The sequence below is a fragment of the Rhizobium sp. Root1204 genome, assembly GCF_001424965.1.
In the GTDB taxonomy this organism is placed as follows: domain Bacteria; phylum Pseudomonadota; class Alphaproteobacteria; order Rhizobiales; family Rhizobiaceae; genus Pararhizobium.
In genome coordinates this window covers 1-57,671 of sequence record NZ_LMCZ01000015.1, presented here as the reverse complement: position 1 = coordinate 57,671, position 57,671 = coordinate 1, and the positions used below count along the sequence as shown (strand labels likewise).

Annotated in this window: 46 protein-coding genes and 9 pseudogenes; 22 read left to right on the top strand and 33 right to left on the bottom strand. The window is 60.2% G+C overall.

The window, feature by feature from the left end; translation table 11 throughout:
- Nucleotides 1–156 precede the first annotated feature (156 nt).
- The 3 genes and pseudogenes from ASC96_RS15845 to ASC96_RS15835 all read left to right on the top strand — a co-directional run.
- Nucleotides 157–450 (top strand): type II toxin-antitoxin system prevent-host-death family antitoxin, encoded by a 294-nt coding sequence (locus tag ASC96_RS15845; RefSeq protein ID WP_060504109.1) that lies wholly within the window; start codon nt 157–159, stop codon nt 448–450.
- Complete coding sequence (locus ASC96_RS15840; RefSeq protein WP_060504108.1) at nt 447–824, top strand: PIN domain-containing protein; 378 nt, start codon at nt 447–449, stop codon at nt 822–824. The genes ASC96_RS15845 and ASC96_RS15840 overlap by 4 nt, the downstream gene beginning before the upstream one ends.
- A gap of 104 nt (nt 825–928) precedes the next feature.
- Nucleotides 929–1,349, top strand: a pseudogene (locus tag ASC96_RS15835) (integrase); the annotation flags it as partial.
- 362 nt (nt 1,350–1,711) lie between these two features.
- On the opposite strand, the pseudogene repC reads toward ASC96_RS15835, so the two are convergent.
- A pseudogene (gene repC / locus ASC96_RS15830) lies at nt 1,712–1,978 on the bottom strand (replication initiation protein RepC); the annotation flags it as partial.
- Nucleotides 1,979–2,036: 58 nt separating this feature from the next.
- Here repC and ASC96_RS31745 point away from each other — a divergent pair.
- A pseudogene (locus ASC96_RS31745) lies at nt 2,037–2,201 on the top strand (SDR family NAD(P)-dependent oxidoreductase); the annotation flags it as partial.
- Nucleotides 2,202–2,253: 52 nt separating this feature from the next.
- Here the strand turns inward: ASC96_RS31745 and ASC96_RS31740 are convergent.
- Nucleotides 2,254–2,582, bottom strand: a pseudogene (locus tag ASC96_RS31740) (ATP-binding protein); the annotation flags it as partial.
- Nucleotides 2,583–2,640: 58 nt separating this feature from the next.
- Here ASC96_RS31740 and ASC96_RS15820 point away from each other — a divergent pair.
- Genes ASC96_RS15820 through ASC96_RS15800 form a run of 5 tightly spaced genes read left to right on the top strand, consistent with a single transcriptional unit; the run spans nt 2,641 to nt 7,972 of the window.
- Nucleotides 2,641–3,756 carry an ROK family transcriptional regulator gene (locus ASC96_RS15820; protein WP_060504105.1) on the top strand — a complete coding sequence of 372 codons (1,116 nt, stop codon included), beginning with the start codon at nt 2,641–2,643 and terminating at the stop codon, nt 3,754–3,756.
- Complete coding sequence (locus tag ASC96_RS15815) at nt 3,753–4,547, top strand: ABC transporter permease (protein ID WP_082512105.1); 795 nt, start codon at nt 3,753–3,755, stop codon at nt 4,545–4,547. The genes ASC96_RS15820 and ASC96_RS15815 overlap by 4 nt, the downstream gene beginning before the upstream one ends.
- Entirely contained in the window at nt 4,547–5,362 is an 816-nt protein-coding gene (locus ASC96_RS15810; protein WP_060504104.1) for an ABC transporter ATP-binding protein, read from the top strand. Before ASC96_RS15815 ends, ASC96_RS15810 begins: the two co-directional genes overlap by 1 nt.
- Nucleotide 5,363: 1 nt before the next feature.
- A complete protein-coding gene (locus tag ASC96_RS15805) occupies nt 5,364–6,350 on the top strand; it encodes an aliphatic sulfonate ABC transporter substrate-binding protein (protein WP_082512104.1) in 987 nt (328 codons plus the stop codon).
- A 59-nt stretch (nt 6,351–6,409) separates the two neighbouring features.
- A complete protein-coding gene (locus tag ASC96_RS15800; protein WP_060504103.1) occupies nt 6,410–7,972 on the top strand; it encodes a sulfatase in 1,563 nt (520 codons plus the stop codon).
- A gap of 155 nt (nt 7,973–8,127) precedes the next feature.
- On the opposite strand, the pseudogene ASC96_RS15795 reads toward ASC96_RS15800, so the two are convergent.
- The 6 genes and pseudogenes from ASC96_RS15795 to ASC96_RS15770 all read right to left on the bottom strand — a co-directional run.
- Nucleotides 8,128–9,091, bottom strand: a pseudogene (locus tag ASC96_RS15795) (aldehyde dehydrogenase family protein); the annotation flags it as partial.
- Between the two features lies 1 nt (nt 9,092).
- On the bottom strand, nt 9,093–9,677 hold a 585-nt coding region (locus ASC96_RS15790; RefSeq protein ID WP_156397523.1), incomplete at its 3' end, for an aldehyde dehydrogenase family protein.
- Between the two features lie 63 nt (nt 9,678–9,740).
- Entirely contained in the window at nt 9,741–10,664 is a 924-nt protein-coding gene (locus tag ASC96_RS15785; RefSeq protein WP_060504163.1) for a 2-hydroxyacid dehydrogenase, read from the bottom strand.
- Between the two features lie 40 nt (nt 10,665–10,704).
- A complete protein-coding gene (locus tag ASC96_RS15780) occupies nt 10,705–11,430 on the bottom strand; it encodes a ribonuclease activity regulator RraA (protein WP_060504102.1) in 726 nt (241 codons plus the stop codon).
- A 39-nt stretch (nt 11,431–11,469) separates the two neighbouring features.
- Nucleotides 11,470–13,200 (bottom strand): L-arabinonate dehydratase, encoded by a 1,731-nt coding sequence (araD, locus tag ASC96_RS15775; protein ID WP_060504101.1) that lies wholly within the window; start codon nt 13,198–13,200, stop codon nt 11,470–11,472.
- A gap of 213 nt (nt 13,201–13,413) precedes the next feature.
- Complete coding sequence (locus tag ASC96_RS15770) at nt 13,414–14,115, bottom strand: GntR family transcriptional regulator (RefSeq protein ID WP_060504162.1); 702 nt, start codon at nt 14,113–14,115, stop codon at nt 13,414–13,416.
- 104 nt (nt 14,116–14,219) lie between these two features.
- Between ASC96_RS15770 and ASC96_RS15765 the strand changes: the two genes are divergently transcribed.
- The 7 genes from ASC96_RS15765 (at nt 14,220) to ASC96_RS15735 (ending at nt 22,101) form a co-directional block, all read left to right on the top strand.
- On the top strand, nt 14,220–14,951 hold the full coding sequence (locus ASC96_RS15765; protein ID WP_060504161.1) for a FadR/GntR family transcriptional regulator: 732 nt from the start codon (nt 14,220–14,222) through the stop codon (nt 14,949–14,951).
- A gap of 75 nt (nt 14,952–15,026) precedes the next feature.
- Nucleotides 15,027–15,986: a dihydrodipicolinate synthase family protein gene (locus ASC96_RS15760; protein ID WP_060504100.1), complete on the top strand. Its 960-nt coding sequence runs from the start codon at nt 15,027–15,029 to the stop codon at nt 15,984–15,986.
- Nucleotides 15,987–16,129: 143 nt separating this feature from the next.
- The gene (locus tag ASC96_RS15755) at nt 16,130–17,638 is read left to right on the top strand and encodes an ABC transporter substrate-binding protein (RefSeq protein WP_060504099.1); all 1,509 of its coding nucleotides are present in this window, start codon (nt 16,130–16,132) and stop codon (nt 17,636–17,638) included.
- Nucleotides 17,639–17,703: 65 nt separating this feature from the next.
- Nucleotides 17,704–18,627 carry an ABC transporter permease gene (locus ASC96_RS15750; protein WP_060504160.1) on the top strand — a complete coding sequence of 308 codons (924 nt, stop codon included), beginning with the start codon at nt 17,704–17,706 and terminating at the stop codon, nt 18,625–18,627.
- 11 nt (nt 18,628–18,638) lie between these two features.
- Nucleotides 18,639–19,571, top strand: a complete 933-nt coding sequence (locus ASC96_RS15745; RefSeq protein WP_244482077.1) for an ABC transporter permease — start codon at nt 18,639–18,641, stop codon at nt 19,569–19,571.
- A gap of 11 nt (nt 19,572–19,582) precedes the next feature.
- Nucleotides 19,583–21,235: an ABC transporter ATP-binding protein gene (locus ASC96_RS15740; protein WP_156397522.1), complete on the top strand. Its 1,653-nt coding sequence runs from the start codon at nt 19,583–19,585 to the stop codon at nt 21,233–21,235.
- Nucleotides 21,232–22,101 carry a DMT family transporter gene (locus ASC96_RS15735; protein WP_060504159.1) on the top strand — a complete coding sequence of 290 codons (870 nt, stop codon included), beginning with the start codon at nt 21,232–21,234 and terminating at the stop codon, nt 22,099–22,101. The genes ASC96_RS15740 and ASC96_RS15735 overlap by 4 nt, the downstream gene beginning before the upstream one ends.
- 146 nt (nt 22,102–22,247) lie before the next feature.
- Here the strand turns inward: ASC96_RS15735 and ASC96_RS33830 are convergent.
- The 7 genes and pseudogenes from ASC96_RS33830 to ASC96_RS15705 form a co-directional block, all read right to left on the bottom strand.
- Nucleotides 22,248–22,433, bottom strand: a pseudogene (locus ASC96_RS33830) (IS6 family transposase); the annotation flags it as partial.
- A 52-nt stretch (nt 22,434–22,485) separates the two neighbouring features.
- Entirely contained in the window at nt 22,486–23,610 is a 1,125-nt protein-coding gene (locus tag ASC96_RS15730; protein ID WP_060504096.1) for a substrate-binding domain-containing protein, read from the bottom strand.
- Nucleotides 23,611–23,672: 62 nt separating this feature from the next.
- Nucleotides 23,673–24,674: an ABC transporter permease gene (locus ASC96_RS15725; protein WP_060504095.1), complete on the bottom strand. Its 1,002-nt coding sequence runs from the start codon at nt 24,672–24,674 to the stop codon at nt 23,673–23,675.
- Entirely contained in the window at nt 24,671–25,651 is a 981-nt protein-coding gene (locus ASC96_RS15720; RefSeq protein WP_060504094.1) for an ABC transporter permease, read from the bottom strand. Before ASC96_RS15720 ends, ASC96_RS15725 begins: the two co-directional genes overlap by 4 nt.
- Nucleotides 25,648–27,156 (bottom strand): sugar ABC transporter ATP-binding protein, encoded by a 1,509-nt coding sequence (locus ASC96_RS15715; protein WP_060504158.1) that lies wholly within the window; start codon nt 27,154–27,156, stop codon nt 25,648–25,650. The genes ASC96_RS15720 and ASC96_RS15715 overlap by 4 nt, the downstream gene beginning before the upstream one ends.
- Nucleotides 27,153–28,001 carry a sugar phosphate isomerase/epimerase family protein gene (locus ASC96_RS15710; RefSeq protein ID WP_060504093.1) on the bottom strand — a complete coding sequence of 283 codons (849 nt, stop codon included), beginning with the start codon at nt 27,999–28,001 and terminating at the stop codon, nt 27,153–27,155. The genes ASC96_RS15715 and ASC96_RS15710 overlap by 4 nt, the downstream gene beginning before the upstream one ends.
- A gap of 7 nt (nt 28,002–28,008) precedes the next feature.
- Nucleotides 28,009–28,875 (bottom strand): sugar phosphate isomerase/epimerase, encoded by an 867-nt coding sequence (locus ASC96_RS15705; RefSeq protein WP_162246362.1) that lies wholly within the window; start codon nt 28,873–28,875, stop codon nt 28,009–28,011.
- A gap of 161 nt (nt 28,876–29,036) precedes the next feature.
- Between ASC96_RS15705 and ASC96_RS15700 the strand changes: the two genes are divergently transcribed.
- Nucleotides 29,037–30,071, top strand: a complete 1,035-nt coding sequence (locus tag ASC96_RS15700; RefSeq protein WP_060504091.1) for an AraC family transcriptional regulator — start codon at nt 29,037–29,039, stop codon at nt 30,069–30,071.
- Nucleotides 30,072–30,253: 182 nt separating this feature from the next.
- Here ASC96_RS15700 and ASC96_RS15695 read toward each other — a convergent pair whose 3' ends face one another.
- From ASC96_RS15695 to ASC96_RS15675, 5 genes are all read right to left on the bottom strand, one after another.
- The gene (locus ASC96_RS15695) at nt 30,254–31,537 is read right to left on the bottom strand and encodes a type II toxin-antitoxin system HipA family toxin (protein WP_060504090.1); all 1,284 of its coding nucleotides are present in this window, start codon (nt 31,535–31,537) and stop codon (nt 30,254–30,256) included.
- Complete coding sequence (locus ASC96_RS15690; RefSeq protein ID WP_060504089.1) at nt 31,537–31,881, bottom strand: helix-turn-helix domain-containing protein; 345 nt, start codon at nt 31,879–31,881, stop codon at nt 31,537–31,539. The genes ASC96_RS15695 and ASC96_RS15690 overlap by 1 nt, the downstream gene beginning before the upstream one ends.
- Nucleotides 31,882–32,548: 667 nt before the next feature.
- The gene (locus ASC96_RS15685; RefSeq protein WP_060504088.1) at nt 32,549–34,207 is read right to left on the bottom strand and encodes an FMN-binding glutamate synthase family protein; all 1,659 of its coding nucleotides are present in this window, start codon (nt 34,205–34,207) and stop codon (nt 32,549–32,551) included.
- Between the two features lie 209 nt (nt 34,208–34,416).
- The gene (locus tag ASC96_RS15680; RefSeq protein WP_060504087.1) at nt 34,417–34,623 is read right to left on the bottom strand and encodes a hypothetical protein; all 207 of its coding nucleotides are present in this window, start codon (nt 34,621–34,623) and stop codon (nt 34,417–34,419) included.
- A 217-nt stretch (nt 34,624–34,840) separates the two neighbouring features.
- On the bottom strand, nt 34,841–35,377 hold the full coding sequence (locus ASC96_RS15675) for an NUDIX hydrolase (RefSeq protein ID WP_082512102.1): 537 nt from the start codon (nt 35,375–35,377) through the stop codon (nt 34,841–34,843).
- 619 nt (nt 35,378–35,996) lie between these two features.
- Between ASC96_RS15675 and ASC96_RS15670 the strand changes: the two genes are divergently transcribed.
- On the top strand, nt 35,997–36,875 hold the full coding sequence (locus ASC96_RS15670) for a LysR family transcriptional regulator (protein ID WP_244482076.1): 879 nt from the start codon (nt 35,997–35,999) through the stop codon (nt 36,873–36,875).
- Nucleotides 36,876–36,902: 27 nt separating this feature from the next.
- Here the strand turns inward: ASC96_RS15670 and ASC96_RS15665 are convergent, their stop codons facing one another.
- The 5 genes from ASC96_RS15665 to ASC96_RS15645 form a co-directional block, all read right to left on the bottom strand.
- Complete coding sequence (locus tag ASC96_RS15665; protein WP_060504085.1) at nt 36,903–38,147, bottom strand: Zn-dependent hydrolase; 1,245 nt, start codon at nt 38,145–38,147, stop codon at nt 36,903–36,905.
- Between the two features lie 36 nt (nt 38,148–38,183).
- Entirely contained in the window at nt 38,184–39,464 is a 1,281-nt protein-coding gene (locus tag ASC96_RS15660; protein WP_060504082.1) for a TRAP transporter large permease, read from the bottom strand.
- Nucleotides 39,461–39,937: a TRAP transporter small permease gene (locus ASC96_RS15655; RefSeq protein ID WP_060504080.1), complete on the bottom strand. Its 477-nt coding sequence runs from the start codon at nt 39,935–39,937 to the stop codon at nt 39,461–39,463. Before ASC96_RS15655 ends, ASC96_RS15660 begins: the two co-directional genes overlap by 4 nt.
- 89 nt (nt 39,938–40,026) lie before the next feature.
- Nucleotides 40,027–41,025, bottom strand: a complete 999-nt coding sequence (locus tag ASC96_RS15650; RefSeq protein ID WP_060504079.1) for a DctP family TRAP transporter solute-binding subunit — start codon at nt 41,023–41,025, stop codon at nt 40,027–40,029.
- Nucleotides 41,026–41,160: 135 nt separating this feature from the next.
- Nucleotides 41,161–41,553: a RidA family protein gene (locus tag ASC96_RS15645; RefSeq protein ID WP_060504078.1), complete on the bottom strand. Its 393-nt coding sequence runs from the start codon at nt 41,551–41,553 to the stop codon at nt 41,161–41,163.
- Nucleotides 41,554–41,833: 280 nt separating this feature from the next.
- Here ASC96_RS15645 and ASC96_RS31730 point away from each other — a divergent pair, with 280 nt between their 5' ends.
- A complete protein-coding gene (locus ASC96_RS31730) occupies nt 41,834–42,061 on the top strand; it encodes a transposase (RefSeq protein WP_348270802.1) in 228 nt (75 codons plus the stop codon).
- Here ASC96_RS31730 and ASC96_RS15635 read toward each other — a convergent pair.
- From ASC96_RS15635 to ASC96_RS15625, 3 genes and pseudogenes are all read right to left on the bottom strand, one after another.
- Nucleotides 42,024–43,247, bottom strand: coding sequence for a patatin-like phospholipase family protein (locus ASC96_RS15635; RefSeq protein WP_244482075.1), 1,224 nt, complete (start codon nt 43,245–43,247; stop codon nt 42,024–42,026). The genes ASC96_RS31730 and ASC96_RS15635 overlap by 38 nt on opposite strands.
- 84 nt (nt 43,248–43,331) lie before the next feature.
- Nucleotides 43,332–44,570 (bottom strand): MFS transporter, encoded by a 1,239-nt coding sequence (locus tag ASC96_RS15630; protein ID WP_060504075.1) that lies wholly within the window; start codon nt 44,568–44,570, stop codon nt 43,332–43,334.
- 126 nt (nt 44,571–44,696) lie between these two features.
- Nucleotides 44,697–45,701: pseudogene (locus tag ASC96_RS15625) on the bottom strand (FAD-dependent monooxygenase); the annotation flags it as partial.
- A 197-nt stretch (nt 45,702–45,898) separates the two neighbouring features.
- On the opposite strand from ASC96_RS15625, the pseudogene ASC96_RS32675 reads away from it, so the two are divergent.
- Nucleotides 45,899–46,000 (top strand): annotated as a pseudogene (locus ASC96_RS32675) (IS5/IS1182 family transposase); the annotation flags it as partial.
- Nucleotides 46,001–46,163: 163 nt separating this feature from the next.
- Here the strand turns inward: ASC96_RS32675 and ASC96_RS15620 are convergent.
- The 4 genes and pseudogenes from ASC96_RS15620 to ASC96_RS15610 form a co-directional block, all read right to left on the bottom strand.
- Nucleotides 46,164–46,610: a DUF2721 domain-containing protein gene (locus ASC96_RS15620; protein ID WP_060504073.1), complete on the bottom strand. Its 447-nt coding sequence runs from the start codon at nt 46,608–46,610 to the stop codon at nt 46,164–46,166.
- 250 nt (nt 46,611–46,860) lie between these two features.
- Nucleotides 46,861–46,980 (bottom strand): annotated as a pseudogene (locus ASC96_RS33825) (IS3 family transposase); the annotation flags it as partial.
- A 98-nt stretch (nt 46,981–47,078) separates the two neighbouring features.
- Nucleotides 47,079–47,663: a hypothetical protein gene (locus tag ASC96_RS15615; RefSeq protein WP_060504072.1), complete on the bottom strand. Its 585-nt coding sequence runs from the start codon at nt 47,661–47,663 to the stop codon at nt 47,079–47,081.
- Nucleotides 47,664–47,719: 56 nt separating this feature from the next.
- On the bottom strand, nt 47,720–54,553 hold the full coding sequence (locus ASC96_RS15610; RefSeq protein WP_060504071.1) for an autotransporter outer membrane beta-barrel domain-containing protein: 6,834 nt from the start codon (nt 54,551–54,553) through the stop codon (nt 47,720–47,722).
- Nucleotides 54,554–54,839: 286 nt separating this feature from the next.
- Between ASC96_RS15610 and ASC96_RS15605 the strand changes: the two genes are divergently transcribed.
- Both ASC96_RS15605 and ASC96_RS15600 read left to right on the top strand, forming a co-directional pair.
- On the top strand, nt 54,840–56,288 hold the full coding sequence (locus tag ASC96_RS15605) for a HAMP domain-containing sensor histidine kinase (protein WP_060504070.1): 1,449 nt from the start codon (nt 54,840–54,842) through the stop codon (nt 56,286–56,288).
- Nucleotides 56,285–56,980 carry a response regulator transcription factor gene (locus tag ASC96_RS15600; RefSeq protein WP_060504068.1) on the top strand — a complete coding sequence of 232 codons (696 nt, stop codon included), beginning with the start codon at nt 56,285–56,287 and terminating at the stop codon, nt 56,978–56,980. The genes ASC96_RS15605 and ASC96_RS15600 overlap by 4 nt, the downstream gene beginning before the upstream one ends.
- A 253-nt stretch (nt 56,981–57,233) precedes the next feature.
- On the opposite strand, the gene ASC96_RS15595 is transcribed toward ASC96_RS15600, so the two are convergent.
- Nucleotides 57,234–57,644 carry a hypothetical protein gene (locus tag ASC96_RS15595; protein WP_156397509.1) on the bottom strand — a complete coding sequence of 137 codons (411 nt, stop codon included), beginning with the start codon at nt 57,642–57,644 and terminating at the stop codon, nt 57,234–57,236.
- Between the last annotated feature and the right edge of the window lie 27 nt (nt 57,645–57,671).

Sequence of the window (57,671 nt, the reverse complement as noted above, 5' to 3'; positions counted from 1 at the left end):
ATAGTGATGTTGTGATTCCTCACGTGGTATTATTCGGAGCGGAGGTTATAACCATCGATAAGTACCTCTTATCGTAAGTAATCTGTACAGGAGGCTTGTACACGCGCCGGGGCAGTGATAGTAAATGGCCATGAGAGCAAAACATCGGAGCGCACGATGCCCCAGACCAGCTATAAGATCAGCGAAGCGCGCAAGAATTTCGCCGAGGTGCTTGAGCGCGCCAACCAGGGCGAGGAAATCGTCATCATGCGCGGCAACGAAATTTACGCCCGTATTGGTCCCGCCGCGGACGGCGGTAAACGACCTTTCGGTCTCTTACGGCAGCGGGGTCTACCAGACGATCTATTCGACACAGCCGATGCAGAACAGGCCGCGATCGACGCCGGCGATTGGAATGACGATACCGGCGTTTGGCAAGGCAAACCTGATGACGGCGGCCGTACGCAATGAAGATCCTGCTCGACAGCCATGCCATCTACTGGTGGACCATCGGAAGCAATCGCCTCTCCTCAAGGGCGCGAACGCTGACCGAGGATAAGGCCAACGTTGTCCTGGTCAGCGCAGTGTCGTTCTATGAGCTGGACAACAAGATGCGCCTCAACAAGCTCGACCTCAAGCCACAGGAACTGCGAGCGGCCGTTGCAGCCAGCGGCTTGCAGACGCTTGCCATCTCCGATCTGCATGCCGAGCTCGCAGCGGCGTTCGATTGGGATCACAGAGATCCGTGGGACCGCATTCTTGCCGCCCAGGTGCGGCTGGAGCATTGCACCTTCGTCTCGACCGATCTGGCGTTTGACGCGATCCTGCACGAAAGGGTCTGGTGAAGGGCGACAACGTTGGTGATTGGTTGAAACGGCCGAAGAAGATCTGCAAATAATAATCAGATTTCGACCCTCGATGTAATTTAGGACAAGGACGAGCTTCCAAAATGAACAGATCGTCGTCACGTTCGATCGAAAACCGCACCGAAGCGCTGGACACCATCGCTGCCGTGCTGCCGATTGAACGCGGCGACGAGCTGGCAGAGTTGCTGACCGACCAGGATGTCGAAACGCTGCGTCACCTGGTCAACGAGGGCATGGGCGAAAACACGCTGCGCGCTCTGACTTCTGACCTTGCTTACCTACAGGCATGGTCGCTCGCCACGACGAAAAACTCTCTCCCCTGGCCGGCGCTGAAGCGCTGCTCCTGAAATTCGTCGCGCATCACCTGTGGCAGCCACTACAGCGGGACGCTGATCCAGACCACGGCATGCCGGCCGCGGTCGAGGAGAGCCTGCGTGACCAAGGGTTTCTCCGCACTACGGACCACACGCGCCCGATACAGTACGCCGGCGTCTGGCCACCTGGCGTCCTCTATTCGTCGAGACTGACATCGGCTGAATGCGTCGCCGTTTATGACCGCGCCGTCTCAATCAAGCTTGAAGCAACACCCGCAGTAAATCTTATTCGACATCCCGACCTCATTGCAGCGCTGAGGTCCATCGATGTAACAATCCGGAAAGCTTAGAGAACGCTCGCTCTATGCGTATGTCTCATACGCTTGGATCGCACGCTGGCGTGGCTGCACATTTCGTCTTCCGATCACAACGCTCGGCTCACCCAGGGTTGAGGGAAACTGCAGCGGAAGATCGGCGAATTATTGACGCTTGACCGCGTGCACTCTCACGCCCTCCCCCGCGGCGTCCTTCATCCCGTCTTCTGCTCAGCTCCGCCATTCGCTCGAGCGCCATCAGCATCGGCCCAAGCGAAAACTCGCCCTTCCTGGCTCGCCGTGTCAGATCCCGCAAATACCCTCCGGCCGAACTGATGTGGCCTCCCCCTTCCAGAATGCAGGCCGTCGCCGCGGCGGCCATTTCAGGCCCCATTGCGTAGCAGGCATCCTGATATGCAGACGGGCTGACACCGAGCATCGATCGAACCGTAATCGCGGCCGACTTCAACTCGCGCCAACTGCTGATGGCCCCATTTTGTCCATACATCGTCACTCTCTCGATCCGACGACCTTTCTCAATTCCGGAAAGCTGCTACCAGCAACGTGGCGCCGCGGGGTTCGGTGTCTATTCCTCGACTAAGTTTGCCGTCGGGGGCCTGAGCGAAGCTCTGCATGACGAACTGGCACCGCTTGGCATTCACGTCACGGTCATCGAGCCGGGCTATTTCCGCACAGATTTCCTCGATAGCTCCTCCTTGTCGGTCAGCGGCGATATCATCGGCGATTACGCAGAGACAGTCGGCAAGGTGCGGACCGTAGCTACAAGGGGCTGCGGAGGTAAAATTCCCCAATCATGCCGCGTCGGACGAGGAGGACTGGCCATTTTTTCGGAGGCCTGCCCCGTGGCCGTGGTGGTGGAGCGTAAGAGGGAGGCGTTATCAGAGCTTTGGACCGGACATGTTCCGGCATTAACATCGCATGCTGGCGCAGACGGTAACTTGAGCCCTCGATTTGGATGACGACAGCATGATGCAGCAGCCTGTCCAGCAGCGGTGTTGCAACGACAGCGTCGCCGAAGACATCGCCAATTCTGCAAAACCGCGGTTGGAGGTCAGGATCATTGCACCTTTCTCGTATCGAACATTGACGTGTTGACAGGAGCGTAGATTAATTTCTAAACTTTAGAAATTAAATGGGAGGTGGGCTATGGGTATCCATCACGGGCAGGTACTTTGCATTCTCCGGGATCGCGGTCCGCAGTCCCGGGCGGCCTTGGCGCGGTCCAGCAAACTGTCGCCCACCACCCTCACCCACGTCACCGCCCAATTGTTGCGCGACGGCGTGGTGGCGGAATGCGACACTGCCGAAACCACCGGCGTCGGCCGGCCTGGACAGGCCATCCAGCTCATCCCCGATGCCTTCCATGTCGCCGGGCTCCATCTTGGCGCCGGGCTGGTGCAGATTGTGATCACCGATCTCAAGGCCCGCGCCAAGGCGACTGCGTCCTTTGATTTTTCGCTCAGAGAGACGGAGCCCGGCGATGTCGTGTCGCGTGCGGCCGAGATGCTGTCCGGGCTGATGCGCGAGGCGGGCGACCCTTCCCTGCTGGGCGTCGGCGTTGCCGTGCCGGGTCCAGTGAATGCCGACCAGCGCTCCATCCTTGCCTCGATCAACACCGGATGGCGCAACTTGCCACTGGCCAACATGTTCGAGGCGAAAACCGGCCTTCCCGTCGTACTCGAGCACAATGTCAGCTCCATGGCGCTCGCCGAAGTCAGATATGGCATCGGCCGTGACGTTCCGGCGGTGCTGTATGTGTACTTGCGAACCGGGCTGGGTGCCGGACTGGTGGTCGACGGCATGCCGTTCCGGCCGGGGGGCCATGGCGCAGTCGAACTGGGCCATATCCAGATTTCGCGCGACGGCCCGCTCTGCAGCTGCGGCAACCACGGCTGCCTGGAAAGCTATGTCAACGAAAGCGTATTGATGCGCGCGGTCGGTCTCGAAGGACAGGCTCCGGGCAATCTCATGCAGTGCCTGGAGGCAACGGATGCATGGGCGCCGACGCTCGACCGGCTGACCGATTCCTTGGCCATCGCCATCAATCTTCTCACGCCCGACCTGATCATTCTCGGCGGCCATCTGGGTGAAGCCCCGGACAGCCTGTTCGATCATCTGCTCAAAAATCTGCCGCCCCGGGTCATGCCCCATATGCGCGATGTCCTGCGGATCGAACGTTCGGGGTTTGGCCCGCCTGCCGGCGCGATCGGCGGCGCGGTCGTGGCCCTGGATCATTTTTTCTATTCTGGAGTGAGGCAATGAACGCAGTGTCCGCTGGCGACCAACCCGCACGGAGCCGATCGCTTGCAGACTGGCCCCCGATCCTCCTCAACCTTATTGCCTTTGCATTCGGCGTCGCCGTCTGGTGGGCGATCACCGCAGCACAGCTGGTCGTGCTGCCGGGGCCGGTGGAGGTGTTTCAACGCGGTATCGAGCTGATCGCGAGCGGTCAGCTGCTGATCGATATCGTGTCCAGCCTGCGCCGCGTTCTGACGGGGTTCATGCTCGGCGTCGCCCTGGCTATTCCCGTCGGCTTCCTGATGGGCTGGTACCGCGTGGCGCGCGCCCTGATCGAGCCCTACATCCAGTTCTTCCGGATGATCCCGCCGCTGGCGGTCATTCCGCTGGCGATTGTCACGATGGGCATCGATGAAGCGCCGAAGGTCTTCGTCATTTTTCTCGCGTCCTTCCTGTCCTGCGTCGTCGCCACCTATCAGGGCGTGATCAGCGTCGATCGCACGCTGATCAACGCCGCCCGCGTTTTGGGCGCGAAGGATCGTGTCATCTTCCCGCGGGTCATCATCCCTGCGTCCACACCGTTCATTCTGGTCGGTGTGCGCATCGGTCTTGGCTCGGCCTGGGCGACCGTGGTCGCCGCGGAGTTGATTGCGGCGCAGTCGGGCCTCGGCTTCCGCATGCAGCAGGCGCAACTCTATTACGACCTGCCGACGATCTTCGTCAGCCTGATCACGATCGGCATTCTCGGGCTTCTCATGGACCGCATGGTACAGGCAGCGGAGCGCCGGCTCACCCAATGGCAGGAGCGCGTCTGATGACACTTTCCGCGATCGCCGACCCGAAAATCTCGTTTCAAAATGTCAGCCGGCGCTTCGGAGAGGGCAACAGTGCCTTTCTCGCGCTGGACCGCCTGTCGCTGGACATTGCCGATGGCGAGTTCGTCACGGTGGTCGGCCCCTCCGGTTGCGGCAAGTCGACGGCGATGAACATCGCGGCAGGCCTCACCGCAGTCTCCGACGGCCGCGTGCTTGTCGATGGCAAGGGCGTTGACGGTCCGGGACCGGAGCGCGGTGTCATCTTCCAGCAATATGCCCTCTTTCCCTGGCTGACCGTGCGCCAGAACGTCGAGTTCGGCCTTCGCATCAAGGGCATGCCGGCGGCCGAGCGCAGGCGCGTGTCGGATCACTTCATCGGTCTGGTCGGCTTGACCGACTTTGCCGACGCGCTGCCCAAAACCCTGTCGGGCGGCATGAAGCAGCGATGCGCCATCGCGCGCGCCTATGCGGTCAACCCTTCGATCCTGCTCATGGACGAACCCTTCGGCGCCCTGGATGCGCTGACCCGCGTCAACATGCAGGACCAGCTGCTGGATACCTGGACCCGCGAGCGGCGTACCGTGGTTTTCATCACCCATGACGTCGACGAGGCTGTGTATCTCGCCAATCGCGTCATCGTCATGGCGGCGCGTCCCGGCCGCCTTCATGACATCATCCCTGTCGACCTGCCCTATCCGCGCACCGAGGAAATTCGCCTGTCGCAGGCGTTCGCGGATATCCGCAACCGGGTCTGGCATGCCGTCTACCACCAAAAGCCCCAGATCGAACCAAGCATCCAAGAGGAGGAACTCTGACATGACACTGACCAGACGTCATTTTCTGACCACCGCGGCGGCCGGCGCGCTCGCTGTCCCGGCGCTGTCGCTGACGACGCGCGGCGCCTTCGCCCAGGCCACCCCCGTGCGGATCGGCTATATCGCCGATTATTTCGGTACCAGCCTGACGGCGATCGCTAGCGATCAGGGCCTTTGGGCCAAGCATGGCCTCGAACCGGAACTCAAGGTCTTTACCAACGGCCCCATCCAGATCCAGGCGCTGGGCGCCGGCAGCCTCGATTTCGGATATGTCGGTCCGGGCGCCCTCTGGCTGCCGGCGACCGGCAAGGCCAAGATCGTCGCGATGAACGCGCTCGGCCTGTCCGACCGGGTCATCGCCCAGGCAGGCTTCAACTCAATGGCAGACCTGAAGGGCAAGAAGATCGGCGTTCCCGAGGGCACGTCCGGCGACATGCTGCTACGGCTGGCGCTGGCCAAGGCCGGCATGCAGCTGTCCGACGTCGAAGTGATCAAGATGGATCCGCCGACCGTCGTATCGGCCTTCGCCTCCAAGCAGATCGATGCCGCCGGCATCTGGTATCCGCTGGTCGGCATCATCAAGAAGACGGTTCCGGATCTCATGGAGGTCGCCAAGAGCGCGGACTTCTACCCCGCCAACTCCTTCCCCTCCGCCTTTGTAGCGCGCAACGAGGTGGCCGAAAAGGACCCCGAGCTGGTGAAGAAATTCATCGCCGTGACCAAGGAAGCCAACGACTTCCGCGCTGCGGACGTGCCGCGTTCGGTCGAGATCACGGCCAAGTTCCTCGGTGTTCCCGCCGAGCCGTTGGTTACGGAAAGCCAAAACGGCCAGTTCCTGACGTCGGCCGAGTTCATAACCGCGACCAAGGACGGCACCGTGTTCAAATGGCTGCAAGGCCTCAACGAGCAGTTCGTCTCGTTCGGCAAGCTCCAGAACCCTCTCGATCCCAAGGACTACTATCTGGCGGACCTTTACGCCGGTAACTAGTTTCCAGTTGCCCGACGCGACGCTTGGCGTTGCGTCGGGCACATTTTAGCGAGCCTCGAATGACCCAGAAACCCAATATCCTTTTCATCATGTCGGACGACCATGCCGCCAGGGCGATTTCCGCTTATGGCGCCGGTCTGAACAGCACGCCCAATCTCGACCGTATTGCACATGAAGGCATGCGCCTCGACAGCTGCTACGTGACCAATTCGATCTGCACGCCGAGCCGGGCGGCGATCCTGACGGGCACCTACAACCACGTCAATCTGGTCACGACGCTCGACACGCATATTGACAACCGTCTGCCGAACGTCGCCAAACACCTGAGCGCCAGCGGATACCAGACCGCGATTTTCGGCAAGTGGCATCTGGGGGAAGGCAAGGCCCATGAGCCCACCGGTTTCGACGAATGGTCCGTCCTGCCGGGTCAGGGAGAGTATTTCGATCCGGTCATGATCGACCGTACCGGTCCGCACGCGCAACAGGGCTATGCCACCGATATCATCACCGACAAATGCCTGGCTTTCCTGGCGCGGCGCGACGCCGACCGGCCGTTCTTCCTGATGTGCCACCATAAGGCCCCCCATCGCAGCTTCGAGCCGCATCCGCGCCATCGCCATCTCTATGCCGACGGCAAGCTGCCCGTCCCCGAGACGTTCGGCGACGATTATTCGAACCGCGCCGCAGCTGCGGCCGCCGCCAAGATGCGCATCCGTTCGGACATGACCTACAAGGACCTGGGGCTTGTGCAGCCGGAGGGCGGCGAGGAAGTCGGTGACCTTCTTCTGCCCGGCTGGTCGCAGCGCAAGGTTCCGGGCATCACCGAAGGCCAGGAACTCAGGCTGATCGACACGAACACTGGCGAGGCCTATGTCTTCACCGACGCGGCCGCGCTGGATCTGTTCAAATATCAGCGCTACATGATGCGTTATCTGCAGACGATCGCCGCCGTGGACGAGAATGTCGGGCGGCTTCTGGACTATCTCGATGCCGAGGGTCTGAGCGAGAACACCATCGTCATCTATACGTCCGACCAGGGGTTCTTCCTGGGCGAGCACGGATGGTTCGACAAGCGGTTCATGTACGAGGAATCGTTGCAGATGCCGTTTCTGATCCGCTATCCGGCCGGGATCCAGCCAGGATCGACCTCGAAGGTGATCGCGACCAACGTCGATTTCGCACCGACATTCCTCGACTATGCGGGGCTGGCGACGCCAAGCTACATGCAGGGCGAAAGCATGCGTTCGACGTTGGAACAGACCGTCGCTCCCGATCCGCAGCGCGTTGCCTATCATCGCTACTGGATGCACAAGGACGAATTCCACAACGCCTTCGCCCATTACGGCGTGCGCGACGGCCGCTACAAGTTAATCTACTGGTACAATGATCCGCTTGGTCAGCTGGGGGCCTATGCCGGCGACGAGCCGCCTGAATGGGAACTTTTCGATTGCGAAACGGACCCGTTCGAGCTGCACAACCGGGCCAACGATCCCGCGCTCGCCGACATCTTTGCCGCGATGCTTGCCAAGCTCGATGCCAAGATGAGCGCGATCGGCGACATCCCCGAACATGACACCGCCGCCGTTCTCGCAACCTTGCGAAAACCGGACGTCGAAGACTAAGCTGAAGGCTCGTCATGAACTTCCCCAGAGGACTGGCTGCGATATGGTGGCGTTGGATTGTTGCAGGTTACACTGGAGAATCCGGGACGCTGGTGGATCGGCTCGCCAACGTGAGGGAGGACCCATCAAAGAGTGGGAGACCGATATCAGCGATTTTACGCCAGCGTGTAGGCCGTTTTCATCACCGTGAAGAACTCGGCTGCATACTTGCCTTGCTCGCGCGAGCCGAAGGAGGAAGCCTTGCGGCCGCCGAACGGCACGTGGAAATCGACACCGGCGGTCGGCAGGTTGACCATCACCATTCCGGCTTCCGAATTGCGCTTGAAATGGGTGGCATGCTTGAGGCTCGTCGTGGCGATGCCAGCCGATAGGCCAAACGGCGTGTCGTTGGCGACCGACAAGGCTTCCTCGTAATCCTTGACGCGGATGACCGAGGCGACAGGGCCGAAGATTTCCTCGCGGCTGATGCGCATCTGGTTGGTGGCTTCGGTAAACAGCGTCGGCTGCAGATAGAAGCCCGGATTTTCCCGTTCGATCGTCTCGCCGCCGAAGGCGAGCTTGGCGCCTTCCTTTTTGCCGATGGCGATATAGTCGGTATCAGTGGCAAGCTGACGCTCATCGACAACAGGGCCGATATGGGTGCCAGCCTTCAGCGCATCGTCGACCACCAGCGTCTTCAGCTTTTCGGTCAGTGCGGCGACGAACTTGTCATGAATGCCTTCAGTGACGATCAGGCGTGAGGAGGCGGTGCAACGCTGGCCGGTCGAGAAGAAGCCGGAATTGGCCGCAGCCTCGACGGCAACAGTCAGATCGGCATCGTCAAGCACGACCATCGGGTTCTTGCCGCCCATTTCCAGCTGGAACTTGCGGTTATGCTCGATGGAGGCGGCAGCCACCCGCTTGCCGGTTCCGGTCGAGCCGGTAAAGGTGATACCGGCGAGATCCGGGCTGTCGAGCATCGCCTGACCAACGACAGAACCCTTGCCCATGACCAGGTTGAGCACGCCCTTCGGCAGACCGGCGCGATGAAGAATATCGACAATCGCCCAGGAGCAGCCCGGCACCAGTTCGGCCGGCTTGAAGACGATGGTGTTGCCGTGGCGAAGGCTGCGATGCGCCNCACGCCCTTCGGCAGACCGGCGCGATGAAGAATATCGACAATCGCCCAGGAGCAGCCCGGCACCAGTTCGGCCGGCTTGAAGACGATGGTGTTGCCGTAGCAGAGCGCCGGCGCGATCTTCCAGGCGGGAATGGCGATCGGGAAGTTCCACGGCGTGATGATGCCGATGACGCCGATCGGCTCGCGGGTAATCTCGACACCGATGTTCGGACGGACCGACGGCAGCGTCTCACCCGCGAGACGCAAAGCCTCGCCAGCAAAGAAATCGAAGATCTGTGCCGAGCGGATCGTCTCTCCGATGGCTTCCGGAAGCGTCTTGCCTTCTTCGCGGGCAAGCAGATTGCCCAGCTCTTCCTTGCGGGCGAGGATTTCGTCGGCCGTCTTCTTCAGGATCGCGTGACGCTCAAGGATGCCCGAGCGCGACCAGGCCGGAAACGCGGCCTTGGCAGCGGCGATCGCGGTCTTGGCGTCTTTGAGGCTCGCCCGCGCGTAAAGACCAATCACCTCATTCGTATTCGAGGGATTGATATTCTCAATGGCATCTGCACCCACGACCCATTCACCGGCGATGAGATTGTTGAACATGTTGGTTTCCTTCAAAAAGCATCGGTTTCGACGCAGGCCGGCTTGAAATACAAGTCCGCAAAATCACCGATCGGCGAAATGTTCGCGCAGCGCCTCGACCAGCCGGTCGCCCATCTGTTGCCGCGTTTCACGCGTGCCGCTTCCCATATGCGGCGAAAGCACGATGCGGGGATCGTTCCTCAATGGCTCCGGCACGTGCGGTTCTTTCTCGAAGACGTCAAGGCCAGCGCCGGCAATGCCATTGCGCGCCAATGTCGCAATCAGCGCCGCCTCGTCGACGATGGTGCCGCGGGAAATGTTGACGAGAAATCCATCCGGGCCGAGCGCGTCCAAAACCTGCTGATCAATCAGGCCGATTGTTTCCGGCATGGCCGGGCAGGTCACGATGAGCAGGTCGGCCCATTCGGCGAGTTCTACGGCGGTGGCGAAATAGGCAAGATCGGACGGCTTCTTCCGTGGCCCCTGATAGGCGACGGTCGCGCCCATGGCCTGCAGGCGCCTTGCTATGGCGGAGCCGATATGACCAAGGCCGACAATGCCGGTTTTCAAGGAGCGCAGCGAGCGGCCGAGCGGAAACGTACCGCCATTCTCCCAATTCCCATGCCGCACGAAATCATGGCCGCGAACGGTGCCGCGCGTTACTGAAATGGCAAGCGCGACAGCAAGATCGGCCACATCCTCTGCCAGGATTTTCGAGGTGTTATGAACTGCGATGCCGCTGGCCCGCGCGGCTTCGACGTCAATTCCATCCAGCCCTGCGCTGTAGCTGGAAATGATCTCCAACGCCGGCATAAGGTCGAGCATCGCCTTGTCGATATGAGCATGACGCACGGCAATGCCGCGAATATTCGGCCCATGCTCGGCTAGTAGACGTGCGCCTTCGTCATGGTCCTCTGGAAATTGCAGGATATCGAAGGTCTCGTTCAGTTCCCGCTCGGTCTTTTCCGGGAGGTGTGCTGCCTGAAGAATGGTGATGTCTTTGTGCATGAAACTGCCCATCGCTTGGTGGAAAAATTCGGGGCGGCGCTTACCGCCCCTTTGTTTCGCGCCATGCGGCGAAATCGATTTTGGTCTGGTCTTTTGTCGGAGGATAAAGACCAATGATCGAGCGGCCCTTCAGAACCTCCTCCGTGACGAAATCCTCGAACGCCGTCATTTCCACGGCCTCTTCGGCAATCTCGTCGGCAATGCCCGAAGGAACGATGATCACGCCTTCGCGGTCACCAACGACAACGTCGCCCGGCCAGACGGCGACATCGCCACAACCGATCGGTTTGTTGATATCGAGTGCCTGATGCAGGGTCAGGTTGGTCGGCGCCGACGGCCGGCTGTGATAGGCGGCGATATCGAGTTCGGCAATTTCCGGGCTATCGCGAAAACCACCATCCGTGACGACGCCGACCACGCCACGAACCATCAGGCGCGAAACAAGGATTGAACCGGCGGAGGCGGCCCGTGCATCCTTGCGGCTGTCCATCACAAGCACCGAGCCCGGCGGGCATTGTTCGACGGCCGCGCGCTGCGGATGATCCGGGTTTTGAAACACAGAAAGCTGGTTCAGGTCCTCGCGGGCGGGGATATAGCGCAGCGTGAAGGCCTGGCCGACCATATTCTTCGGTTTTTGCGAGAGCGGCCGTACATCCTGGATGAACTGGTTGCGCAAACCGCGCTTGAAGAGCGCCGTGCAGAGTGTTGCGGTGCTGACGCCTTCGTATTTCGTTCGCGTCGCGTCTGAGAGAATGTAATCGGTCATAAGTTCCTCCAGTCAGAAATGCTTGGCCGTAATCGGCACTCAGAAAATGTCGGGTTCGCCGGCGGACTTGCCGAATTCCGTCTTCAGGAAGTCGAAGTCGCAGCCGTCATTGGCTTGCAGGATGTGTTTCGAAAACATCCAGCCGTAACCGCGCTCGAACTTGTCGGCAGGCGCGACCCATTCCGCGCGGCGCCTTGCCAACGTCTCCTCGTCGACCAACATGTCGATCGAGCGGTTCGGCACGTCGACGCGGATGATGTCCCCGGTGCGCACCAAGGCCAGCGGTCCGCCGACGTGAGCTTCCGGAGCCACATGGAGAATGCAGGCGCCGTAACTGGTACCGCTCATGCGTGAGTCCGAGATACGCAGCATATCGCGCACACCCTGCTTGATCAGCTTCTTGGGGATCGGCAGCATGCCCCATTCCGGCATACCTGGACCACCCTTTGGACCTGCGTTGCGCAGCACCATGATATGGTCGGCGGTAACGTCGAGATTTTCGTCCTCGACTGCCTTTTTCATCTCCGGATAGCTATCGAAGACGAGGGCCGGGCCTTCGTGGACGCGCAGGCGCTCTTCGCAGGCGGATGGCTTGATGACGCAGCCATCGGGCGCAAGGTTGCCGCGCAGGACCGCCAGCGACCCCTCGTGATAGATCGGGTTGGACAGGGGCCGGATGACATCGTCGTTGTAGACCTCTGCGCCCTCCAGCGTTTCGCCGAGCGTGAAGCCGCTGACCGTCATGACGTCGAGACTGAGCCTGTCCTTCATCTCGTTCATCAGTGCCCGCAGGCCGCCGGCATAGTAGAAATCCTCCATCAGGTATTGTTTGCCGGAGGGGCGGATGTTGGCGATCACTGGCGTGATGCGGCCCGCCTTGTCGAGATCGTCCAGCGTCAATGGTACCCCGGCGCGGCGTGCCATGGCAATCAGATGCACGACAGCATTGGTGGAACAGCCTGTTGCCATGGCAACAGCGACGGAGTTATCGACGGATTCACGGGTGATGATCTTGTCCGGCGTCAAATCCTCGAACACCATCTCGACGGCCCGGCGACCGCAGCGGGTCGACATACGGATATGATTGGCGTCGGCGGCCGGGATCGAGCTTGCCCCCGGCAACGTCAGCCCCATGGATTCGGCGATCGCCGTCATTGTGCTGGCCGTACCGAAGGTCATGCAATGACCGTAGGAGCGGGCAATACCCTCCTCGACGCCGGTCCACTGTTCGTCGGAGATCGTACCTGCACGGCGTTCATCCCAATATTTCCAGGCATCTGAGCCGGAGCCCAGATATTCGCCCTTGTAATTGCCGCGCAACATCGGCCCCGCAGGCAGGAAAATCATCGGATATCCGGCGCTGACGGCGCCCATGACAAGAGCGGGCGTAGTCTTGTCGCAACCGCCCATCAGCACGACGCCATCGACAGGATGGCCGCGCAAAAGCTCTTCCGCCTCCATCGCCAGGAAGTTGCGATAGAGCATCGTCGTCGGCTTCAGCGCACTTTCAGACAGGGACTGGACCGGCAGCTCGACAGGAAAGCCCCCCGCCTGCAATACCCCGCGCTTCACATCCTCGACACGATGCTTGAAATGCGCATGGCAAGCATTGAGATCGGACCACGTGTTGAGAATGGCGATGATCGGCTTCTTGCCCCAATCTTTCTCATCATACCCCATCTGCATCAGGCGCGAGCGATGGCCCGAGGACCGAAGGTCGTCAGGAGCAAACCATCGTGCGCTGCGCAGTGCGCTCACTGTCTTGGACATCGGTGTTTCCTACATCGTGTTTTTTCTCGAATTCCGGATTAGCACAGGCAATAGGGAACGGCAATACACTAATGCATTAGCATTTATGTGACGATCAAACCCTTCACCTGCTATAAGAATATGGAAAATTAGAACGGAATGGCGATGGATACCCGGCCTGAGCATCGGGCGGGGTTTTTCCGGACACGGGTGGTAGAATTCACCCTGCCGCCGTCAGAGCTGAACGAAATCCGGATAGCGCTCGACGATGCTATCAACCATCGACAGCGTCCCCGAGAGATGAATTTTCATCGCTTCCTCGGCCCTTTGAGGGACCCCGGCAGCAATACCTTCGATGATGGCATCGTGATTATCGACAACGCGCGCCTTGCCGACATTAGGCAAGTTGAGCCGGCGAAGCCGATCGATGTGACCGCTGTGACGCCGAACCACCGGCCAGATATCTTCCAGTCCTGCTTCTTCATAGAGAATATAGTGGAAGTCACGGTCGCGGCGCAGGAAATCCCCGTATTCGTTGGAAGAGACGAGAGCCTTGAGCTTTTCGTTTGCAGCGGTCAGGCGACTGATAAATCGACGATCCGGCCTGGATGCAAGTTCATGGACGATCTCCTGCTCGACGGCACGCCGCATGAAATGCGACTGCCTCGCCAGGTTGATATCGATCTTCGATACCAACGTGGCATATTGAGGATAGACCGTGACAAGCCCCTCCTCTTCCAAACGCATCAATGCATCGCGAACAGGGGTCTGGCTCAGACCGAACTGCTTTTGCAATTCAAGGCGGGACAGAGCAGTGCCGGGCGCAAGCTCAAGTTCTAGAATTTTCTCGCGAAGATATTCGACGATCTGCGGAGCAATCTGGCGCGTGCGATCCAGGCCACTACGATGCTTGGCAAAGGGCAAATCGGAGGTCAAAGACATCTTCCTTTTCAAATCGTCTTTGACTGTCTTAATGCATTAATGCTTTAGTGTGAAGCGCTTCGCCCCTAGTGGCATTTTTCGCAGAAGGTACCGCACTCTTGACGGAAGACACCGCTCCTATTGCAAACATACCGGAAATAAGGCCGTCCAGCTATGCGGATCAGGTCTACGGTCATGTTTTGCAGGATATTTTGAAAGGTACGTTTCCACCGGGTAGCAAGCTGCCATCCGAGAGCGATCTCTGCGACCGTTTCGGCGTGTCTCGTCCGGTTATTCGCGACGCCCTTGCGCGACTGCGATTGGATGGTCTCGTCGAAGCGCGTCGAGGAAGCGGCACCTACGTCCTCAGCACACCGTCCCGAAACCTGCCTGATCTTGCCGACCTGACAGATATTTCCCGCTTTCTACGCTACCAGGAGCTTCGGCTTTGCGTCGAAGGCAATGCAGCAGCACTCGCAGCCGAACGACGCACAGATAAGGCGCTGGGCGACATCGTCGAAGCGCACGAGCAATTCACCAGCCAAGTCGCCCGCGGCCTCTTGCTGCCGGAAAGCGACCGCCGTTTCCACCTGTCGATCGCGGAAGCAACTGGAAACGAGTTTTTCAGCATGGCTCTCGAAGGTCCGGACGTGTCGTTGAGCAGCTTCATGAACGTCTCGTTGTCGTTAACACGGTCAGGATCTCCGGCACGCGCGCGAAAGGTGATCGGAGAGCATGCAGACATTGTCGATGCCATCCGCAACAAGGACCCCATTTGGGCTCGCGTCGCAATGGAAAGCCATATTCTTCAGGCCCGTCGACGGATGACAAATGGTGATCTGGATCCTTAAATGCCAAAATATGTAATTTATGTTTACAACTTTTCTTTAATTCAGTAAGGATAGTTGACTTTAGGAGGGTCAACTATGCAACAAGCACTGACGCAAGCCGACTACGCCTCGTCTGTAATCGCCGTGCCTCCCATTGCGCTAAACACTGATTACTCGGTGAATGCGGGCGCCAACGAGGCCATCATCAAGCATATCGAAGGCGGTGGAGTGGATATCCTGCTCTATGGCGGTAATGCCAATCTCTATCATTTCAGCCTTGAAGATTATCGGTCTGCGATGCGAAGCATCAAGGCAGCGGCCGCACCGACGACACACCTCATCACCTCCATCGGCCCCGACTTCGGCAAGGCGATGGCGCAGGCTCCCATTGCACGCGATCTCGGCTTCAAGAATGTCATGGTCCTGCCGACAAACTTCCCAGCCGACCCGGCAGGTGTCGCCAACGGCGTACGTAAACTTGCCGACGCATTCGGCACCGGCCTTATCCTCTATCTGAAGCGGGAACACTACGCAGATCCCGACGAACTGGCAAAGCTGGTCGCAGAAAAAGCCGTAAGCTTCGTCAAGTACGCCGTCGAGAAATCCGACGCCTCCAAGGATCCCTATCTTGATGCTGTCCTATCTGCGATCGGGACGGACCATCTGGCGAGCGGCATGGGGGAAACCCCAATTCATGACCATCTTGGACTGCGCAAGCTGACGACTTACACATCTGGCGCCGTCTGCATTGCACCGGTGGCTGCATCCGAACTGCTGACACTCTACAAGACCGGCCGAGCAGCCGAGGCTCTCGAATTGAGCCGGGCTTTCCTGGAGTTCGAAAAGATTCGCCTCGATCTCGGTGGCCTGCAAGTTTTGCATGACGGCCTGCGGCTTTCCAAAATTGCAGATACCGGCCCGCTTATGCCAATGGTTTCAAACCTTCCTGTGGAAAAATTGGAACCGGTCCAGGCTGCGGTTGACGCTTTGAAAGTCGCCGAAAATCAAGCCATTTCCCGGGTTTCGACCCTTAAGAAACGGATGGCCGGCCAATAGTTGACAGCTCGTCGCAGCTAGACTAATACATTAGTGCTCTAGTGTGTTTTGACAGTGTGGAGGCACTGTATCCGGGCCGCGCATACCGATGCGGCGGCCCGTGCACCATCGCATCACGGTCTTTGACCAGGAGGAGAATGACAATGACCACCAAGTATTCACGGGGTGTATCGGCTGCACTGATGTCGATCCTGTTTGCCGGCGCCGCCCATGCGGCCGAAGGAGAAGTCAAGATCGTGCTGCCGGAGCAGCCCGCCAATCTTGAGCCCTGTCGGTCGATCCGCTCCGATATCGGGCGCGTGATCAATTCCAACATTACCGAGACGCTGACCAATATCGAACCAGAGAAGGGCACGGTCGCGCCATGGCTTGCCGAAAGCTGGGAACAGGTCAACGAGCTCACCTGGCGCATTCATCTAAAATCAGGCGTCAAGTTCCAGGACGGCGCTGACTTCAACGCCGAGGCCGCTGCCAAGTCAATCAACCGGCTCATGAATCCGAAATTGACATGCGACAGCCGCTCCAAGTTCGGCGACGTCAAACTGACACCGAAGGCGATTGACGCGACGACGCTTGAAATTGCCACCGACACGCCGCTTCCGATCATGCCGACATTGCTCGGCACTGTTCAAATCGTATCCCCCAACATGCCGTTCGATGGCGAAACCAATGCGCCAGTCGGCACCGGGCCCTACACGCTGGAAAGCGCCACCAACGAGCAGATCGTTCTTGCGCGCAGCGATAGCTACTGGGGCGCAAAGCCGGAAGTGGCCAAGGCAACCTATGTCTGGCGCGGTGAATCAGCCATCCGCGCTGCAATGGTTGAATCGGGCGAAGCGGATATGACACCGTCGCTTGCCGTGCAGGACGCCACCAATACCTCGACCGATTTTGCCTATCTGAATTCCGAAACCACCCGCATGCGCATCGACGCGGAAATTCCGCCGCTCAACGACGTGCGCGTGCGCAAGGCCCTCAATCTCGCCATCGACTGGGATGGCATGGGTGAAGCACTGTTCGGTAAGGACGTGCTGCGTGCTTCGCAGATGGTCGTTCCGGGCGTGCTGGGCCATAACCCGGACATCAAGCCGTGGCCTTACGACCCTGGTCAGGCAAAGAAGCTCATCGAAGAGGCCAAAGCGGACGGCGTCCCGGTTGATACCGAAATTGTCATCATCGGCCGCAATGGTTTCTTCCCGAATTCCGCCGAATCCCTCGAAGCGATGATGGCGATGTGGCAGGAGATCGGCCTGAAGGTTTCGCTGCGACAGCTTGAGGCTGCAGACTGGGTTCGCTACCTCGACAAACCCTTCCCCCAGGGCCGCGGGCCGACCCTCTTCCAGCAGCAGCATGACAACAATACCGGCGACGCTGGCTTTACTGCTCCGGTGATGTTCCTGAGCGATGGGCAGTATTCAACGATCGCCGATCCGGCACTCGACGTGGTCCTGAAAAAAGCGATGGCGGCCACCGGCGGCGAGCGCGAAAAACTCTTTCAGGAAGCCTTCCTCAAGGTCCACGACGAGATCGTTGCTGATGTTCCGATGTACCACATGATCGGCTATGTCCGGGTCGGAAACCGTCTCGACTGGAAGCCGGACCTGAAGACAAACAGCGAAATCGCACTGTCTCAGATCAAGCTCAAGGACTAACCTTGCCTAGGCACGGCGGTCGATCCGCCGTGCCTTTTCTTTTTTCATTCTGGAAGGAAATGGCAGTGTTCGGCTTTATTCTGAGACGCTCGGCACAGAGCTTGATCGCTGTGATCGGCTTGCTCGTCCTCGTCTTCTTCTTGTCCCGCCTGACGGGCGATCCGGCCTATCTCTATCTGCCGCTGGATTCCTCGGAAGCTCAGCGTCAGGCTTTCTCGGAAGCCAACGGCTTCAACGATCCGGTCTACGTCCAGTTCGGACGCTATCTGCTTGGTGTCGCCAATCTCGATTTCGGCACGGCGCTCAGCCGCAACCGGCCAGCCATGGAGGTGGCGCTAGAAGCCTTTCCGCAGACGCTGAAGCTTGCCGTCATCGCCATGTCGTTGGCGCTCGTTCTTGCCGTCGTGGTCGGCTCGCTCGCCGCAGCAAAGCCGGACAGTCTCTTCGACAGGATTGCGAGCACCGCATCCCTGGCCGGCGCCAGCGCTCCGGATTTCTGGGTGGCGATCGTTGCAATTCTCGTCTTTTCCGTCGGCCTCGGCCTGCTGCCCACTTCGGGCACCGGCACGCCCTTACACTGGATCATGCCGATCTTCGTGCTGACGCTACGTCCTTTCGGTCTACTGGTGCAGGTGGTGCGCGGCACGATGATCAGCGCGCTTGCCTCGCCCTATGTGAAGACCGCCCGCGCCAAGGGTGTCCAACGAACCCAGATCATCTTTCGCCATGCGCTCAGAAACTCGCTGCTGCCGGTTATCACTGTTGCCGGCGATCTTGCTGCAAGCCTCGTCAACGGCGCCGTGGTCGTCGAGTCCATCTTCGGATGGCCGGGGATCGGCAAGTTGATGATCGATGCGATCGTTCGGCGTGATTTCGCCCTGATCCAGGCGACGGTGCTGATCACCGCCATTGCGATCTTCGTTCTCAACATCCTGATCGATCTTCTCTATGCAAGGCTCGACCCGCGCATCAGGTTTCAAGCGAAATGAGTATGCCAGCGATGACCATACCTGCAGACACCAAACAGAAAACGGCCGGGCGTTTTCAGGCCCTTCGTCTGATTGCGCGCAACAAGCTGGCTCTGGCCGCCGTGATCTTCCTGACGCTCGTGGTGCTCTGCGCCATCTTCGGCCCGTGGCTGATGGGCAACTTGATCGACAAGCCGAACTTCCGTGCCCGCAACATGGCCCCCTTCAGTCTTGCTCAAGGCTGGGCATACGTGCTTGGCGCCGATACGCTCGGCCGCAGTCTTTTGGCCCGCCTGATTGTCGGGGCGCAAAACACGCTGGGCATCGCGCTTTTCGCCGTGTTCTTCTCCATGCTGATCGGCGGCTTCCTCGGGCTAATCGCCGGCTATTCCCGCGGGCTGCTCAGCAATGTCATCCTGCGTGTCGCCGATATCGTCATGAGTTTCCCATCGCTGCTCCTGGCGCTGATCGTGCTGTTCAGTCTTGGCCCTTCGGTCACCAATCTGGTTATCGTCCTTGCCGTCACCCGCATTCCGATCTATCTGCGCACCACGCGTGCCGAGGTGCTCGAGGTCCGTGAACGCATGTTCGTCAGTGCTGCCATGGCGCTGGGCGCCGGGCATATGCGGATCATCTTTCGCCATATCGCGCCGATCGTTCTCCCGACCCTCGTCACCATCGGTGCCATTGATTTCGCAACGGTGGTCCTGGCTGAGTCCTCGCTGAGCTTTCTCGGCCTGGGCATCCAGGCACCGGAATTTACGTGGGGTGCGATGGTCGCGACAGGTCGGGGTTACCTGGCCACTGCCTGGTGGATCGCCTTCTGGCCGGGTCTTGCCATCCTGCTCACGACCCTGTCGCTCAATATTCTCTCGAACTGGTGGCGCACCTATGCCGATCCGCAGCAACGCTGGCGCATCGAACTTGCCCGCTCGAAAAAGGGAATTCCGGAGAAACGCACATGACCGCTTCCCAATTGCCGCCAGCACATCTGCTTGAGGTCAAGGACCTGACCGTGGACTTCCTCTCGCTAGGGGGCGCCTTCCGCGCCACCAACGGCGTCAGCTTCCATGTCGATGCCGGCGAGACGCTGGTGATCCTGGGCGAATCCGGGTCCGGAAAATCGGTCAGCGCCAGCGCCATCATGGGTCTGATCGACACACCACCGGGCGAAATCTGTTCGGGCACTATCACCTATCGTGGCAAGAAACTCGACGATTGCGGCGTCGAAGAACGACGCGATCTCAACGGCAAGAAGATCGCAATGATCTTCCAGGATCCGTTGTCACATCTCAACCCGGTCTACACAATCGGCTGGCAGATGGCTGAAGTATTCTCCGCCCACGGGGTGGCGACAGGTGCGCAGGCCCGCGCCAAGGCGATCGACATTCTGGGCCGCGTTGGCATACCGGAGCCGGAAAAGCGCATCGACCAATATCCGCACCAGTTCTCGGGCGGCCAGCGCCAGCGCATCATGATCGGCATGGCGATTGCCCTGCGCCCAGAAATCCTGATCGCCGACGAGCCAACGACCGCGCTCGATGTCAGCGTTCAGGCACAGATTCTCGATCTCCTGAAAAAACTTCAGGCCGAGGATGGGCTGGCCATCATCATGATCACCCACGATCTGGAAGTCGCAGCGTCCATGGCCGACCGGGTGATCGTCATGAATTCCGGCCGCATCGTCGAAGAAGGCCCGGCGCGCGCAGTTTTTGAAAACCCGCAGCACAGCTATACCAAAACCCTGATCAACGCCCTGCCCCATGCAGATGCCACCGGCGGAACCGGCCGTCGCTCAACGACCGATGTCGGCAAGCCAATCCTAGAGGTGAAGAACCTCAACAAATACTACGGCATTTCCTCCGGCTTCTTCGCTAAGAGTATCCAATTGCATGCGGTGAAGGACCTGAGTTTCACGATTGCCAAGGGCGAGACCGTTGGTATCGTCGGCGAAAGCGGTTCTGGCAAATCGACTGTGGCGCGGGTTCTCCTGCGTCTCAACGATGTCTCCAGTGGCGAGGCGCTGTTTCACGGCCGCGATATTTTCAAGATGGAGCCGAAGGAGTTGCTCGCCTTCCGCCGCAAGGTTCAGATGGTGTTCCAAGACCCCTACAGCTCCATGAACCCGCGCATGACGATTTTCGACATCGTTTCCGAACCGTGGCGTATCCATAAGGATATTCTCGACAAGCCACGCTGGCGCGACCGCGTCGTCGAACTGCTTGGCCTTGTTGGCCTGAAGCCGGAACATGCCGACCGCTATCCGCACCAGTTTTCCGGCGGCCAGAGGCAGCGCATCGCGATCGCGCGCGCCCTTGCCTGTGATCCGGAACTGATCGTCTGCGATGAGGCGGTCTCGGCACTGGACGTTTCCGTACAGGTGCAGGTGATCGATCTCCTGGCGCAACTGCGCGACCGGCTGGGCCTTGCCTATATCTTCATTACGCATGACTTGCCGATCGTACGGCATTTCGCAGATCGCATCATCGTCATGAAAAATGGCGCGATCGTCGAGCATGCAAGGACGGAGGATATCTTCCGCAATCCACAGCACGCCTATACACGACAGCTCATGAACGCGACGCCCCGGCCAAAATGGGAGGCCGCTCCCGTGCCGCTGCCCGCATGAGATCCTACGCCGTACCCGCGATCGTCGCGGGTGCCCTGTTCATGGCCGGAAACTCTTTCGTCGCCGCCATGGACGGCGTCATCGTCCGGCTGATCGCAGGCGAAGTTCATCCGCTCTGCATCGTCTTCTTTCGCAACCTGTTCAGTCTGATCGCGATCTATGCTATCTTTCCGCGCAGCAAGCTTTACAGCGACACCAACACCTTCTTCTGGGTGCACGCTGTTCGCGCGGTAATCAAACTCCTAGCACTGGTGGCTGGCTTCATGGCAGTCACGCAGATGCCGCTCGCTGCCGCGACAGCGATTGCCTTCACCATGCCGCTTTTCGTGATGCTGGGGTCGGTGTTCTTCCTCGGCGAAAAATTCTATGCTGCCCGTGTCGCCGCCCTTGTGCTTGGTTTTGCCGGCGTCATGATCGTGCTGCAGCCGGGCGCCGCCACGCTGAACGCCGGTGCTGCCTGGGCTCTTGCCGGCGCAATCGGGTTGGCGGCGGTCGCTCTATTGATGAAAGTCTCAGCGGGCCGCGAGGATCCCCTGCGTATCGCCTGGCTCAATCTCGTCATCACTGTTCCGGTTGCCTTGTTGATCGCACTCCCGGTCTGGCAGATGCCATCTTTCTATGCCCTGTGTCTGATGGCCTTTCAGGGTGTTGGCGGCCTGATGGCTCAGCTTGCCTTTGCGCGCGCAATGAAGCTCGCCGACGCATCGCTTCTTGTTGTGGTGGACTTTATCCGCTTGCCGCTGGCGCTGGTGTTTGGCCTGGCCATGTTCGGCGAACCGATCCGCCTTGCAGTCGTCGTCGGCGGCATCGTGATTTTCTTCGCCATCCTGATGCTCTTTCACAGGGAGAATGGGCGAAAAACCTAGCGTTGTACCCCGGTTTCTCCAACCATCCGGAAAATGTCCGTTTCTGAGTCCCAGCATTTTCAAAAGGCTCCAGCTGTCGATATTTTCTCGCACGAGGGCGTCGCCTTAACTTGCCGCAATTCGCAGGGAGGATTTACATCCGCGTTTCAGGCAGCGTTCGACCACGCGATTTCGCGCCAGGTAGAGATCGCGCGGGCTCGAATCTGGCTGTGATCAGTTGCGGGTGGATGTTTGCGATGAAGGTGGAAAAGATTTGCGATCTGACTGTGGCTTGAGACGAAACGGTGGCATTGACGTGTCGACTTGAAGCGCACCAGTCATCGTTCCCGTCGTGACTGTACGTGGGGATCGAGCCGCACCGACCGCGCGGCTCGAAGATTGTCGTTACTTCCCGCCCCAGGCTGCCGGATAGTCGGGCAGCTTTTCGCAGCCGCACATCGCGTGGTGCAGCGGCGGCATCTTGTCGTTCACATACTGGTCAAGCGTCTCGGCGGAGATCGCCGGCTGCGGCATTACCCATTCTGGCCCCGGCACCGCCTCGCCCTTCAGCACCTTGACGGCCGCGATGACCGGCGTGCGCCACTGATAGGTCGGATAGGTCGGCGCGATTGCCTTGAAGCCCTCTGCCTTCCATTTCATCAGGAAGTCCTGTTGGTCCTCGCCAGTGATGATCGGCAGCGGCAAGCCGGAATCCTCGAAGGCCTCCAGTGCGGCGACGGCCGTCGCGCCGGCATCCATCCAGATCGCATCGATCGAGCCGCGTTGCAGATAGTCCTCGACGATGGACTTGGTCTTGGCGTTGTCGCCCTCGGTGAATTCCTCGCCGATGACGTTCAGCCCCTTCTCCTTGAAGATGCGCTTGGCCGCAGAGGCGCGGGTTTCCAGCACGTCGACGCCGGGCACGATCCGCAGCATCAAAACATTCGCGCCGGCCGGTGCGGTGGACGCCACGAACTCGCCGGCCTGGATGCCGAAACCGTAGCCGCCGACCGGGTGGATGAAGGTCACCGGGCACTTGGTGTTGACGCCGCGGTCGAAGACGATGACCGGCAGCTTCGCACAGGCTTTTTCCACTGCGGGCGTCAGCGCCGCCGTGGTGTTCGGCGAGACGATCAGCGCCGAGCACTTGCCGCCGTTGATCAGGTCATCGATGTCGGAAATCTGCTTGTCGTCGGAGCCTTCGGCATCGACATGAATGAGTTCCTTGATCTCCGGATGCAGCTTCACCTCGGCCTGCATGTTGGTCCAGCCGGTCACCCGCCAAGCATTGTTCACGCCGGCATTCGAGAAGCAGATCGTGTAGGGACCCTCCTTCTTGTATTGCGTGGTGTCGGCCATCTGGTCACCGTAATATTGCACCCATGGTTCCCCCTCCGGACCATTGGCTTTCGCCGTCAGCATTTCGCGCTGGCGGGCAAATTCCGCGGGGTCATCAAAGTTCAGCTGTTGGGCCTGTGCCGTGCTGGCAAGCAGGGCAGCAGAAAGGGCGGCGGTCAGCAGTTTTTTCATGTCTCACTCCCATTTGATCATGATAGTCAGGTTCCTCCCGGCGGCCTTGCGGCCGGCGAAATTCAGGTCCGGCCGGCGCGGTTGCGCCGGTAGGTGGCAAGCACGACGGCGACGATCAGGATCACGCCCTGCACGACGTCGCGCACCGGTTTCGGCAAGCCGATGAAATTGAGCAGCGTGAAGATCGCCGTCAGCGTCAGCGCGCCGGCGATCGACGCCGGCACCGAGCCGCGCCCGCCGAGAAGCTGCGCCCCGCCGATGACGCAGGCGGTGATCGCCTGCAATTCGTAGCCGACGCCGACATCGGTCGAGACACCGGCAAAACCGCCGAGCAGGATGCCAGCCGTCACGGCACTCAGCGACGAGATGACGAAGGCGATGATGCGTACCCGCTCCAAGGGAACGCCCGACATCTGTGCAGCGCGGGAGTTGTCGCCGATCGCATGCAGCAGACGCCCGAGATTGGTGCGGTGCATCAGCCAGAACAAGCAGAGGCCGACCACGACAAGCACGAGCAATGCCATCGGCAGGAACTGGATGAGCGGAATGCCCTGAATGTTCACGCGCCCGAAAAAGCGGAACGTGTCGGGCAGGTAGCCGCGCGGCGAACCGCTCGACCACATGAACGCCGCGCCATTCAGCGTGATCATCATGCCGAGCGTCGCGATCAGCGAGGGCACCCGCAGATAGCTGACAACGAGGCCGTTGACCACGCCGACGGCAAGCCCGAGGGCATACATGACCGGGATTACCCACCAGCTCGCATCGGCATTGTTGTTGAGCAGCATAGAGGAACCGACCACCGTCAGCGTGATCACCGAGCCGACCGAGAGATCGAAGCCACCGGAGACGATGACGTAGATCTGACCGGCAGCAAGGATCGCAAGCGGTGCGGCCCGCTTCAGGAAATTCATGTAGCCGGTGGGCTCGACGAAATTCGGGTTGGACAGCGTGATGGCGACAAGCAGCGCTGTGAGCACGAAGAAGACGGGATTGATCTTCGGCAGACGACCGCTGTTCGTCGCGCCGGGCGCCTTTGCGGAACCGACGGTTTCCTGGATCATGCCACTATCCTCTTCGAACGTACGGCGTAGAAAGCGACGGCAGCGACGATGATGACGCCGCGCATCACCTGCTTGGCGAAGGCATCGACGCCGGCGAGATTGAAGATCGAATCGATCAGCGAGAAGATGATGACGCCCGCGACAGTACCCCAGATTCCGCCCTTGCCGCCGGACAGGATCGTGCCGCCGATGACAACCACCGCGATCGACTCGAGGTCATAGGCGCCTTCCGCGCCTATCCACGGCGACCCGGATTTGAGACGGCTTGCGAGATAGAGGCCGGCGAGTGAGGCGCAGAGGCTGCAGATGATGTGGCTTGCCATCACCACCCGCGTCGTCTTGATGCCGGCAGCGCGCGCCGTATCGCGGTTGCCGCCGACCGAATAGATGTTCGAGCCGAAGCGGGTGAAGCGCAGCACAGCCCAGGCCGCCAGCACGAGGAGCACAAGCACGATGAGGCTGACCGGCAGCCCGAGCACCTCGCCATAGGCGAAATACTGGAACGCAGCCGGCACCGAGCCGCCAAACCGGCCATGGAAGGAGGCGAGGCAGCCCTGGATGATCAGCGCCATACCAAGTGTCGCGATCAGCGGATTGACTTCCAGCTTGGTGATCATCAGCCCGTTGAGCGTGCCGACCACGGCACCCATCAGCAGCACGGCGAGAATGGCAGGCACCATCATCGCCGGATCGCCGTTCATGATCGCCGAAGAAACGACAGCGGACGCCGAGATCAGATGCGCCACCGACAGGTCGATCGATCCGACGAGGACCGCAAAGGTCTGGCCAACGGCGGTGATGCCGAGCGCGATGGAGCGGTTGAGGATCGAGATCGCCGCTTCCGGCGTCAGGAAGCGTGTGAGGCCGAGGCCGAGCGCGATCGCGATATAGATGGCGAGCGCTGCTGCAAGCAGCAAAGCCGGTGCATAGCGCTCCATGCGCCAGGCAGGACGTTTGGTGAGGGTCGCCATGTTCATGCCGCCACCGCCTCTTCGCCGGTCGCCGCGAGCATGACATCGGCCTCCGACACGCCACGCGAGAACGCGGCCACGAGTTCGCCGGCGCGCATGACGAGGATGCGGTCGGCAGCACCCAGCACCTCCGGCAGGTCGGACGACACCATCATGATCGCCGTGCCCTTGCGCGCGAGATCGCGCATCAGGTGATAGATACCGGCCTTGGCATTAACATCGATGCCGCGCGTCGGCTCAATGAAAATCAACAGCCGCGGTGCGAGCGCCAGCCAGCGCGCCACGATCGCCTTCTGCTGGTTGCCGCCCGAAAGCGCCTTGATCTCCTGGGAGAAGCTGCCGCCCCTGACATCAAGATCGTGCAGCAGCTTGTTCATCTCTTCAGCTGAGGTAAACGGCGTCGCATCGGCCTTGCCGGCGAGCCCGGAAAGTGCCCTTGACGTCAGCAAACCATTATCCGCCACCGACTGCATCAGCACCAGCGCTTCGGCCTTGCGATCGCCCGGAAGCAAGCCGATACCGGCGCGGATAGCGTCGCGTGGATTGGTGAAGAGCGCCGGATTGCCGACAAGCAAAACCTCGCCCTCGGTGAAGGGTAAAAAACCGAAGATGGCCTGGGCGAGCGCCACCCGCCCTGCCCCCTGTAATCCGGCAAAACCGACGATCTCACCGGCGCGAAGCTCAAAGGAAATATCCTTCAGCCGGTCGTTGCCGGCATGGCGCACGGACAGCACGACGTCGCCGATCTCCTGCGGCGTCGCAGGTGCCGCATAGAAATCGCCGATATCGCGGCCAACCATGGCGCGCACGATCGTATCGGGTTCCGGCACATGATCGAAGCTCGCGGCCGTCTCGCCGTCTTTCAGAACGGTCACCCGGTCGGCAAGCCGCGTGATCTCGCGCATGCGGTGGGTAATATAGATGATCGCGACATTCCGCTTCTTCAACGTGTCGACGAGGCCGAACAGCACCTCGCATTCCGCCTCGTTGAGCGCCGCGGTCGGCTCATCCATCACGATAACCTTCGCATCGAGCGACACTGCCTTGGCGATCTCGACCAGCTGCTGGCTGGCGACATCGAGGTCCGCCACGACCGTATCCGGCTCGATCCGGTGCGCGGAACCGAACAGCGCCAGCACGCGCCGTGCCTCTGCGTTCATCGCCTTGTGGTCGATCAGCCCGAGCCGCGTCGGCTCGCGGCCGAGAAAGATGTTCTGTGCGACGGTGCGCTCCGGCAACAACGAGAATTCCTGGTATATCACGGCGATACCGGCGCGGATCGCCTCCAGCGGGTGGGTGAAATGCCGCTCCTCGCCGCTGACGACCACGGCGCCGCCATCCAGCCGGTAGAGGCCGGAGAGAATCTTCATCAGCGTCGACTTGCCGGCGCCGTTTTCGCCGGCGAGCGCGTGTACCTCACCCCGATAGGCGGAAAAACTTACGCTCTTCAGCGCCTTTACCCCGGGGAAACTCTTGGTGATGCCGCGCATCTCGATTGCGGGATTGTTCATGCTGCTGCCCATGTCTTGCGAATGAACGTTGCGCTTTCGGAGAAAAGCGTCTCGAAATCCGGAAACAGCGGCCGCCAGACGCGGGTCGCCGCCGCAATCGCCGGTAGGCCGGCCCCGAAGGCCTCAAGCGTCAACCAGCCGTCATAACCGATTTCCTTCAACACGGTGAACATCGCCGCGAAGTCTATGTGCCCCCGCCCTGGGATGCCACGGTCGTTTTCCGACACATGGAAAACGCCGATATCCGGACCGATCAGCCGGATGGCCTCTTCCTGCCGGCGCTCCTCCACATTGGCATGGAACGTGTCGTACATGATCTTGAAGGCGGGATGCCCGACCCGGTCGACATAGGCGCGGGCCTGCTCCATCGTGTTGAGATAATAGGTCTCGAAGCGGTTGAGCGGCTCGAGGCTCAAATAGATCCCGTGGGTCGCTGCCCGCTCGGCCAGCGCGCGGTGTGCATCCGCACCGTATTTTAACTCGTCTTCGCTGGCGCCGGTGCCCGTGAAGACGCCGATCGGCGCATGAAAAGGCCCACCCATGCTTTCGGCGCCGAGCGCGATGGCGCAATCGAGCGCCCAGTCGAGATGGGCAAGCCCGCGCGCCCGAACCTCGGCATCGCCACTGATGGGACTGGCCTCCGGTGTCGGCACGATCGAGGTGGTCGACCGGCCAAGTCCGAGGGCGTCGAGTTTTTTGCCCAGGCGCTCGTAGTGAGCGACCTCGCCCTTGAGGACCGGCACCTCAACGCCGTCGTAACCGAGATCACGCAGCCGACCGATGTTATCGAAATGACTGTCCTCGACGAAATCCGTCAGGCACAGAAGGTTGATGCCGAGTTTCATGGCGCGCTCAATGCAGCTTGATGCCGAGATCACGGCAAGTGGCGCGGATCCAGGCCAGCGACTTCTCGATCATCGGCCCCGCCGCCCCTTCGCATTCAAGGCTGAGCACGCCGTCATAGCCATGGTCATGCAGTTGGGCGAGGCAGGCCCTGATATTGTCGGCATTGACCCCGTCGCCGAGCGCGCAATGGCTGACGGCAATGCCGGTCTGTCCGCCCCGCACTGCGTCTGCCAGCGATTGCGACACGTCCTTGACGTGGACATGGCTGACCTTGTCGATGAAACGCGGAAGAAACTCGGTCGGCACCTGGCCGGCGATGAAGGTATTGCCGGTATCCATGTTCATACGCAGCCACTTCGAATCGACGAAGTCCAGCATGCGTGCCATGAATTCCGGGCGTGTCGTGAAATGCCCGTGCGGCTCGATATTGACGATGATCTCGTGTGCCTCCGCGACCTCGATGATCTTCTCGTAGCTGCGCTTCATCAGCGCCATCGATTCCTCTTCGCTCAAGCCCTCCGGCATGTGCAGCCCATCCGTCGTGTCGACGCAGGGGCTGCCGGCCTGCGCGGCCCAGGCGATCGATTTCAGCACATAGGGCACACCCCTAAGCGGACCGTCCTCGCCGGAAAGCGGATAGGCGGCATCGACCTGGGAGAAGCGCACGCCGTATCGGTCCATCTTGCGGCGAAGCAGTGCGGGGTCTTCGTAGAGCGCGACATGCGGCTGGTAGCCGAGGCCGTGAATCCAGCTCACGCCGTCGATCAAGCCGCACTCAATGAAGTGCACATCGTGGTCGTTCGCCCACTGCAAGCATTTTTCGAACGACCAGTAGGCCGAATTGAACGCGTCCGTGTGGAAGCCTATCCGCACCGGCAAATCCTCCCTGTTTCCCCTCCATGCCATTGAGTTTCAACGGCAAATCACCGGTGCTTCGATTTGTCACTTGATGATGGTCAAGTATTGCGCAATAAATCGTTGCCCGCGTTCGAAATAGAGGAGTGGTAAATTTTGAACATCGGCGGAGGAGAGTGATGAACAAAGCCAACAACGAACGGGCCGTCGGCCGGCCCGCTGTTTTCCGTGAGCCGGGCGCCCTGCTTTATGCCGGCAACTGCCAGGACCTGATGAAGGCGTCGCTTGCCGGACAGGTCGCGCTCAATGCCTGGACGAGGCGAGGTTATCCGGGGACGGACCTCGGCAAGGCGCTGCCACAAGTCTGCTCTGTCGGCGGCTGGGACGCGACGACGCCGCAGGACTGGGGCCTGCGCGAACATTGCAACGAGGGTGTCAAGATCGCTTATCTGGCGCGCGGTTCGCTGACCGTCACGATGGATGGCCGTAAAACCACGCTCAACGAAGGCCAGATGTTCGTCGTGCGGCCATGGCAATTGCATGCGCTCGGCGACCCGACCATCGGCGCCAGCCATATCATCTGGGTCCTGATGGATATGGGCGTGCGCCGCCCGCACGAGACCTGGCTATGGCCCGATTGGATCGGCTGGCCGGAGCGGGATCGCAAAAGGCTGAGCGAACTCCTGTCGAAAAACGAGCAGATTTCCTATCTCGCTTCACGCGACGTCACGCGCACCTTCCTGGAGATTCACGAGGTGGTCGCCGGCGGCGACATCGAGGGCGGCGAAGCGAGGCTGCGCCTGCTGATCTCGATGATGCTGCTGCAGTTCCGCCAGATGCTGGAAAGCCAGTCGCCGGTGCTGGACCTTGCCCTTGCGAGCTCGAAACGCACCGTGGAGATTTTCCTGAAACGACTACGACACGCGCTCGACGAAGACTGGACGCTGGAGAACATGGCGGCCGAGTGCAATCTCTCACGCACCCAGTTCACCCAGCATTGCCAGGTACTGACCAACATGACGCCTGTTCGCTATTTGCAGATGCTGCGACTCACGGCGGCACGCCAACTGCTCGAGAGTGGTCAGCAATCCGTTACCCACGTCGCCTTCGACTGCGGATTCTCGTCCAGCCAGTACTTTGCCACCTGCTATAAGAAGCGTTTCGGTTTTTCTCCGGTGGAGACGCCGCGACTGCAGGCAACTATGAGTGGCTGAACGCGTTTGCGGCAGGTTCCATTTGCCGGAACGGGCGGGCTTCAACGCCGGCGGTGGCCAGCAGGCCGAGCTTGCGCCAACATTCCAACCGGGTACCCCCTTGGGGCATTGCCAGTAAGACGCGCTCCATTCGAGCACGCTCCGATCGAGAGCTGGCAAAGGGATTTCTTCCTGCGGTAAGCCTACGACTTGCTTTCGGCGACTAACGGCATTTGGTTCATTCTGTATAACAGGTTCTCCGCGGCCTTTATCGGCAACAATGTCCTCAGCATATCAGGCCAGTTATCGAGAGCTATCCTCACCGACTTTTTGATTTCTTTTTCGATCCAGTCCGGTTCCAACTCCAGGAAGTCGGCAATCCGGCGAAAGCGATGCAGGCTGACCTTGGAAAAATCGTAAGTTCCCGCCATTTTCAATGCGAGCCGATCACCAGGGGCGAACAAGACTGTAGGGACGATATCGTAAGCCGGCGACAGCCGTATCACGCCCGGTGCTGGTAAAATAAAAGACCAGTTTTTCAGGTGGTTGTCACCGTTTCCAATGAGGACATCGGCAACCATCCTGCGAAACCCCTCAAGGACGTCAGCACGCCAGTCCGTACTAAAGCGCTTTATCATATTCAGCATCGTTTCATAGGTCGCCATGGTGTATTTCCGCTCCCCTACCGCACCCACGATTTGAGCACCATCTTCCATATGAATGCGTTGCTCTGCACCAGGCCTGTCGAAGCGATCGACGACAAGGGCGTTTTCCCCCTCGCTGAGAAGCCTCTCATCTATGCCGTAGATATTCTTGGTCGACGTTAGGCGACAATTTGCCGTGTCAATCCCGAGCATTTTGCTGAGGGTCATCGCGGCATACTCGGCCTCTGGAAGACCGGGATATTGCTTCGTTGGTACTTTCAAAATGCACCGGCCTTCGCCGGCGCGCCCCGGCGCAGTAATCCGATCGCCATCTGCAATTGCCGAAAATTTGAGTTGAACGCCAGCCAAGGAAAATTTCACGGCTCCTTCAGGCAAAGGGGCGGCCACGCCGCGGATACTTTGAACTTCGATCGGACCAACAGACGAGGGCACCGCTGTTTCAGGCGTGACAATAATTCCTCCCGGCAAATCTGCCCCGAGACGGATCAAGAGATCGAACTGGTCGTGATCGCCAGGTCCCATCTCACTCATGACGAGATCACGCAGTGCGCCTTCGGGCAATAGGCCGGAAAACCATGGCGGCAGATAGCCATTGAGACCGATTTTGTCACCGCGACCAGCCAAACGCCTACGGGTCGCTTCTTCGTCGCCGGGGACATACCAGCTTAAACTTACAATTGGCCGCTGGTCATCGCGAAAATATGCTTCGTCCACGAAGAAGGCGGACGCGCCGGTGCTGTCGCGCGAAAGTGTACCGACGCGAACCATACTTTGGTCGGGCCGAACCAGCCTAACGGCTAAAACTGCACTCTCCTTCGCCATCAAGATTCCTCGTCATCGGAAAGATCAACAAAGAGGTTTTCGAACGTTTCGTTGTACTCATCACCCCTTTTTGATGAGGCCCGTCTGGGGGCTAAAGACTCCGCTACATCCGCATATCGTTCCTTCGGCACCAGAAGCGGCATGACACCCAAAGCGTCGCAACAGTCGAGAAGAAGGGCCAATCGGTCCTTGCCCTTGCGGCTATGAACGAGATCTCGTTCCAATTCGGAAATCCGCGCACGGTCCCGGCCCACGCGCTGCGCAAGATCCGGCTGCGTCATCGCCCTTGCTTTACGGGTCGTCTGCAGCTGTGAACCGAGTTCTTTCGCAATATCAAGCGCCATTACGCTACTTCTCCCATTAAGAGCGTCGTTACGCTACCGAAAAACTTGACGACACGAAAGCGGAATTGCGCTCATTTGAGAACATAGATCGCAGTTCCGATTTTTTTGAGGTCGAAACAAGATTTCAAAGAATCGTACGCGGCCTCATCAATCAAAGACAACAACGACAGATTTTATGGTGACGCCCCGTCTCCATCGGTCGTGGGAAATGGCCCAATGGCTTCTGATCAATGAAGATTGGTAAGCCGCAGACAACGTAATGTCGCCCACGACAGCACTATTCTTTATTGAATGATACATGTTCCTGGCCAATCCCTGCAGGAGTTCCGCGCGCAGCCTACCAGAGACACGGCGGCGATCAGGACGCAGGCGATGGCGGTAATTTTTTTCAATGTTGCGTTTCTCAATGGCTCGGTCCTTGTCTCTCACAGCAGACCGATGGCTGGAAGGGCGCCGGATGTCCCCGCGACCGTTTGCGGTTGTCGTTCGTCGTCCTCAACCGGGCGCTTCCCTGTACACGCCAGAAACCCGATCGCGGGACGCAAAGACTGGCGCAGCCCACATCATCAAAGATCGGGATCCGCCATTTTCCAGATCCGTGTGCAAACGCCATTCTATAAGCTAAGCTCTCGAAATAAACACCTTGGCGGACCCGATCCTCGGGCCTTTACGCCGCCTTGCGCTTTCGAAACGGCCCGTGCGGGATTTCGGGTGGCGCAAAACTGTCAGCGCCGGCGCGGTCCCAGCGATCGTACCAATCGGCGAGTTCCGGAATTTCCGCGCCCGATACGAGGAAGCCTTCGGGAAGATAGGGATAGGCCTCGTTGCCGTCGAGAAACTCGTTATCCTTCTGCCGGAACATGAAATGGTAGGGCATGAAATTGCTGGGATCGTTCAGGCCGGCGGCACCAGCGATTTCCCCCAGCGCCCGCATGGTGTTGCGATGGAAGCGGGCGACGCGGTCGCTCTTATCGCCGCGGTCGATCGCGCGCTGGCGTACCGGATCCTGCGTGGCTATCCCGACCGGGCACTGGTTGGTGTGGCAGGACTGCGCCTGGATGCAGCCGATCGCGAACATGAAGCCGCGCGCGGCATTGCACCAGTCCGCGCCGAGCGCCAACGTGCGGGCAATGTCGAAGGCCGACACGATCTTGCCCGCAGCCCCGATCCTGACCTGATCACGAATGCCTGCGCCCCGCAGCGTGTTGTGAACGAAGGTGAGGCCCTCAAGCATCGGCATGCCGACACGGTTGGCAAACTCGACCGGGGCAGCACCCGTCCCGCCTTCCGCGCCATCGACCACGATGAAATCCGGAACGATCCCGGTCTGCAACATGGCCTTGACCATGCTCATGAATTCCCGGCGATGGCCGATGCACAATTTGAACCCGACCGGTTTGCCGCCCGAAAGTTCACGCAGTTGGCCGACGAACTGCATCAGGCCGATCGGCGTTGAAAATGTGCTGTGCGCGGCAGGCGACATGCAGTCGATACCCATCGGGATACCGCGCGCCTCAGCAATTTCGGGCGAAATCTTCGAGGCCGGCAGCATGCCGCCATGGCCAGGCTTCGCCCCCTGGCTCAGCTTGATCTCGATCATCTTGATCTGGGGATCGGCGGAAAGCTCTGCGAACTTTTCTGCAGAGAACCGGCCGTCATCGCCGCGGCAGCCGAAATAGCCCGATGCGATCTGATAGATCAGGTCACCGGCGCCCTGCCGGTGGTAACGGCTGATGCTGCCTTCCCCGGTGTCGTGGGCGAAACCACCCTTCCTTGCCCCGGTATTGAGGGCGAGGATGGCATTGGCCGAGAGCGAACCGAAGCTCATGGCCGAAATGTTGTAGAGGCTGGCGCTATAGGGCTGTTTGCAGGCCGGGCCGCCGACACGCACCCGGAAATCCGTATCGGCAATGGTGACCGGGGTGGCGGAATGGGTGAGCCAGGCATAGCCTGAACCATAGACATTCTCGATCGTACCAAAGGGCCTTTTGTCTTCCACGCCCTTGGCGCGCTGATAGACGAGACCACGATCCTGCCGGTTGAACGGAACAGCGTCGTTGTCGCTTTCGATGATGTATTGGCGGATTTCCGGTCGGATGCTTTCGAGCAGGAAGCGCAAGTGCCCAACCACCGGATAGTTGCGCAGGATCGCGTGCTTGCGCTGGCGCAGATCGTGAACGCCGAGAAGGAACAACGCGCCGCAAATCGCAGCGACAAAGAGCAGCCAGCCATTGTAGATCAGGGCCCCGCCGAGGGAGGCAAACGTCGCCGCCCCGAAAAAGAGAAACGCTGCATAGCGTTGATTGGAAACGAAGGCCTTTACCATGATGTCTGATCCGAAAAGTCGCTGATGTCGAGGGTCGGTGTATCGGGGTGCGTGCAGGCATACACGGCGAACGACACGACCACTCCCATAACCATCCTTGTGGAGCCGAATGTTTAGGAAGCGGTAAAAAGCCAGTCGTTCGCCGCCGTCTCAGGTGCCTGGCGCGTTTTTATTCACAAACTCGCCAGGCACTTTTGCTGGTAACGTTCCTAGAAGCTAACGCCTTCCAGTTTCCCGATCAGCAGGTTGCGGTCCTCGATGGATCTCAGCCGCACTGTCAGGGCCATGCTTTTGACCGGCACCTGCGGCGGCAGGGACAGGGCGACGCCCGGAATGTTTTCGGTCGCCCATTGCTTGAAGCGGGGCAGCTTGTTCGGGCCGCTGATGGGGAACGTGTGGGTGTATCGGAAGCTCATTGTTGGCACTTTCTAAAAAATGAGCAACGGCCGAGCAAGAATGGGCCGGCGTTGCTCCGCAGGTTATAGTCTCGGATCTGGCAAACTCCTGGCGCCACTCTTGCCGTCGCAGGTAGTGGCGCCAGGCTGTCAGCGTCCGGTGCTGATCCTGCGAATGGGAGAGATGAAGGCCCGTCGGCAGCGGCGGACAAAACCCGTTGGAAACATCGGAGCGTCCTCAGTTGCCGGTCGTACGCAGGGCGTTGAAGGGCAGATTGTGCCTGCCGGACCGGCTGAAGGCTTCCAGACGCTCCGGCGCGGCATCAAGTGCCCTCACGAACGCGGCAAGTTCGGCATCGTCGAGTTGGTCTGCTGCGGCCGCCAGGGAAAACCACCGGCGTTGCCTTTGTTCCTTCTCGCGCCAATGGCTGAGCGTGCCACGCACGTTCATGCCGAACACGGCAACGCGGCAAGAAGCCCGCGAACCGTCGTCCAACGCCTTAACGTAGCGATAGGTCGTTACGGGCTTCAGCGAAATATCCCCGAAAATCCCGGCCTCTTCGAAGGCTTCCCGCGAAGCCGCGACGAGGGGCGAACAACATTTCATCGGCCATCCCTTGGGCATGATCCATCGCCCCCGCCGGCGCGAGGTGATAAGCAGGACCCTCAGTTCGCCGTCGCTTCGGATGCGCCAGGGAAAAACGCCGACCTGCTGCAAATCGTCCACGCCGCTGGCTCTCAAGGCGGGGGCGTCGGCTTTCGTCGAATAGCTCATCGTCCGTCGCCCCCGTCGAAACAACCGGAACGGGGCGATCCCACATTCCATTCGCGAACAGCGCTGGACACACGACGAACAGTAATGGCGGGGGTCTTGCACCAGGGGCACCGGGTGGCAGCGCCGGGAAGTTGATGATGACAGGTGACGCAGATCGGACGAGACCGGAACACGGACATGGATACGCTCCATTGGTGCGCCGTATAGGCGCGACATGAACCGCACTGTTTGATCGTGTGGTTCCCGGAGCGGCGGGTCTGTGGCGGCGTTACAGAATCAAGGCTACCTGCTCCGGGTAGGGGAGCATGCTTGATCGACGAGCCTCGACATCCTGATAATCGTGCCTATTTGCATAGGCCCTATGTGGCCGTTCAATGCAGCTCTTTCAAGAGCAAATGCGAGGCGCTGCTGGAATAAGAAACTTTAAAAAAGGATCATTTTTCAGGGCGCAGATCGGAGTCAGCGGGCTTTGGCGATGCGGATAAATGCGCACAACTTGCCCTGAAAGCACACGGATCTCCATTCACTCTGCTTACATCGCATTGCCGGCTTCGGTGCTAACCGCTAGGTTGGCCCGATGTTGACAGATCTTAATCTCAATCTCCTGCGGTCGTTCTTCATGATCGCCGAGGAGCGTAGTCTCACGCGGGCAGCAGCCCGGCTGAACATGAGCCAGCCATCGGTTAGCCAGGCGCTGCAGCGGCTGGAGGAATACCTGGCGTGTCAGTTGGTGCTGCGCGGAAGCCGGAAGTTTGAGCTGACGGCGCGCGGACAGAAGGTCTACGAGGAATGCGGCGAGATTTTCCGCGCAGTGGAACGTATCGGCCATCTCACGCAGGAAAAAACCGTCGAAGAATTCGGCGAGGTGCGCATCCAGATCATCTCGAACCTGGAATCCCCGCTCGTGAACGAGGCACTACGCCTCTACCACCAGCGCTATCCCTCCGTCACCTGGATCATGGAGGTCCAGAACAGTCAGGACACGATCAAGCGGATCCAGACGGAGAAATGCGGGATAGGCCTCTGCCTGCTGGCACGCCCGGTCTTCAGCTTGAGGTGCGAATTGCTGTTTCGCGAAGAGTTCAGCGTCTATTGCGGCGCGGAACATCCGTTTTTCGGCCGAAAGGAAGTGGAAAAGCGGGAGTTGCGCCAGGAATCCTTCGTGTCCTTCACCTGCGCCACCGGGGGGATGGGTCTCGAGCCCATGTCGGTGCTCAGCCAGAGCCTTGGCCTTGGCGAGCGGATCAGCGGGCAAAGCCCCAACCTCGAGGAAGTGCGGCGAATGATTGTTGCCGGGCTCGGCATCGGCATCCTGCCGCTGACGGCGGTGCATGACGAGGTGGCGAACGGCCTTCTCTGGCCGCTGGAAATCAAGGGCTATCCGCTCGGTGCCGACGTCTTCCTGGTGACGCATCCCGACTGCGCCTATTCGCGCGCGGAGCAGCATTTCATCGACCTGGTGCAGGAACTGCGTGCGCTCTATCCCGATATGCATTGAGGGTGCCTATTCGGCACCCTCGCTCCATCAGCGGTCGGCGCGCGCCACGACGGCGTGCAACAGGACATTGAGACCCGGTGCGAGGTCGTCTGGATCGCAGTCTTCGTCGTTGTTATGGGTGATGCCGCCCTTGCAGGGCGTGAAGATCATCGCCGTCGGGCAATGCCGGGCGAGGAAATAGGCGTCATGCCCGGCCTGGGACTGGATGTCGCGCCAGTCGTAGTTCATCCGCACTGCTTCCGCGCGAATTCCATCGACCATCGCATGGTCGAAGATGTCGCCGCCCCAGAACCATTCGTCCTCGATGACCGCTTCGCAGCCGGCACGGGCCGCACTTTCGAAAACCGCGCGGCGCATCTTTTCGCCCATGACCCGGGCTGTCGCGGGATCGGGGTGGCGAACGTCGCAGATCGCCTGGGCGGTGTCGGACAGAATGCCCGGCTTATTTGGCCAGGCGGCAAGCCGCGCGCCCGTCGCCTTGCCGTCGCCGACGGCGAAATCCCAGCCGATATCGTCCACCGCGGTCAGCCAGCGCGCGCCAGCGACCAGCGCATTGCGCCGCAAGTCCATCGGTGTCGGCCCGGTATGGGCCGTCTTGCCGGTGAAGCGCACTCGCATGCCGTAGCTCGGATATCCACCCGTCACCACGCCGACATCGCGCTTTTCAAGGTCGAGGATCGGCCCCTGCTCGATATGCAGCTCGTAATAGGCGTCAATCTCGCCGGCGCGGCAGGGCCTGTTGCCATCGTAGCCGATGCGCTCAAGCTCGGCGCCGAAACGCGCGCCGTCGTCGGAGATCAGGTCTTTCACCCAATCGACATCGTAGGCTCCCACGAAACAGCCGGAGGCAACCATCGGCGGCGAGAAGCGCGCGCCCTCCTCGTTCGTCCAATCGACGACGACGATGGGCCGGCGGGTGACATGGCCCGCATCGTTCAGCGTACGAACGACTTCGAGCCCGGCGAGCACGCCGGCAATGCCATCGAAGCGGCCGCCATTGATCTGCGTGTCGAGATGGCTGCCGATCAGGATGGGCGCAAGCGAGGGGTCAAGGCCCTCGCGCCGGCCGAAGATGTTGCCGAGTTCGTCGATCTCGACGCTGAGGCCGGCATCCCGGCACCAGCTGACGAACATGTCACGCATCCGGCGGTCGTCGTCGGTCAGCGTGAGCCGAGCGAGGCCGCCGGGGCGGCCCTTGCCGATCTCGGCGGAGCTTTCAATCGTCGACCAGAAGCGATCGATTTTGACGCGGGTATCTTGTGCGAACGACATGGTTCACCTTTCAAATGCGATTGCGGACGAAACGCTTCACATGCCGAAGGACATCAGCGTCATCAGACCTGGGAAGAGAACGAACAGGAACATGATGAACGTCATGACGCCGATGAACGGCAGCAGGTAGCGGAAGGAAGCCGACATCGGAATTCCGCCGGTGCGGCACGCCGCCATCAGGTCGATGCCGAGCGGCGGCGTATTGGCGCCAATTGCCAGGTTGATGGTCAACAGCACGCCAAAATAGACGGGATCGATCTCGTAGACCCGCAGCACCGGCAGGAAGACCGGCGCCAGGATGAGGATGATGGCAATCGATTCCATGAAGGTGCCGAGCACGAGGACGGCAACCATCATCAGCATGAGCGCGATGGTGGCACTCTCGGTCGCGCCGGTAATGGCATTGACCACGAGCTGCGGAACCTGCTCGACCGTTAGAATCCAGCCGAACACCGAGGCAGCCGCGATGACGATAAGGATGGAACCGCTCATTTCAGTCGTATCGCGCAAGAGGCTGAAGATCTTGGAGAATGTCAGCTTGCGATAGACGAAGAGGCCGACCACCAGCGCATAGGCGACGCCGATACCTGCAGCTTCCGTCGGCGTGAAGATGCCGAAGCGGATGCCGCCGACGATGATGACGGGTGCGAGCAGCGCAAGCACGGATTCGCGCAGGGCCTGGCCGAGACGCCCCCAGCTGAACGGCTCGCCGCCCTTCCAGCCGTTCTTGCGGGAAATCCACCAGGCGACAACCATCAGGCCGAGGCCGAGCAGGATTCCGGGGCCAATGGAATGAATGAAGAGCTGGCCGATCGACGTGCCGGTCGCCGTGCCATAGACGATCAGCACGATCGACGGCGGAATGACCGTACCGAGCGAGCCGGCGCAGCCGAGGCCAGCTGCCGAGAAGCCCGGATGGTAGCCGCGCTCCTTCATGGCCGGCAGCAGCATCGAGCCGATCGCCACGACATCCGCCACGCCCGAGCCCGAGAGGGAACCGAACATCATGCAGGCTGCGATCATCACGATGGCAAGGCCGCCGGTGCGCTGACCGACGACGGCCGCACACAGATTGACGATCCTTGGTGCCAGGCCCCCATGAACCATCAGCAAGCCGGCAAGCAGGAACAGCGGGATGGCAAGCAACGTGAAGCTGTCAATGCCTGCGACCATGCGCTGCGCGACGACCATCACCGGCAGGGCATCACCGACCAGCAGATAGGCGACCGAGGACAGCGCAAGCGCGATCACGATCGGCGCGTCGATCAACAGCAGCAGAACGAAGACGACAAAAAGAACGAGGAGTGCGAGACTCATTTGCGCAACTCCGCGGCAACGAGGGCAATGAAGGCGGCAGCCGCGGTAACCGGCAGCGCCAGATAGGAAAGCCCGGCGGGCCAGCTCAGAACGGTCGTCTCATGCGACCAGGTCAGCCCGGTTATCTGCCATCCGGACCAGAACACGACGATCAGGAACAGGAAGGACGCCAGCCGCGCGAGAGCGGCCAGGAACGACCTGAACCGGCCGGGCTTGACCATCAGGTCGGTCAGGCCGGCGCAAAGATGCGTGTTGCGGACGAAGGCGGAAACCGCGCCGATAAATGTGACCCAGACGAGCAGCAGGCGTGGGACTTCCTCCGACCAGCGCGGCGTGAAGGAAAATGCGTATCGGCAGATGACGACGTAGACGATGATGGCGGTGAAGGTGGCGATGCCCAGGCCGCCCAGGGCACCGGCTACGCTATCTATGGCATTGGAAATCCGCGAGCGCGGTATTGGCGTGTCTTGCATGGCAGCCTCACTGGTGTTGATGAGAACGTGACGTGCCCGCCGGGCGGGCAAGGAAGTCCCGCCCGCGCTTGGCGGACGGGACGAACACGTTACTTGCGGTAGCTATCCATGACTTCGAGCAGTTCGGGACCGAAGACGTCCTTTTCGCTTTCCCAGATCGGCTTCAGCGCTTCGACGAAAGCGGCCTTGTCAACCTCATTGAACTGCATGCCCTTCGACTTCAGCTTCTCGATTAGCGCGACCTCGTTGTCAGCGACCATCTGGCGCTGCACATTGCCCCACTTGACCGCGGCTTCCTTGACGATGGCCTGGTCCTCGGGAGAAACCTGCGCCCAGGTCGTGGTCGACACCGTCAGGCAGGCTGCACCCCAGATGTGGCCGGTCATCGAGACGTATTTCTGCACTTCGTAGAAGGACGAAGCATCGATGATCGACAGCGGGTTTTCCTGCGCGTCAAAGACGCCCTGCTGCAGAGCCGAGTAAAGCTCGCCGAAGGCCAGCGGCGCGGGCTGCGCGCCGAGCGTTTCGAAGGTGGCGAGGCGCACCTTGTCCGGCGTGACGCGGATCTTGATGCCGGAAAGATCGGCCGGCTTGACGATCGGATGCTTGTTGTTGGTGATGTTACGGAAGCCGTTCTCCCACCAGGCGAGAACCTCGATGCCCTTCGGGCGCAGGAGATCGGCAAGCGTGGTGCCGAGCTTACCGTCGAGAGCGGCGAAAGCCTGTTCGCGGCTGGTCCAGGCATAGGGCATCTCAATGACACCGAACTTCGGCTCGACAAACTGAAACGAACCGCTGCCGATCAGGCCACCGTGGATGGTGCCGATCTGCATGCCTTCGATGACTTCCTTTTCCGTGCCGAGCTGGCCGGAGGGATAGATCTCGATCTTGACGCGGCCGCTGGTCTTCTCCGCGACGTCCTTCGCAAAGTCCACCGACGCCTTGTTCCAGCTGTGCGTGTCGGCAAGGACATGGCCGAGGCGGATCGTCGTCTCAGCCAGAGCGGCCGTATGGGCGGAGAGGCCGACCATGCCAGCGATCACTGTTGCGGCAAAGCCGCGCGAAAATTTCGATATGCCCAGTTTCATAGCACCCTCATTTGTTGTGTTTATTCTTGGCACATAAGGCGGCCGTGATTGGCTCAACGCAAATAGCCCGGCCCAATGGCAAGCATTGCGCCCGCTTATGAGAGCGGCGGCGATTTCCTGTGCACAACGACGGTGTCATCCCGCCGTCGCGATGCACTCGATCTCGATATCGAAATGCGCCCACGGCTTGATGGCAACGCAACTGCGGGCCGGAAAACCGTTCGGAAAATAGTCGCGATAGACCGCGTTCATCTCGGCGGCAAAATCGTTGTCGGTGATAAAGACCAGCGATTTGAAGACGTTGTCGAACGATGAGCCGGCGTGCCGAAGCGTGAAGGAAAGCGCTTCCATGCAGGCTCGCGCCTGGGTGTCCATGTTGCCTTTGACGATCTCACCCGTCTTGAGGTCAATTGGCGGCATGCCGCAGGTGTAGAGCAGTCCGCCGACCCGCGTCAAAGCTGAGGTCGGCGCGCCGAGTTTGCGGATGGCTTCGGAAATGACAGGAATTTCAATTATTTCGTGCTTCATGGTTGATCGCCTCGTGGAGCATGGGAGATATCGCCACTCCGCCCCGCGGCAGCGATATCCTCGTTCCATACGCCCCCGGCGAAGCACGCCGCAAGTGGCCGGCTGTGTCTAGAGTATCCGTGTTTTTCTGAATCGAAGCGGCTCCCAAATCAGATTTGGGAGCCGCCATGTTATCGAACGTCGAGCGGTCTTTGCCGCAGGCAACCTGCTATCAAGCCGCCGCGCCGGTGATAGCCTTCCGTTGGCCAAGCGAGACGCCGACTTGCGTTGCCTGGCGGCAATGCGCGGCGTCGGGGCCATTATTGCGATGGCCGTCAAAGCGCTCGTTCCTGATCTCGGCGGCATTAAATCGGCCAGGTACTTTGCTGCCTGGATAGGCCTGGCACCAGCGGCGTTCCAGCCGCGGCAAGAAGCGTCTTGGCCGCATCTCCAAGACGGGCAATCCGGAGTTGCGATCGCTTTGTCACGTATCACCGTCGATTTTCCAATCTCCGATCCGGGACTCTGAAAACAGGGTATTTGGCCCACAGACGCTGCCCCAGAGCCTTCTCGTACCCAATGTGATAGACCGAGCGCATGTAGTCGGCGCTGAGCGGATTTAGCATGGAATAGTGAATCTGCTGATCGATCGATGCGATATCGAGGTCGATATCTGCTCGTTTCGCGAAGTTGTAGAGCGCGATAAGCCCCTGCCTCGTCTGCGACTTGAGGAGTATGCCGTAAGCCCTGCCCATAATCGGCAACGCCCGCTCACGGGACATAGCGAATTCAGGAATGAGGGCGTTGTTTACGATCACGTAGATATGCAGGTTTTGACCTTTCGCCTGATCGTTGTGCGCAACGAGCAAGTGTTCAAGCAGGGTAAAAAACTGCGCCGAGCTACCCCCGTCTGAATGCAGTTCCTCAATCTCCCTTCCATCGACCACTGTTCTTATCGATACAGGGGGGAAAATTCCCGGGACGCTTGCGGATGCGATCAGTATCTGCCGAACCAGGGGCAGAGCATCCGGTCTACGACTGTCAGCAATCGCTCCAATATTCCAGACGACGGCCCGCTGGGTATCAAGGTTTGTCGTCATTACAAGGAGCCGACGCCCGGCGCGATGTTCGATCGCAATTCGGCGTAATATTTCGCCCGTGATGTTCTGTTCTACGTTGCTGCGCAGAGCATTTCCCTTGAGAAGGCCAGGAGAAAAGATGCCGGCTCCCTTCCATTCGATGTCTATGAGATCTCGTGTTTTCCCCGATAGATAGAGCCGCCTAAGCTGCTCATCATAATCGGAGCCGAGAAAGGCGAAGGGGGCTATCAAGGCTCCTGTGCTCACTCCCGTTACCACCTCGAACCTCGGGCGGGTCCCAAGTGCACTCCAGGCAGACAATATACCCACTGCGAAAGCTCCACCGGAGCCGCCCCCCGAAATGGCCAGCATAGTCGGCTTGTCCTTCAGGATGACCGGTTTCCATGGATCATGCGTTGAAGCGGGAGGTCTTGGATCATCAACATGAGTCCTGATATTCTCAAACCCGGAAATCTGGGCGCGATCAGCTTCAGATGCGTTGTACGTCGGACGTTCTGGCGCCGCACACCCAGTTGAAATGACCACGGCGAAGACCAGGATGCTGGCGAGCGCGGCTCCAAGAGGCGTCTTCACACACTTTCGCTGAGCTCCCTCTCGAAGTGAGAGTTTCATCATCCATATGACTCCATTGGAGAGGGGAAACCGCGCCGCGTTTAGCTGGCAAGCCGGAGAGTACTGACTGATTAACAGCTGCTCTGTTTACGATTTCCGTGTTTCCGGATCCGTCGAGGGAAGTCTCGCTGCAGCCAATACGGCGCCTATGGCAGCGACCGCGATCGCCAGGCCTATCCAGACACCATAGAGTTTGTGACCGAGGATCAAACCGCCAATCAGTGGGGAGACGATGTCTGTCAGGGCGCCAAGTGACTGGGCAGATCCCATGACGACACCTTGGCGGTTTTCCGGTACATGGACGGACAGAGCCGCAAGGTAGGTTGGCTTGGCCATCGCATCGCCCGTGCTCACGCAAAGCACCGCCAATGCGAGGAGAGGGACGGTTTTTGCAAGGCTTGCTATGAGAAAGCCCGCGCAAATCAATCCAAATATCAAAATGATCAGCTGACGTTCGGAAAATCGCCGGCCAAGCCAACCCAAGAGGAAGAGCTGTACCAGGATGTTGATTACGCCATCGGCAGCAACGATGTAGCTGAGGTGCTGTGGGCCGAAAGCCTGCCCATTCCAGATGAACGTTTGCGCGAGAAAGACCGGCATTTGCGAACTATAGATGCCGTACGCCAGGAAATGGCATAACATCACGACAATCAAGATACGGATGACCGGGGATGAAACGATGGCGCGAAACGAGATTTTTTTGCGCTCATATGGTCCGGCTTGAGCGGACGGAGCTTGATCTCTCTTCAGGGCAAACAGAGTAAGGCCAATCGCACCGATCGAGAGGAAAAGGGCTGCAAAGATTGGCAACGTCAGCGAAGTGTCAGAAAGAAATCCGGACAAGCCAGCTCCGACAATCCCGCCCAAACCCACGCCACCAGTCAGGATACTAAGGGCCCGCCTACGATCCTCAGGCGCGGTGTGGTCAGCGACATAACCTGCAGCTGCCGAGAAGTTGCCGCCGGTCAGACCAAAGAGTGCACGCGCTATTATTACCACGAGCACATTTGGAGCGACTGCCAGCAGAAGAAGGCTTCCTGCTGCCATAGCCTGGCTTGCAAGCAGGACCCGCTTCCTGCCGAACCGATCCGACAGCTGGCCTAGGATGGGCGCGGCGACAAAATGAGTGAACGCCTCCGTTGCGATAACGACGCCGAAGATCAGCGGGGATGCCCCCATGTCCCTCAGGTAGAAAGGCAGGACAGGCAATACTGAGGCCATACCAGCGGCATAAATACAAACAATCAGGAAGAGTGGCGCCAAGATTCGCCAGTTCCGGCGCAGAGCCTCACGGGAAGCCTGTTTTGAGTAAGCAGCTTCACTCATCTCCACATTGCTCCCTGACTGAGGCTGCTGCGGTCACCTTAGTCCGACTCTCGCCAAAAAGCGGGATGGGAGGGGCAATTTCACCCAAAGCAAGGCCACCCACCATCCCTGATAAGATTGCCGCTCTCATTGGTAATCCCGTTGGATGGGAAGCAAGCCCACCTCCGCAAGATATCTCGCAATTTCGTTGGTTCGATCGGCGTCGAAGATTGCGCCGACATACCCGTCCGGGCGGATCAAGATGCAGTCGCCAGGCGTCCGCGCATAGGCGTCTTTGAAGTGGCCCCACTCGTCGGAAAGCTCCCCACCAGAGCCAATCCGGTGAACATGCAGGCCCTCGTATAGCTTCAATGTCTGCTGCCCGGCTTCGTATGCCAACAAGGTCCAATGGGAGCCTTTGAACAGACCAAAAAGACGTGAGGCTTGCCCCCCTGCCCCTTGTAGGAGCGCGTCGGGAGCACGGTCGCCAGCGGAGAGGTGGCCTCTGGCCGCGGTATAGTTCAATGATAGCGATGACAACGGATACCCGATGTCGAGCTGGCGGACTTCACGGCCACGCCGCATTTCCCCTTGCTTTTGGGCGTCCAACAGCTTGGTTGCAAGTCCGAGCATGGCTCCGGCAACCGGGCGCCGTTCAGGCTCGTAACTGTAGAGTAAGCGGTCCGGCGCGCCGCGCGCGACCGCGGCAAGCTTCCACCCGAGATTGTAGGCATCCTGCACGCTGGTATTCAGGCCTTGACCGCCCGTCGGGGGATGGACATGAGCGGCATCACCAACCAGAAAGGCGCGCCCCACCCGATACCTGTCGGCCAGGCGCGCATTCATCTCATAGTCTGATGCCCAGTGCACAGTGTCGACAATGACGTCGTTCAGGCCTGTTCGATCCGCCAGGAACGTCGTCAGTCCCCGAGCGGAGAGATCGACTTGTGCGTCCTTCCCGACAGGTGCCTGGATCTGAAACAGGTCCGTGCCGGCGAGCGGACCGATCCATACCTGCCTGCTCATGTCACCGTCTCTGGCGAAGCGATGCGCGACCTCGCCTGAAAGCCCTGAGAGCGCGACATCCGCGACGATTGCACGAGTATCAAGCGTGGTACCGGGAAAATCGATCCCGAGAGAACGTCTAACGAAGCGACTTCGCCGTCGCTGCAGCCTCCCGCTCGGTCACTATCCATGGGCCGCGCAGCGGCAAGGCAAGCGTTGCTGAAGTGAACCGGTGGCGCGACGACGGACACCAGTAGCGCCCTGCGCGCGGGTGTCCGGATTGGCGTGTTGATTTGTGACTCCCTCAATCTGAACGCTGGATTGAGGGATGCGATGTCACATCGGCGTCACGCCGCAAGACCCGTGGCGGCCAGCACCGTTCTTCCGATCTGACGATCCGGACCGCTTTGACCCTGGGCTTGTTGTTCGGCCTGCCGCTGCGCCAAGTCGTCTCGTGCTCAGCAGACGAAGACCGCCTTGGCTGCGTCGCCTTCAAACGAATGCTTGCCTGTGCCCCCGAAATCCGATCGCGGCAAGCCAAGGCTAGCGTAGCCCCCGTCATCAAGGATCGAGATCCGCCATGCTCCAAATCCGAGCACAAACGCCATTCTAGTCCTCGACTACTCGGTCGATGCGGATCTGCCGCAACAGGTTCCGTCCGGCGATAAGCAGTTCAAACAGGAATGCAACGAGCGATCCAATGAGAGAGATGATGGCACCGCCAAAGAACCAAAAGAGATTTTCTTGGCGCAGTCCCATGGCAAGAGCGCCGGCGAGTAGATTCAAGATTGCGCCGCCGGTGCAAATGCCGGCCATCACTCCAAGTACCACCGCAACCTCAAGTGCAAGCGCCCGTCGCCGCAGATACGCGAGCTGCATTCGTGACAGCTTGCTTTGCTTGCCCCTATCCGCAACCTCGTTCAGCCGATCCGATACTCTCCCGAGGCGAGTCGTGTAGATGCTGACAAAGCCTGCGGTACCAGCAAGCAAAAAAACCGGTGCAAGGGATGTCTGTATGACAGAGGCAAGGTCGCTGACGACAGGCGGCGTGTGCATGAGTACCTCTTAGAAACAAATTGACTGCCACGCGATAAGCGTTGGCATCAGTAAATGTGGTCCACGACGTAGCGCGCATCATGAGGCCGGCCGCAGGCCTGCCGGAACCGTCAGTCCGCCCGATCCGCTTGATGCAGCTTTGCATCGATAGCCTATCGACCACTTCGGGCGCCGGTCAATGCTACCTCATCATCCGGTGCCTTGACGACTTTACGCTGTGCGGATCCGACAAGCTCGGCGGCGAGCGAGCTAAAAAGCCCCTGGCAATTTCTGAAAGTATCATCTTGTCCAATGTCAGATCGGAAACCGCAGGCCAGAGACAAGCATTCTCGGTCTCCAACTCTTTCATGCGCATCCCCCGATCGCCCTTCTGTGCATTTCAGCCCGTCGGCCTGACGAAGCTTCATGCGATCACTTGCACCACGTGTTTTGCTGCTTCATCGGTGCTCAGTGGCTCATGGGCATCCTTCAGGACGGACCATTTTTCAGATCACAGTCCAACCGGGTCCAGCGACTGGACCGGCCCTTGGAACTGATGAAGTACAGGACGCCGTATGCGACAACCGTGGAATCGATAAGGAAGGCCGCAAAATAACCCGCTATCCACGGCTCCCCGAGATTACTTAAATACAGATAGACCATGAATGCCTTCTCGAGTGTGCTGAATACCATGGTCTCAAATCGCAACCACGGACGGAACCCCGCGACCACCATCAGCACGCCAATTCCGAAGATCATGATTCCCCAATGTCGCAGGGCCGGTACGCTGGAAGACGTGAAATCGACAAGCCCACCGAGCATCGGTGTGATGAGTTTGATGTCGAGCGCAAACGGCAATGTCCCACAGGTCGCCAAACCGAAAACAATGAGAAACCATTTGATGGTTTTGGCAATGAAGGTGTCCAAAGTACGCATCGTTATCCGCCGGACGGTTGGGGGAAAAGTTAGGCCAAGGGCAATCGGCGGCCCGTCACAAGAGCGGCCGACGACAGCCGGATCCAAAGCTTCCGGGCTCTTTTCATCGCATACTTCCTCGCCTTTCGAATTTTGCATTATTGTGGATGTGCCAGCCTCCGCCCCGGCGAAAGTCGCAACGACCCTGTCTCCCGTCAGAATTTGTAGCCCAGGCGTAGCGTACCGCCGTGGCTCGTGTAGGTGTCGGAAAACGAGCCCTGGTAACTCACGCGCAAACGAAGCCCGTCATCACTCGTCAGATCGATGCCTGCAGTCAGCCGGCCCACCACATTGGCCAGCGGCACTGCGCTGTCAAAGGTGCCGATCCCGGCCGGTGCATTGGCCAGCCGCGCTGACGTATCCCAGCTATCGACGCTGCTGAAACTCACCCCCGCGGCCGCGAATGCCCGCATGGACGTCGTCTCGCTGACCTCCACCTGTGTGCCGACCTCAATTGCCGGGGTCGCGTGGAAACTCCATTGACCAGCGCTGTCGACCAGCAGATCAAGCGCGCCGGCTCCCGACTCGCGATAGCCGTCAGCATGAGAATAAATCAGGTCGAGATCCACCAATGGCCGCACATAGTACGAGCCCTGCGCAAAGGTGTAGGCCGCACGCACACGGGCGCTGACATTGTAGATATTCGGATCGCCCTCGGCCTGACCGGCGAAGCCCGGGATACGGATCGCGCGGGTGTTGTCGTACCAGCCGTAACTGCCGGCAATGGCACCCGACAACAGCCAAGGGCCGGCCTGATGCTTGAGCGAGGCACCAGCATAGACAATATCACCGTCAGCACTGACCCTGCCGTCGTCCCCGCGGATGGCGCTGCGGTCGTAGCCGCCGGCAAAACCGACGAACCAGTCCGGCGATACCTCGACCTGGACCCCGGCTTGCATTGCATAGGTCTTGGTATTAAAGCCCGACACCCCGTCCATGGCCTTCTGATCGAGTGTCTGGGCGCCTGCCTGGCTCCATGCGCAGCTCGTCTCGGTCAGGAGCAAGGTGCCGGGGGCAAACATCGGGCAGCTCAAAAGCAGGTCGAGGCGTTGCTGCGTTAACGCGATGCTGCCTGCGGCGGCCGCCCCCGAAATACCGGGCGATATATCGGAAAGGGCCGATCGGTAGCTGGCGGAAGTGTCGTCGGCGAGGGAGCCGAGCGTGCCAAATAGCGTGCCGAAGGAACCTCCGCCCATATCCCAGATCTCCTGCAGGTGATCGGCGACGTTGCTCTGGTCTTCGTTCAGCGTAAAGCCGGGTTCGGCGAAGTGCGCCGACTCCGCCGAAACCGACAGCTCGTTTCCTGCCTGGGTGATGGCGTAGTCGAAGAGTGCCGACTGGGCGCTCAGCGAATGGTCCAGGGTGCCTGCGACGGTGAGGAACGGCAGACTGATGTCAGGCAGGACGCTGATGGCGTTCACCGCGAACTTGCCGTCCAGCGTCGCGTCACCCTCGATGGTCAGGCGATCCATGCGGGAGCCGGCGAAGTCGGCGGTGAGCGTCAGTATGCCGCCTGTGTCCTGCGTGAGATCGCCTGTGATCCTTGTGGTGTCGATGCCATCAGAGTGACCGATCATCAACCGGCCGTGATTCATCACGTCAGCCTCGTAAATCTCCGCATCCGTCAACAGGCCCCCTGTCCCATTGACGATGGAGATGGCCATGTCTTGGCCGACGCGGCCCGCCTTCGGCATGGCGTCGCCGGTGGATATCTTGCCGGTCGACGCGTCACCCTCCACGCTCACCTGGCTCACGCTGCCGCTGATCGTGCCGTAGTTGAATGCAGTCAGGGTGCTGCCCGCTGGCGACGTTCTACCGGGGGTATATTTGACTGCGATCCCTGAAGCAGCCGAGACACTGCCTCCGGCATTGACAGTCAGCAGGTTGTCCTTGCCTCCCGAGACCAAAACGCCAGCGCCATTGTCGCCGGAGCCGCCGGTCACAGAACCATCGACAGTCACGTTTATCTTGCCGTTGTTATTCGTCCCGGCATCGCTCTGTGCGAATATGCCGATTGAATCCTTGCCAGTCGCCTGGATACTCCTGCCGGCATCAAGGGTCACCGTCACATCTCCGCTTTTGCCGGCCGACGAGAGATTGCCATTGGAGCCGATGAAGGCGCCGCTCGCGTTACCGCCGAAACCGCCGCCGCCGCCGATCGACTGCGCCAGGACGCCGAAGGCGTAGTCGCCAGTCGTGATGATATCGCCGTCGATCATGACGGTGACGTCGTTGCCGTCACCGGTATTGCCGGGGCTCATTCCGTTGAACGAGAGCGGAGCACCCGAGACGCTGCCGCCAATGCCGCCGCCGCCGCCGATCGACTGGGCAACAATGCCATGAGCCGCCAGTCCCCGCGTACGGATCGCGCTGTCGTTGGTCAGGTCGACCATGACGACACCACCGTCTATTGTTCCACCGCCCGCGCCACCGACGACGAGCGAGCCGATGCTGTCGGCTTCACCGGCACCGCCGATGCCACCACCACCGCCGATCGACTGCGCGACAATGCCATGGGCCCGGTCACCATAGGTGTCCACGCTGCCGCCGTAGTTCAGATCGATTTCGCCACCGCTGCCGCCGACACCACCGCTACCGCCGACAACAAGATCGATCGCGTGGCTATCGTTGTCGTCGGCCGCGTTGCTGCTTCCGGCGCCGCCGACACCACCGCCCCCGCCGATCGATTGGGCCAGGACGCCGATCGAATCGTCGCCCTTGGTCTGCAGCGAAAGCCAGCTTGCTGCAGCGACTGTAATTTTGCCGCCATCGCCACCAGCGCCACCGCTACCCCCAATGCCGCCGCCGACGGTGATCCCGCCGACTGCCTGATCGGAGCCATCGCCACCCTGACCGCCGCCACCGCCGATCGACTGCAGCAGCACACCATGCGCGCTATAACCAGCGGTAGCGATACCAGCGGTGCCTTGGTCACTGTCGAAGGTGATCGTCACCGCGCCACCATTGCCGCCGCCGCCGCCGTGACCGCCGACGCCCACGTCAATGCTTGCGGTCGCCTTGCTGCCGGACATGCTGGAGGTGCCGGCTGTACCGCCGCCGCCGCCAATTGATTGCGCGACGATGCCGTCAGCCCAGTCACCAGTGGTGGTGATGTGGCCTGCATGTGTCAGTGTAACCGTGTTGCCATGGGCGGCAGTACCGCCTGCTCCACCCACGCCAACTGAGAAATTGTATTTGCTGTCTTCGTCATCGGGCTCGTCCGAATCGTCGGACGTGGCGGACGCCATCGAACCGCCGAGCCCGCCGCCACCGCCAATGGACTGAGCCAGCACCCCGTCGGCATCGCCACCGAAAGTAGCGATATTGCCCGCTGTTTTGACGTTGATGACACCCCCGTCGCCGCCGCCACCACCGGTACGGCCGACGGAAACCGTGACGTTGGCGGAAATCTCACCGTCGGATGCTTCCGGATCAGCCTCTTCTTCTTCGCCGCCGGGCAGGCTGGCGCTGCCCGACAGGCCGACGCTAACGCCTTGCGATGTTCCGCCACCGCCGCCGATCGACTGGATAAGCAGACCGCGGGCGCCGGAACCGCTGGTCTGCACGTTGGTACCATTCTCGAACTGCACCGTCGCCTCCCCACCGGCGCCACCGCCACTGCCCGAGCCACCGACCCCGACATTTGCCGTGAGGTTGAAGCCGCTGCCGATCTGCTTGCTGTTGACGCTGCCAACACCGCCATTGCCACCGCCGCCGCCGATCGACTGCACCACGACCGCATTGGCATAGTCGCCGGCAGTCGCCACCCAGGCGGTGTCGTTGAGATCGACCGTGGCAGTACCGCCGTCGCCGCCGCCGCTGCCTGAGCCACCGACCGAGACCCCGATATCGGCGCTGATCGTGTCCACCGTGCCGGCGGTCGCTGCCATCGATGACGCACTGCCGCCATTGCCGCCCCCGCCCCCGATCGATTGCGCCACGAGGCCATGGGACGACGCGCCTTTTGTGGCGATCCCGGTGTTACCATCCAGTGTCAGCGACACGTCGCCGCCGGTATGGGTCGATCCGCCGCTGCCGCCGACGGCTGTGGCCACGCTCATCGCCAGAGAGACGTCTTCGCCGGTCGGCACCGCCACGGTAAGTGCATCGGCAATCGAGGAGCCGCCATTACCGCCACCACCGCTGATAGACTGCGTCAGCACGCCGATCGCGTCAGTCACGTCGCCGCCGTCCTGGCCGGTCCGGATGACACTATCAGTCAGGTGTACGGCCACTTCTTGACTGTAGCCGCCGGACCCACCGGTGCCGCCCACTGCCACAGATGCCGTGAAGCCGATATCAGCGGCATAGGAGCTTGCGGAACCGCCATTGCCACCGCCGCCGCCGATCGACTGCGCCACGATGCCCGCGGCGTGCGAGCCCTGGGTCGTCAGGTACAGGCCCTGGAAGGCGACATTCACAGTGTTTGCGTAGCCGCCACCACCACCACCACCGCCGATCTGGAAGCTGCCGAGCCCGGCATCGCCGCCCGTGGCGTTGCCACCATTGCCGCCGCCGCCGCCGATGGACTGCGCGAGAATGCCGACAGCACCAGAACCTGCGGTCGCCACCGTGACAGCCTGCGGCGCTCCGAAGACTGTGGGGCAATCGCCGCCGGAATTTACATTGGTGACGCAGACCCATCCGCCGCTACCGCCACCCGACGCCGTGCCGCCGACGCCCAGTGCCGGAACACCCACCGACAGGTCGATCACATTGCCGCCGTTGCCGCCGCCTCCGCCGATCGATTGTGCCATGATCGCATGCGACATCTCCCCTTGCGTCGTGATCGAGCCGCCAGTCAGCAATACGTTTGCATGGCTGCCGGAGCCGCCAGCCTCGCCCGAACCTCCGACGGTCGCGATGCCCTTCGCTCCGCCACCCGAACCACCGCCGCCGCCGATCGACTGTGCCATGATGCCGATCGCCGCATCGCCGGCTGTGCTGATGGCGCCCGAACTCTCGACCTCGGCGGTGCCGGCATAGTTGCCGCTGCCGCCGGAACCGCCGATCGACAGGATGCCGCCCGTCATACCGGCGGCGCCGCCGCCGCCGCTGATCGATTGCGCAATGATGCCGTGCGCCGAATAGTCGGAGGTGGTGATCACGCCGGAATTCTGGACACTGGCCGTCTCGGCTTCCCCGCCGTCGCCACCATCGCCGCCCAGTTCGAGCGTCAGCCCGTCGGCGATTCCGCCGGTGCCGCCACTACCGCCGATCGACTGCACCAGGATACCATAGGAATGCTCACCCGAGGTGTTGATCGTTCCGCCAGCATTGTTGATGGTCGCGATGTTGCCACTGCCGCCGTTACCGCCATTGCCCGCACCGCCGCCGAGCAGGTCGGTGAAGTTGCCGCCAGTGCCGCCCCCACCGCCGATCGAATGCAAGGTGACTGCAGCCGAAAAATCCCCAACTGTCGTGATCTGGGCGCCACTCGTCATATACGCGCCAACGGAACCGGCATCGCCACCGTAGCCGCCACCGCCGCTCGTGCCGACAACGGCCGTATCGTCGCCGCCGGTGCCGCCCTGACCGCCGATACTCCCGCCCAGGAGGCCGTAGGCCTGGTCGCCATCGGTCTTGATGGCGCCGTGAACGTTCATCTGAATTTCGCCGACGGCACCGCCGTGACCGCCCGAGCTGTCCTTCTCGCCGTTTGCGCCGTCACCACCGCGCCCGCCCAAAGCCAGCGCGGCTATGCCGACAACATTGTCACCTTGGGTCGAAACCGTGGCGCCCGACTGGAGGGTCAGGGTCGAGTCGAAGGCGGAGCCGCTCCCACCGCGGCCTCCGGTCGTTGACTTCGTACCCTCGCCGCCGTCACCACCCTGACTGATCGCAACGATGCCGCCTGACAGTTCGTTCATGCCGACACCGGTGGCAACCACGGTTATATCGGAATATGTGCTGATATTGATCTGGTCACCGTCTGCGCCGTCGCCGCCATGGTCAGACGAGTCATGAGAATTCGTGCCGTCGCCGCCCTGGCTCAGCGCATAGATGCCGCGCACACTGCCCGCGTCGTTCGCGTAGATGCTGATCGCGCCGGTGGATCCGTTATCAGACGGACTGTTCACGATATCGATGGAGCCGCCCGCCCCGCCCGCGCCGTTGTCGTCGCCGCCTGCTTGGCCGGTGGATTCGGCGGCAAGGCCCCAGGCATAGTCCAGTCCGTTCAATGGGTTGGTCTCGCTGCCGAGATTCACTTGTCCGGTATTGGTGATATTGATGGTACCGCCGCCGCCGCCGGCACCACCCGACTGGTCGCCCGCCGCGCCGCTATTCTGTTCGCCGCCGACACCGCCCTTGCTTACAGCAAAGATGCCGGCCATGCCTCTCGACGTGTTCGACTTGAGAGATTCTACGGCCAGCGCCCCGTAGTTGGTGATCGTTATCGCGCCTCCAGCCCCTCCAGCCCCGCCGTTGGATTTGTAGTTGTCGTTATCCCAATCCCCGTCGCCGCCGAAGCTCGTCGCCGAAATCAAGCTGCCGATCGAGCCTGGATCTGTCGAGCTCGTCAGGGTTATGGAGCCGGAATTGGTGATCGTCACGGAACCGCCAGCGCCTGCACTTCCCTCGTCAACGCCTGCGCCACCCATTGTATATGTCATGATGACGCCGCCAACGGAATCCCACGGCACTGTGTAAGGCAGGCTTGCGCCGGCTGTATACGAGGCCTGGGTGTCGATCGTTATGTTCGCCCCGGGCTCGCCGTCCTTCTTATCGTCTTCATCAGCACCGCTGTCGCCCCAACAGGCGGACCACGTGTATCCATAGTCTGCCTGGCCGATTGTCTGGGTCGCGGCCCCGGTGCAGCCCGCATACGCATTGCCGGCCACGGTTGCGCCGCCGAGACCCAACGCCAGCACCATCAGCAGACGCGATGTGTTTCGATCGGACAAGACTGCCGCCTGGTCGCTACGTCTGGATGAAGGGAGGGATGATGATCTGTGACGGATCTTTCCGGTGCGTACAACATGCCTCATGCGATGAGCCCCCCAAAAGTGAAGCGAACGATAAGGCGACAAGCACTGGAGATTCAACCGAACAAAACGATTCAATTCTGACCAAATCCTGCATGCGACGTTCGGTGTACGTTCCTTGGGATTTGCCGATCGATGACAACCAAACATCACTCGATCAATTCAGCTGAATTCCTACAAATTCTTACATCACTTGATTATTCTTGCGTCCGAGCTCGTCTCCTGCCAGCTATATGTTGTTTTCTCACGTGACTTGCAGCAGCAGGAGCCACTGTAAAAATGCTCAAGAATGCTTGATCTCAAGACAATCCTGGTCGTTAATCTGGCGACTGCCAGCCTGCAGGCGGTCGTCTGGATTTTCGTCTGGCTTGCCTGGCGTCATCTCTACGAGCTCAAGCTTCTTGCAGCGGGGTTTACCGCAATTGCCATGGGGCTTCTCTTGATGATCTTGAGGGCCGAGCAACCTACAGCATGGTCCATCGTGTTGCACAACACGGTTATCAAACTTGGCCTAGTCCTGCTCGCCGAAGGGCTGGCGCGCTTCCTGGGCCAACCCCGCCACACTTGGATCGGTATTTCGCTGCTGATTTTTCAGGTCGTGGTCTGGAGCATCGCCCTCGCCGTCGATCCGGGGAACCTTGCCCTCCGCATCCACTCATCGACCCTCTTCACGGTCATCATGATGTCCGTGATGTGCCTGGCGCTCCTGCGTGACAGGACACAGCCTTGGCTTTTACGATGGTTTACGATTGCGGTGCTGGGCGAATATATCGCAGCCAGTATAGTTCACAGCGCCATCGAGTACTGGAATCCGGCGGCGGCGCAAGACATCACGGTCCTCGACAATCGCAACGCCTGGTACCTGTTGCAGGGCGTTCTATTTCTGATCGCTCTGTTTGCCTGCCTCCTCTTCATGGTCAGTTCGCGACTATCGGCGGCCCTGCGCGAGAAGAACGAGGCTTTGTCCCGGGAAGTGGTGGAACGCAGGAGCCTTGAAAAGCAATTGAGTACCAGCCTTGAAACCGAACGCGCCCTTCGTGAGGAACAGGCCGACTTCATGCGCATTGTCAGTCACGAGTTTCGGACGCCCCTGGCTGTCATCCGAAATGCCGCCGACATGATCGGCCTTGTCGGTGACCGATCCCGTGAAGCAACAATGGAACGGCTTTCCGGGATCGGTGAGGCGCTGGACCGGCTGTTCTCCCTGATTGATCGCTTCATGACGAACGACCGCGACAATGGCTTTCGACCGCAATCGATGCAGATCGGATCTCTCATGGCCGATGTGCAGTTGCATTTCGACATGACCGGGCGGGGTGAACGATTGCATTTCAAGACGGGCGGCGAAGCAACTTTAATTTTCGTCGATCCCGATATGCTGGCGACCGTCGTCATCAATCTCATCGACAACGCGCTCAAATATTCGCCCGAGACCCAGCCCATTCACATTGATACCCTGTCGGCACATGGCTCCGTTGTTATCCAGGTGTCTGATCGCGGTATCGGCATACCGAAAGCTGAGTTGCACAAGATTGGCCGCCGCTTCTTCCGAGCCTCGAACGCCAAGGCAGGAAGCGGGACCGGGCTTGGTCTTTACTCTTCCCGTAAGCTTCTGGCCTATCATGGCGGCGCATTGGAGCTGCACCCCCGTGAAGGAGGGGGAACGGCGGCTGTGGCGCGCGTGCCCGTGTTGAACGGAGCGACAGAGCCCGCCCTGCAAGAGGAGTTGGTGACTTGACCCGCATTTTGATCGTCGAGGACGAACAGCGGCTGCGCAAGGATCTGGTTGATTTCCTGGGATTGTGCGGTTTCACGGCCGAAGGGACCGCGACAGCAGAAGGCTTGCGCCGGGCACTGGCAAATGATGAGCCACCTGACGTCATCATCCTCGATGTCGGGCTGCCCGATGGCAATGGGTTCGATCTGGCCAGCGAAATCCGCGAAACCTATCGTTGCGGAATCATCATGTTGACGGCTCTTGGCGACGGCGACGACCGTATTCGCGGCTTTGAAAGTGGCGCCGACATTTATCTCGTCAAGCACAGTACCTTGCGGGAGATCGAAGCCGCGATCCGTAGCCTGCTTCGGCGAACAGGGGATCACGCCGATTTTGCAGACAACACGGCGGGTAAATGGGCGCTGGACAGCAGAAATTGGACCCTCACGGCGCCGAACCAGCGTTCACTCAAGCTAACGGCAACCGAGTTCGCGCTTGTCAGGACGCTTTGCAAACATGACGGTGGTGTTTGCGCGCGCAAGGAGCTGGCGGAAACCATTGCCCGGCCCAAAACCCATTTCGACAACCGGCACCTGGATGCTGTCGTAAGCCGCCTTCGCCGCAAGATAGGCGAGCAGACCAACCTGGAAGTGCCAATAAAGGTGGTCTATGGCGTTGGTTATACGTTCACAGCCCCGACAGTCTTGCAATGAAACTCCGGCGCGAGATCGGGCACATTTGCGGTCCGCTTGCTCGTGGGGGCTGCACGACCACACTTTTTATCACAGACTGGCGTTGTCACATAAACGCGGCATCGGTGAACAGGCAAAAAGTACTGGCTCTGGCGTGCCCTTGATCAAGAAGGCTATGGTCTCGACAAGGTTCAGTGCTAACGTGACACTAAGGCCGCCAAGCGGTTGCTCATCAGGCAATCCAGCGGAACGTTCACCATTTTGCCTGGGGCTTCTACCTCGAAACGAATTTCCCCTCGTAGCGTGCGCGGAAGTTCCGGCGTTCGGAATCCTGTACAAAGCACACGAAAATCAACTCAAGATCGGAATGGCTATCGACACGCCCGAGAATGCTCAGCGTAACAACGATCGCGCCAGGATAATTTGAGCCAAGCTGGATCGCCGCCGCGGTGATCTCATTGAGCGTCAGTCCGCTCTGCTGGTCGTCGCATAAATATACGGTCCAAAACTGCGCCTTCTCCCAGATGCCACGCAACGCATCGATGACTTCCTGCTTGAATTCTTCTGCGTCCATATCATTCGGCCGTGAGAAGGTATGGCCGCCGTGGACACTGAACCGCGCCGGGTTTGCCGGAGGCTCCAACTTCTGAGAAAGTGGAGCTATCATGAGCAAGACAACGAACAAGTTTTCACCTGAAGTCCGTCAACGTGC

Excerpts from the sequence above, each read along its gene's own strand:
- ASC96_RS15845 (WP_060504109.1), top strand. The coding sequence starts at position 157 with ATGCCCCAGACCAGCTATAAGATCAGCGAAGCGCGCAAGAATTTCGCC.
- ASC96_RS15840 (WP_060504108.1), top strand. The coding sequence starts at position 447 with ATGAAGATCCTGCTCGACAGCCATGCCATCTACTGGTGGACCATCGGA.
- ASC96_RS15820 (WP_060504105.1), top strand. The coding sequence starts at position 2,641 with ATGGGTATCCATCACGGGCAGGTACTTTGCATTCTCCGGGATCGCGGT.
- ASC96_RS15815 (WP_082512105.1), top strand. The coding sequence starts at position 3,753 with ATGAACGCAGTGTCCGCTGGCGACCAACCCGCACGGAGCCGATCGCTT.
- ASC96_RS15810 (WP_060504104.1), top strand. The coding sequence starts at position 4,547 with ATGACACTTTCCGCGATCGCCGACCCGAAAATCTCGTTTCAAAATGTC.
- ASC96_RS15805 (WP_082512104.1), top strand. The coding sequence starts at position 5,364 with ATGACACTGACCAGACGTCATTTTCTGACCACCGCGGCGGCCGGCGCG.
- ASC96_RS15800 (WP_060504103.1), top strand. The coding sequence starts at position 6,410 with ATGACCCAGAAACCCAATATCCTTTTCATCATGTCGGACGACCATGCC.
- ASC96_RS15785 (WP_060504163.1), bottom strand. The coding sequence starts at position 10,664 with ATGCACAAAGACATCACCATTCTTCAGGCAGCACACCTCCCGGAAAAG.
- ASC96_RS15780 (WP_060504102.1), bottom strand. The coding sequence starts at position 11,430 with ATGACCGATTACATTCTCTCAGACGCGACGCGAACGAAATACGAAGGC.
- araD (WP_060504101.1), bottom strand. The coding sequence starts at position 13,200 with ATGTCCAAGACAGTGAGCGCACTGCGCAGCGCACGATGGTTTGCTCCT.
- ASC96_RS15760 (WP_060504100.1), top strand. The coding sequence starts at position 15,027 with ATGCAACAAGCACTGACGCAAGCCGACTACGCCTCGTCTGTAATCGCC.
- ASC96_RS15755 (WP_060504099.1), top strand. The coding sequence starts at position 16,130 with ATGACCACCAAGTATTCACGGGGTGTATCGGCTGCACTGATGTCGATC.
- ASC96_RS15745 (WP_244482077.1), top strand. The coding sequence starts at position 18,639 with ATGACCATACCTGCAGACACCAAACAGAAAACGGCCGGGCGTTTTCAG.
- ASC96_RS15735 (WP_060504159.1), top strand. The coding sequence starts at position 21,232 with ATGAGATCCTACGCCGTACCCGCGATCGTCGCGGGTGCCCTGTTCATG.
- ASC96_RS15730 (WP_060504096.1), bottom strand. The coding sequence starts at position 23,610 with ATGAAAAAACTGCTGACCGCCGCCCTTTCTGCTGCCCTGCTTGCCAGC.
- ASC96_RS15725 (WP_060504095.1), bottom strand. The coding sequence starts at position 24,674 with ATGATCCAGGAAACCGTCGGTTCCGCAAAGGCGCCCGGCGCGACGAAC.
- ASC96_RS15720 (WP_060504094.1), bottom strand. The coding sequence starts at position 25,651 with ATGAACATGGCGACCCTCACCAAACGTCCTGCCTGGCGCATGGAGCGC.
- ASC96_RS15715 (WP_060504158.1), bottom strand. The coding sequence starts at position 27,156 with ATGAACAATCCCGCAATCGAGATGCGCGGCATCACCAAGAGTTTCCCC.
- ASC96_RS15710 (WP_060504093.1), bottom strand. The coding sequence starts at position 28,001 with ATGAAACTCGGCATCAACCTTCTGTGCCTGACGGATTTCGTCGAGGAC.
- ASC96_RS15700 (WP_060504091.1), top strand. The coding sequence starts at position 29,037 with ATGAACAAAGCCAACAACGAACGGGCCGTCGGCCGGCCCGCTGTTTTC.
- ASC96_RS15695 (WP_060504090.1), bottom strand. The coding sequence starts at position 31,537 with ATGGCGAAGGAGAGTGCAGTTTTAGCCGTTAGGCTGGTTCGGCCCGAC.
- ASC96_RS15690 (WP_060504089.1), bottom strand. The coding sequence starts at position 31,881 with ATGGCGCTTGATATTGCGAAAGAACTCGGTTCACAGCTGCAGACGACC.
- ASC96_RS15685 (WP_060504088.1), bottom strand. The coding sequence starts at position 34,207 with ATGGTAAAGGCCTTCGTTTCCAATCAACGCTATGCAGCGTTTCTCTTT.
- ASC96_RS15680 (WP_060504087.1), bottom strand. The coding sequence starts at position 34,623 with ATGAGCTTCCGATACACCCACACGTTCCCCATCAGCGGCCCGAACAAG.
- ASC96_RS15675 (WP_082512102.1), bottom strand. The coding sequence starts at position 35,377 with ATGAGCTATTCGACGAAAGCCGACGCCCCCGCCTTGAGAGCCAGCGGC.
- ASC96_RS15670 (WP_244482076.1), top strand. The coding sequence starts at position 35,997 with ATGATCGCCGAGGAGCGTAGTCTCACGCGGGCAGCAGCCCGGCTGAAC.
- ASC96_RS15665 (WP_060504085.1), bottom strand. The coding sequence starts at position 38,147 with ATGTCGTTCGCACAAGATACCCGCGTCAAAATCGATCGCTTCTGGTCG.
- ASC96_RS15660 (WP_060504082.1), bottom strand. The coding sequence starts at position 39,464 with ATGAGTCTCGCACTCCTCGTTCTTTTTGTCGTCTTCGTTCTGCTGCTG.
- ASC96_RS15655 (WP_060504080.1), bottom strand. The coding sequence starts at position 39,937 with ATGCAAGACACGCCAATACCGCGCTCGCGGATTTCCAATGCCATAGAT.
- ASC96_RS15650 (WP_060504079.1), bottom strand. The coding sequence starts at position 41,025 with ATGAAACTGGGCATATCGAAATTTTCGCGCGGCTTTGCCGCAACAGTG.
- ASC96_RS15645 (WP_060504078.1), bottom strand. The coding sequence starts at position 41,553 with ATGAAGCACGAAATAATTGAAATTCCTGTCATTTCCGAAGCCATCCGC.
- ASC96_RS31730 (WP_348270802.1), top strand. The coding sequence starts at position 41,834 with ATGCGCGGCGTCGGGGCCATTATTGCGATGGCCGTCAAAGCGCTCGTT.
- ASC96_RS15635 (WP_244482075.1), bottom strand. The coding sequence starts at position 43,247 with ATGATGAAACTCTCACTTCGAGAGGGAGCTCAGCGAAAGTGTGTGAAG.
- ASC96_RS15630 (WP_060504075.1), bottom strand. The coding sequence starts at position 44,570 with ATGAGTGAAGCTGCTTACTCAAAACAGGCTTCCCGTGAGGCTCTGCGC.
- ASC96_RS15620 (WP_060504073.1), bottom strand. The coding sequence starts at position 46,610 with ATGCACACGCCGCCTGTCGTCAGCGACCTTGCCTCTGTCATACAGACA.
- ASC96_RS15615 (WP_060504072.1), bottom strand. The coding sequence starts at position 47,663 with ATGCAAAATTCGAAAGGCGAGGAAGTATGCGATGAAAAGAGCCCGGAA.
- ASC96_RS15610 (WP_060504071.1), bottom strand. The coding sequence starts at position 54,553 with ATGAGGCATGTTGTACGCACCGGAAAGATCCGTCACAGATCATCATCC.
- ASC96_RS15605 (WP_060504070.1), top strand. The coding sequence starts at position 54,840 with ATGCTTGATCTCAAGACAATCCTGGTCGTTAATCTGGCGACTGCCAGC.